This is a genomic window from Rhizobium sp. 10N427 (genome assembly GCF_056394605.1).
Genome location: NZ_JBFTID010000004.1, coordinates 390,738 through 446,002 on the forward strand (window position 1 = coordinate 390,738; position 55,265 = coordinate 446,002).

The following is a 55,265-nucleotide window of genomic DNA, read 5'->3' on the forward strand; positions in this document are numbered from 1 at the left end:
ACGACGACCGCTTTTGTGCGACCGCGACCCATATCCTGGCGCACGGTGCCCTGGCTTATCCCCGACGGTTTCAGGGTCAGCGTCTTCTTGCCCGTTGCACCAAGTGTCTTGTCGTCATTGCTATCGGTCATTCGTTCCCGTTCCTTCGGACAGGGAGCGATGACGTCATCAGTCCCTGTCAATCAAATACAGTCGATCAATGATGGGCCGGCATCTGCCGGTCGCCCGTATCATTGTTTTTGCCGGCCCGCGCTGTCCGGTGCCCGGGACTGACCGCTGTTACGGTACTGCTCAAGCATCTTTGCGCGCTTCACTACACCCTCACCCGCCTGCCCTGCAAGCACTGCGGCATGGATAAAAGCATTCTCGCCCATCGCCCCTTCCATTTCGCTCTCCGAGAAGAGACGGAAGGAAGGTATTTCTTCCTCGGTTTCCATTCCGAGGTGCCAGGCCTTGCGAGCCTGGTCTATTTTTCGCACGCCATCGTCGGCCGCACCGGTCGAATGGAACACCGCAAGGGCTGCTCCGCTTCTGACCGCGGCATCCACTTTCGCGGAGCCGGTGACGAACTGACCGGCCTTGCGGGCCATGTTCATCATCTGCATCAGCTGCTTGGCGAGCAGCCGGTCGACGGTCTCGCCGAGATCAGCCGCAGCCTTCACATCCGTCTTCAAGGCGCGGGCGAAGGTCTTCTTCGCCACCGCCCTGTCGACCAGCGTGCGGTCGATCTTTACCCAGCATCCGCGTCCCGGAAGCTCGCGCTTCAGATCGGCGATGACGGTTCCATCGGGAGCGGCGACAAAGCGGATCAGCTCATCCGGCGATCCGCTTTCGCGCGTCACGATGCACATGCGGCCGTTCACGTCATAACCTGCAAGATCATCATCCTCAGGAGATGTGTCCGGCTGCGCGGTCATTACGCTTCCTGCTCGGCAGCATCGGCCTCAACAGGCTCCGCATCCTTCGCAAGGTCATCCTCGGTGATCCAGCCAACCGCGAGGCGGGCCTGAACAACCATCTGTTCTGCTTCGACGCGGGAGATGTCGAACTTCGAGAACAGACCCTCGAACTTCTTCGTCTCGCCGTTCTTGCGCTCGCTCCAGCCGACGAGATCGTCTGCTGCGCAACCTGCAAAATCTTCGATCGTCTTGATGCCGTCTTCGCCGAGCGCGACCATCATCTGTGCGGTCATGCCTTCGATCTGGCGAAGATCATCGGAGACGCCGAGCGACTTGCGCTTCTCGTCCATCTCGGCTTCGAGCTTTTCGAGGAATTCGCGGGCGCGGGTCTGGATTTCCTGGGCAGTGTCCTCGTCGAAGCCGTCGATCGAGGCGATTTCGTCGAGATCGACGTAAGCCAGTTCCTCAACGGCAGCAAAGCCTTCGGAGGCCAGAACCTGGCCGACCATTTCGTCAACGTCGAGCGAGTCCATGAACAGGTTGGTGCGCTCGTTGAATTCCTTCTGACGGCGCTCCGACTCTTCGGCTTCCGTCATGATGTCGATATCCCAGCCGGTCAGCTGAGATGCGAGGCGAACGTTCTGACCGCGGCGGCCGATGGCGAGCGACAGCTGCTCATCCGGCACCACGACTTCGATACGCTCTGCATCCTCATCGAGAACGACCTTGGCGACTTCAGCCGGCTGCAGGGCGTTGACGACAAAGGTCGCCGGATCCTGCGACCACGGAATGATGTCGATCTTTTCGCCCTGAAGCTCGCCGACGACGGCCTGAACGCGCGAACCGCGCATACCGACGCAGGCGCCGACCGGATCGATCGAGCTATCGTTCGAAATGACGGCGATCTTGGCGCGCGAACCCGGGTCACGGGCAATCGAGCGAACCTGGATGATGCCGTCGTAAATTTCCGGCACTTCCATGGTGAAAAGCTTCACCATGAATTGCGGATGGGTACGCGACAGGAAAATCTGCGGGCCACGCTGTTCGCGGCGGACGTCGTAAACATAGGCGCGGACGCGATCGCCGTAGCGAACGTTTTCGCGCGGGATCATTTCGTCGCGGCGGATGATGCCTTCGCCACGGCCGAGATCGACGATGACGTTGCCGTATTCGACGCGCTTGACGGTGCCGTTGACGATTTCGCCGGTACGATCCTTGAACTCGTCGAACTGGCGGTCACGCTCGGCTTCGCGAACCTTCTGGACGATGACCTGCTTCGCAGACTGCGCAGCGATGCGGCCGAAGTCCATCGGCGGCAGCGGATCGGCAATGAAATCGCCAAGGGCTGCATCGGGGTTGCGGTCGCGGGCCAGTTCCAGCGGGATCTGCGTGGAATAGTCTTCGGCCTTCTCGACAACTTCGAGCAGACGCTGAAGGCGGATTTCGCCGGTCTTCGGATTGATGTCGGCGCGGATGTTCGATTCCGAGCCGTAACGGGAGCGTGCAGCTTTCTGGATCGCATCGGCCATTGCGGCCAGCACGATTTCGCGGTCGATGACTTTTTCGCGCGCCACTGCATCTGCGATCTGCAGAAGTTCGAGGCGGTTCGCACTGACTGCCATTGTTTTATCTCTCCGTCTCGGCTTTCCGGGTTCCCGTCCCTGGAGCCTGTAGTTGATCGGTTATTCCTGGTCTTCCGCTTCGTTCTGGTTCGCGGCTTCCGACTTCGCTGCCTTGTCGGCGCGAAGCGCATCGCGGATCAGATCGTCGGTCAGGATAAGCTTGGCTTCGGCCAGAGCCGCGAAGGGGATTTCCACCTTCTGCTCTTCGCCATAGGCAACCTGGTCACGCTCAAGCGTGAAACCATCTGCATTCGATTCCAGAATCTTGCCACGGAACCGCTTGCGGTTGCCGATCATGATCGACGTATCGCACTTCAAAAGGTGTCCCTGCCAGCGGACGAAATCCGACTTGCGCACCAGCGGACGGTCGATACCGGCCGAAGACACTTCGAGATGATACTCCCGATCGATCGGATCTTCCACATCCAGAACCGGGGAAACAGCCGTCGAGACCGCTTCGCAGTCCTGAACGGACATGGTTCCGTCATTGCGCTCGGCCATGATCTGCAGCGTCGCGCCGTTCTGATTGAGCATCCGGACGCGGATCAGGCGGAAGCCCATACCGACAAGCACTGGTTCGATGATGTCGGCAAGGCGCTGGTCAAGCCCGGTCTCGGTAATCAGCCGTGGCTCAAGTTCGTTTTCTGCGGTTGTCTGATCCGACAAGCGGCGCGCTCCTAGCAAATTTCAAGCATTTTGGATGATCGCGCTAATAAAAAAGAGCGGGTCCTTGCGGCCCACTCTTCATCGTACGATCAAGAATTTGAGTGGCATATAGGCCCGTTTTTCTGAAATTGCAAGCTCCGGCGCCAAATGCGCCAAGGCTGCAATCCTTCGCTGGCCTCAGGCACGCTTCGCCATATATTGGGCGGGAACAGAACAAGACAAGCCGGAGCAAATCCGGGCGGAGGGAACGTGCCGTCGAATTCTTCCACGCTGGCGCCGCTGAAACACGAAACATACCGCCGGATCTGGTTTGCGAGTCTGGCGTCGAACTTCGGCGGGCTGATCCAGGCCGTCGGCGCCGCATGGATGATGACGACGATCACCGCCTCGGAAGACATGGTGGCGCTGGTGCAGACCTCGACGGCGCTGCCGATCATGCTCTTCTCGCTGATCTCGGGCGCGCTCGCCGACAATTTCGACAGGCGCCGGGTGATGCTGACGGCGCAGGTCCTGATGCTCGTTGTCTCGGCGATCCTGACGGTCTTCGCCCTGCTCGGCTGGATCACGCCCTGGCTTCTATTGTTGTTCACCTTTCTCATCGGCTGCGGCACGGCGCTCAACAATCCCTCCTGGCAGGCGTCGGTCGGCGACATGGTGCCGCGCGCCGATCTGCCTGCCGCCGTGACGCTGAACAGCATGGGGTTCAACATGACCCGCAGCGTTGGCCCGGCGATCGGCGGGGTCATCGTGGCGGCAGCCGGTGCGGCGGCCGCCTTTGCGGTGAACGCTGTCAGCTATCTGGCGCTGATTTATGCACTGATGCGCTGGAAACCCGCTCTTCCCACCTCGACGCTGCCGCGTGAAAGCCTTGGCAGCGCGATCTTTGCAGGCCTGCGCTATATCTCGATGTCACCGAACCTCGAAAAGGTTCTGGTGCGCGGCTTCACGTTCGGTGTCGGCGCCAGCTCGGTGCTCGCGCTGCTTCCGATCGTCGCGATCGACCTCGTCTCGGGCGGGCCGCTGACCTACGGCTTCATGCTCGGCTCTTTCGGCATCGGCGCGATCGGCGGCGGGGCGCTCAACGCCCGGCTTCGCGATGCGCTGAGCAGCGAGATCATCATCCGCTATGCCTTTGCCGGCTTTGCGGTGAGCATGGCGATCACCGCGGCCAGCCCCTTTGCGGTGCTGACCTGCGCCGGGCTGCTGGTATCGGGCGCCTGTTGGGTGCTGGCGCTGTCGCTGTTCAATACGATCGTCCAGCTATCGACGCCGCGCTGGGTGGTCGGGCGGGCGCTCTCGCTTTATCAGACGGTAACCTTCGGCGGGATTGCCGGCGGCAGCTGGTTCTGGGGTATCGTGGCAGACCGCTTCGGCGTCTCGAATGCGCTCTATGGGTCTGCAGCGGTAATGGTGATCGGCGTGCTGATCGGCTTCCGCTTCTCGATGCCGGCCTTTGCCTCGCTCAATCTCGACCCGCTCAACCGCTTTGTCGAACCGGCGCTCGGGCTCGATATCACGCCGCGCAGCGGGCCGATCGTCATCCAGGTCGATTATCAGATCAGCGACGAGGACCTGCCGGAATTCCTGAAGCTGATGGGCGAGCGGCGGCGCATCCGTATTCGCGACGGCGCCCGGGCCTGGGCGCTGATGCGCGATCTGGAGAACCCGGGCATCTGGACGGAGACTTATCACACCCCGACCTGGGTCGAATATATTCGCCACAACCAACGGCGCACGCAGGCCGATGCGGAAAATACCGACCGGCTGCGCAACCTGCATCGCGGCGCCGATCTGCCGCATGTGCACCGGATGATCGAACGCCAGGCGATCCCACCCTCCGACGACGTCTTTCACAAGGCGCCGATCGATATCCATCACTAGGAAGTTCAAGATGTTCAGGCGAGCCAGGGAAAGCGATCTCCCCGCGATCATTGCCATGCTCGCCGATGATGCGTTGGGACGCAGCCGCGAGGTGGTCTCCGATCCCGTTGACGAGCGCTACCTTGCTGCCTTTGCGGCCATCATCACCGACGAGAACCAGCTGCTTGCCGTCGCGGTCAATGCCGACGACCAGCCGGTTGGCTGCCTGCAGCTGACATTCATTCCGGGGCTTTCGCGCACCGGCATGTGGCGCGGACAGATCGAGAGCGTGCGGATCACCGAAACGGAGCGCGGCACCGGACTTGGCGCACGCTTCATCAAATGGGCGATCGGCGTTTGCCGGGACCGCGGCTGCAAGCTCGTACAGCTGACATCGGACAAGTCGCGGGCCGATTCCATCCGTTTCTATGAAAAGCTTGGCTTCACGGCGAGCCACGAGGGCATGAAGCTTACTCTCTGAAGCCTATTTCAGTTTGCCCTTCATCGACGCTTCCGGATAGCAGGTCGGCTTTTCGCCGTTCTTGACCTGCCACTGGCCGATCGAACGGCGGGTCTTGTAGCCCGGCAAGCCGTCGGAACCGCCGACATCGTAGCCCTGACGCTCCAGCGCCTTCTGCATGGCAGCGACATCCGAGCGCAGCATCTTGCCGACATCGCCCCAGGCGCCCTGGAAACCGCCCGCTCCATAGGCGATCCGATCAGCCAGGTTGCCGATATAGAGTCCATAGAGATCGGAATTGTTATATTCCTTGATGACGTAGAAATTCGGGGTGACGAGGAATTCCGGGCCGTCGCGGCCAGCGGGAACCAGCATCATCCCATCGGCCTTCATCTCAGATGAGGGAAAGCCCTTGCCCCAGATCCTGCTGATGCCGAGTGATGCCCATTGCGACAGCGGCTTGGCGAGATCCGGCCCCTCCTGGGCGCAGGATACGGCAGCGGGGATCGTGACCTCGAAGCCCCAGTCGCGGTCGCGCTGCCAGCCCTTCTTGACAAGATAGTTGGCGATGGATGCCAGCGTATCCGGCACCGAGGTCCAGATGTTGCGGTGGCCGTCGCCATCGAAATCGACGGCATATTTCAGGTAGCTTGTCGGCATGAACTGCGGCTGGCCGAGCGCGCCTGCCCAGGAGCCCTTGAAATCGGCCGGCGCCACATCGCCGCCATCGATGATGTGGAGTGCCGCAATCAGTTCGGTGCGAAACATCTCCTTGCGCGTCGACATGAACGCCTTCGTGGCCAGCACCTGGATCGCCGAGTTCGGGATCTTCGCGGCGCCAAAACCGGTCTCGCGGCCCCAGATGGCCAGCACGATCGATCCCGGCACGCCGTAGGTCTTTTCGATCCGCTTCAGCGTCGAGGCATATTGCGAGGCAAAGCCGCGGCCTGTCATGGCGAGTTTGCTCAGACGCTCCTCGTTGAAATAGGGCGCAGGCGAGGAAAATTCGGCCTGTGTCTGCTTGCGTTCCTTCGGCGGCGGGAAGCCGGGAGGCGCGAGATCCGGAAGATCCCAGTTGAGTTCGATGCCGGCGAAAGCGGCCTGAAATGTCTTGGCAGAAATACCGTTCTTTTCGGCTTCCGGGCGCAGTTCGGTCTGCACCCATTTCTCGAACTGCGCCTCGACGGCGGCCTTCGAAGGAGCGGCGGAGGCGGGCAGATGAAACGATGCGGCAAGCATCGCCGTCAGGATCGAAAGGCGGATGATCGTCTTCACCTCAGGCATTCCCCCTCAAATGACCGTTCGCGCCCGAAGCGCGGCCGCCAATGTGCCCTCGTCGAGATAATCGAGCTCGCCGCCGACAGGCACGCCATGCGCCAGCCGGGTGATCTTGACGTCCAATCCGGTGAGCTGATCGGTTATATAGTGTGCTGTGGTCTGCCCCTCGACGGTGGCGTTCACCGCGATGATCAGCTCGCGCACGCCGCCTTCGCCGAGCCGCTCGATCAGCCCGCGGATATTCAGATCATCCGGGCCGACGCCATCCAGCGGCGACAGCGTGCCGCCGAGAACGTGGTAGGCGGCATTCATCGCGCCGGCGCGCTCCAGTGCCCAGAGATCCGATACATCCTCGACGACAATGATGACCGACTGGTCGCGGCGATCATCGGTGCAGACGGTGCAGGGATCCGAGGTATCGACATTGCCGCAGCGCGAGCAGATCTTCACCTTGTCATAGGCATCGCCCATGGCATGGGAAAGAGGACCGAGAAGCTGGTCCTTCTTCTTGATCAGATGCAGCGCCGCGCGGCGCGCCGACCGGGGCCCGAGACCCGGCACTTTCGCCAGAAGCTGAATGAGTTTTTCGATTTCGGGGCCGGTGACTCGCTTTGCCATGCGCCGTTCTTAGCCCATATGTCGTCAAAACGGAATCGCGGAAGGATTGCTGCCGCCATGAAAATCAGTGCGGTCTGTACCGGCAGTGCCGAACGCCTGCCGGACAAGAAATACAAGACCGGTATCTTCAAGCAGCCTGTCAACGGCGCCGTGATGATCGATGCGGAAGGGCTGGTCGGCGACGCGATCTGCAATCGCACCTATCACGGCGGCGCGGATCAGGCTGTTTATATCGAGGGATCGCGGACGCTCGACTGGTGGAGCGGCGAACTCGGTAAACCGGTCACACCGGGCACCTTCGGCGAAAACCTCGTCATCGAGGGGCTCGACAATCGCGATGTGGCGGTGGGCGACAGGTTCATCGCAGGCGATCTTGTTCTGGAAGTCACGTCCGCCCGTATTCCCTGCGCGACCTTCGCCGCGAAGATGGAAGACCCGCGCTTCGTCAAGCGCTACACCAAGGCCGGGCGGCCGGGCATCTATTGCCGGGTTCTCGCCGGCGCCATCGTGGAGGCGGGAATGCCGGTCGCGTACCAACCGTTTTCCGGCGCCAGGGTGACCGTGCCTGAGATGATGGAAACGTTCGGGAAAAAGCTCTCGCCGGAAGATCGGGAGCGGTATCTCGCAGCACCCATTCACTACAAGCTGCGGGCCCTGCTTGAGGCGCAGGCCTGAGATCAGCGCGTGGCGATCGCCATCGCGGCACCGGCCATCGTTGCGGCACTCGCACGATTGGCAATCCGCACGGCGCGAGGGCTCTTCAGGAAGCCGCGGGCTTTTGCGGCCAGGAACATCCAGCTGAAATCGACGACCGCCAGCACCACGATCAGCGTTACGACAAGCTCCGCCCAGCCGCCGAAGGAGACGGCGCGGATGTCGATGATCGACGGCAGAAGGGCGATGTAGAACATCATGATCTTTGGATTGCCAAGCGCGATCGCCAGCCCCGTCAGGAACATCCGGCTTCGCGAGCGGGCCTGCGGAAGCTCCTCTTCCTCGACATCAGGTCTTGCGAACCACATTTTCCAGGCGAGATAGAGGAGATAGAGAATGCCGAGCCATTTGATGACGACAAAGGCGTGATAGAAGGTTTCGGCAATGGCCGAGAGGCCGGCGATGGCGCAGGTCAGCCAGATCGCATCACCCGCCCACATGCCGAAGAGGAAGGGCAGCACATCGCGCGCGCCCTTCGAGATGACGCGGGCAACGAGCGCCGCAACGCTCGGGCCGGGCGTGCCGGCGGCGATGAAAAGGGCGCCGGCAAATACCAACAGGGCCGTCAGCGTCATCGTAAAGGCTTCCTCCCGGGCGTGGCCTGATCAGAACGGCATCTTGAAGCCGGGCGGGATCGGCAGGCCGGCGGTCAGCGCCTTGGTCTTTTCAGCCGTGACGGCCTCGGCCTTGTCCTTGGCATCCTTGTGGGCGGCAACGATCAGGTCTTCGAGGATCTCGACATCGTCTTCCTTGAAGAGTGACGGATCGATCTTCAGGCTCTGCATTTCGCCCTTGCCGTTGAGGACAACGGTAACCAGTCCGCCACCGGACTTGCCTTCGGCCTGGAGCTCGGCGATCTCCGCCTGCATCTGCTCCATCTTGGCCTGCATTTCCTTGACTTTGCCCATCATTCCCATGAGGTCGCGCATCGTCTTTTCCTTCTCTGAAAGTCTAGAATTCTATGTCGTCGCCCGGCAGGATGTCGCCATCTTCGGATTCGGCGACGGCGGGCGGCTTGACATCGCCCTCTTCCTCCGGCTCCGGCGCCCGGACGCGGACGTCGATAATCTTGGCGCCCGGAAACTGCGCGAGGATCGCCGCCACATCAGGGTCCTGGCGGGCATCGCTGACCTGCTGTTCCTTGGCCTTGGCCTCGGCTTCGACCATGGTCGGATCACCGGGCTCGCGGCTCAGACTAACGATCCAATGGATCCCCGTCCATTCCTTGAGCTTGACCGCCAGTTCGTTGAGCAGCGTTGCCGGAGCACCGTCCGTCAGATTGACATCCAGGCGGCCGGGATCGACCCGGACAGGACGCACGAAGGTGCGGACCAACGCCTTGATCTTGGCATCGCGCTTTTCACCGGCCAGATTGACTATATCGGCAATCGAATTCACGGCAACCAGCGGCTTCGGCGCTTCGGCGGGCTTGGTCTCGAGACGACCGGCCTGCATCGGCTGCGGATCTGGGTTCGGAACAGCGCGCAGCATCGCGGTCGGGCCATTCGGCTGCGGGCGGGGCGCAGTTTCCGGTGCGCGCGCCATCGCTGCCGACTGATAGGCGACGGTCGCACCACCACCATTGCCCGAGGAACCCGGTGCCGGGCGGCCGGAGCCGCCGCCATTGTCTGAAAATTCAGCGAGCCTACGGGCCGCATCTTCGGGTGCCGGCAGATGCGCGGCATGGGCAAGGCGGATCAGCACCATTTCGGCCGCACCCGCCGTGCGCGACGATGCCTCGGCTTCCGGAATGCCCTTCAGCAGCATCTGCCAGATGCGCGACAGCGTGGTCACCGCCACGCCCTGGGCGAATTCCGCAGCCTTGGTGCGCTCGACCTCGCTCAGAGACGGATCGTTGGCGGCATCAGGCACGTATTTCAAGCGGGTGACGAGATGGGTGAAGTCGGCAAGGTCGGTCAGAACGACAACAGGATTGGCGCCCGCCTCGTACTGTGCCTGAAACTCGTTCAGCGCCGAGGCGACATCGCCCTTCACCACATGCTGGAAAAGATCGACGATGCGGGCTCGGTCGGCAAGACCGAGCATGCTGCGGACGGCTTCCGCCTGCACGGCACCGCCGCCATGGGCAATCGCCTGGTCGAGCAGCGAGAGGCCGTCACGCGCTGAACCTTCGGCAGCGCGGGCGATCATGGCGAGCGCGTCCGGCTCGGCCTCGATGCCTTCCTTCGACGCAATGGTCGTGAACAGGCCGACGAGATCCGAAGCGCTGATCCGGCGCAGGTCGAAGCGCTGGCAGCGCGACAGGACGGTGATCGGAACCTTGCGGATTTCGGTGGTCGCGAAGATGAACTTCACATGCTCCGGCGGCTCCTCGAGCGTCTTCAGCAGCCCGTTGAAGGCTGCCGTAGAGAGCATGTGCACTTCGTCGATGATGTAGACCTTGTAGCGCGCCGAAACCGGGCGATAGCGCACCTGCTCGATGATCTCTCTGATATCGTCGATGCCGGTATGCGAGGCAGCGTCCATCTCGATCACGTCGACATGGCGACCTTCCATGATCGCCTGGCAGTGCTCGCCGGGGATGCGCAGGTCGATCGTCGGCTTGTCGATATCAGCGGTCTTGTAGTTCAGGGCACGCGCCAGAATGCGCGCCGTCGTCGTCTTGCCGACGCCGCGAACGCCGGTCAGCATATAGGCCTGCGCGATGCGGCCGGTCTCGAAGGCGTTGGTCAGTGTGCGGACCATCGGCTCCTGGCCGACCATCAGGTCCGTGAAATCCTTGGGGCGGTATTTGCGTGCCAGCACCCGGTATCCGGTGCCCGTCGAGGCGGCATCTTGTGATTGTCGCTCGGTGTCGCTCATCGCCCTGCTTGGCGCCCGGAATCCCGGGCAAAGGATGGAGAGAAGGGTGGGAGGCTGGCACGATGACCCGTGCCGGGCTCGTTAGGGCTGCTTCCTTCCGGACCTGACCCGGTTGGCGAGTGGCTCGTCCACCACCAACCTCCCGGATGCACATATCGGCAATATCGTCATCAAAAGCAAGCCAAGCTCAAAAAAAACTGCTAATCATTGGAAAACAATGGAGGAATGCCCGTTGACGGATTTCGCGCTCGACCCCCGGCTCGAAAAAGACAGCATCAGCGTCATGCAGACCGGCCTTTGCGATCTCAGATTATCGAAGGACGCACGCTGGCCCTGGCTGATCCTGATTCCACGCCGCGCCGGGATCACTGAGATTTTCGAATTGACGCCGCTCGATCAGGTGATGCTGACATTCGAGACCGAGGTGGTGGCCAGCGCGCTCAAGAAGCTGACCGGGGCGACAAAAATCAATGTCGGGGCTCTTGGCAATATCGTCCGCCAGCTTCATGTTCATGTCATCGCCCGCTTCGAAGGCGATGCCAATTGGCCGGGCCCGATCTGGGGTTTCGGCACGGTCGAGCCTTATGAGGACGGGAAGCGGGAGCAGTTCATAGCGACATTGCGGGAAGCCCTTTCATCATGAGTTCTTCAATTTTCGATACGGACGTTCCGCATCCGGAGCCGAGCAACCTCACCGCTTTTGCCGCCAACGACCTGAACCGCGATTCTGAACATCGCGACGAGAAATCGGTCGAGACGGCGCTGGCGAAGGAAGGCACGCATATCTTTGCCTTCGCCAAGGACAAGCTGGTCCTGAAGCATGACGGGCAGGTGCTGGATCCGCTCTTTGCCCGTTACGAATTGCAGGAACTGCAGCCGCATTGGGACGAGACGATCCTGCTCGGCTATCGCAAATCCGGCGAGCCGCGGCTGGCCGTGCCGGTCGGCGTGCCGGAGGAGCAACTCGAAAGCCACTACAAGCCGGCCGACGGACGCACGCTCTATCGCGATCAGCTTGTCGACGAGGTGCTGCTCGGCGAATTTGCCCAGGCCGCAAGCCTGATCCGCTGGAACGGCGACAACAAGTTCTGCGGCCGTTGCGGTGGCAGCATGGAGCAGAAGATCGGCGGCTACAAACGCGTCTGCACTGCCTGCGAACACATGATTTTCCCGCGCACCGACCCCGTCGTCATCATGCTGACGATCGACGAGAAGCGCGATCTCTGCCTGCTTGGCCGCGGACCGCATTTCGCGCCTGGCATGTATTCCTGTCTTGCTGGCTTCGTGGAGCCAGGTGAAACCATCGAGAACGCCGTGCGCCGCGAGACGCTTGAGGAATCCGGCATCAGAACCGGGCGCGTCCGCTATCACGCCTCCCAGCCCTGGCCGATGCCGCATACGCTGATGATCGGCTGCTATGCCGAGGCGAAATCCAGCGAGATCACCCGCGACGAAGCCGAGCTCGAGGATTGCCGCTGGTTTACTCGCGAGGAAACGATCGAGATGCTCGAACGCCCCGGCGCCAACGGCCAGGCCTCTCCGCCGAAAGGCGCCATTGCCCACCGCCTGATGCGCGACTGGGTGGAGTGGAAGCGATAGGCCATGCCGGTCTCGCGCTCGGAACGGCTGCTTGCTCTTCTCCAGGTGCTTCGCCGGCACCGCCGTCCTGTCAGCGGCATCATCCTTGCCGAGCAGACGGGCGTCAGTCTGCGCACGCTCTACCGTGACATTGCAAGCCTGCAGAGCCAGGGTGCGATGATTGAGGGCGAAGCCGGCGTCGGCTATGTGCTGAAGCCTGGCTTCATGCTGCCGCCGATGATGTTTTCCGAAGAGGAGCTTGAGGCGCTGGTGCTGGGTTCGCGCTGGGTAAACCGCTCGGCGGAGCCGCGGCTCGCGGGTGCAGCTGCCGATGCGCTGGCGAAGATCGCCGCCGTGCTGCCTGCCGAGATGCGCGAGACGATCGAATCGGCGACGCTGCTTGTCGGCCCCAAGCGCGCCAACGAGGACAAGGCGGATGTCGCCCTGATCCGCAAGGCGATCCGTACCGAACGCATTCTCGAACTGCACTATAGCGACGAGCAGGGACGCATCTCGCTCCGGCGCGTCTGGCCTTTCGCCCTCGGCTATTTCGAGCATATCCGGATGGTGATGGCCTGGTGCGAGCTACGCCGCGGCTTCCGCCATTTCCGCACGGACCGGATCATCGACATGACGCAGCACGAGGAGCGCTATCCCCGCCGCCGGACCGCGCTGATGAAAGAGTGGCGCGAGGCGGAACACGTGCCTGTCGAACGCTGAAAGGCTACTGCCAGATTCTGACAGTAGGCCGCGCTATTATCGGTACCAATCCAGAAGGAGGACCGATGATGACGAGCCTGAAGATCAGCACCGCAAATTACGGCGACTGCCTTGTCGAGACGTCTTCTGCACATGCGGGATATCCGCAGTCCCTGATGCTGCGCATGATGCAGAATGCATCGCGCAACATGGCGAGGGGTGATGCCCCCCGCCTCGACCCGCGGTCGATGCCGGCAAACGTGCGGCGCGACCTCGGCCTTTCCGGCTGGACCTCGCGAGAGGGCGAGGCATAGCCGGCAGCATACAGCCCAGCACACCCCGACAGCAGACATTTCATACCGCCGCTGCAACGCACCGCGGCACGCCTTTTCATTGCAGCCATCTCAACCAAGAGGATAAGACCATGACCAGCCCGAATTCCATCATTCTCTACGTCAAGGACCCGGCCGAAAGCGAACGCTTCTACAAGGACATCCTCGGCCGCGACGCGGCGTTCTCTTCGCCCAACTTCGTCGCCTTTCCGCTCGATGGCGGTTTCACGCTCGGCCTCTGGCGCCGCAGCAATGTCGAGCCGCAGCCGTCGGCGATCGGCAATCGCGGCGAAATCGCCTTCATGGTGCCGGGAGACCGTGCGGTGGCCAAGCAATATGAGGACTGGCGCAAGCGCGGCCTGCCGATCGCCCAGGAGCTCGTCGATCTCGATTTCGGACCGACCTTCGTGGTGCTCGACCCGGATGGCCACCGTCTGCGGGTTTGCGAACCGGACAAGTGACAATGACAAGGGCGCCCGAGGCGCCCTTTTTATGACTATTTGTGCAGCAGGCCGCGCATCGGGTGGCCTTTGTAGACCCCGAGGATGCGAACCTTCTCCGAGAAGAACCTGAGCTCCTCGAGCGCCTGGCGGACATTGCTGTCATTGGCGTGGCCTTCGATATCGGCATAGAACTGCGTGGCGATGAACTTGCCGCCGATCTGGTAGCTTTCCAGCTTCGTCATGTTGATGTTGTTGGTCGCGAAACCACCGAGCGCCTTGTAAAGGGCGGCTGGAATATTGCGGACGTTGAAGACGAAGGTCGTGACGATCTTCTCTTCTTCATTCGAACGGTTCGCCCATTTCTCGTCGCGGGAGAGCACCACGAAGCGGGTGACATTGCTTTCGGTGTCTTCGACATTTTCGGCAACGATCTCGAGACCGTAGAGATCGGCGGCCAGGCGCGGCGCAAGCGCAGCCATCGTCCGGTCACCGGTTTCCTGAACCATCTTTGCGGCACCGGCCGTATCGCCGGCGATGACAGGCTTCCAGCCATTGGCGCGAACGATCTTGCGGCATTGGCCAAGCGCGTGGATGTGGCTGTGCACCGTCCGGATCTCATCCTTCGAGACGCCCGGCAGCACCATCAGCTGAAAGCGGATCGGCATGAAATATTCGCCGACGATATGCAGCCTGGAGTCCGGCAGCAGGTGATGGATATCGGCAACGCGCCCAGCGATCGTGTTCTCGATCGGGATCATGGCGAGATCGGCTTCGCCGCTTTCCAGCGCCGTGAAGGCGTCCTCGAAGGTCTGGCAGGGAAGCGGTTCCATGGTCGGGAACATGTCGCGGCAGGCCATATCGGAATTGGCGCCGAACTCGCCCTGGAATGAAATCCGGTTTGTCTTGTTGTTCATGGCTATGTCCTCAAGCCTGTCTTGCCGCGAGAATCCGGCGGGCCTTTTCGAGATCGGCGGGGGTATCGACGCCCAGCGGTACGGTTTCGACGATTTCGGCATCGATGCGCATTCCCGCTTCCAGCGCCCGCAGCTGCTCCAGCGATTCGCGCAGCTCCAGCACCGACGGGCCGAGCGTCACGAAGCGCTCCAGCGCCGGCCGGCGGTAAGCGTAAAGGCCAATGTGATGATAGAGCGGACCCTTGCCATAGGGCGCGGTGGCGCGGGTGAAATAGAGGCCGCGTAGGCGTGTCTCGGAAAGCGGCGAGCCGACGACCTTAACGATATGCGGAGCGGTCTTGTCTTCCTCGTTGTCGATCTCGATCGTCAGCGTGGCGATATCGACCGCTTCGTCGTCGAGCGGGCGCAGAGAAGCGCGGATGGTTTCGGGCTCGATGGTCGGCAGATCGCCCTGGACGTTGACGATGATCTTGGCCCTGCCTTCAGGATCGATCTTGGTCATCGCCTCGTGAATGCGGTCCGAACCCGACTGGTGGTGACCGCCGGTCATGATCACCTCGAAGCCGGCCTCGGCGACGGCGTCGAAGACGCGCTGATCATCGACCGCGACGACGACGCGGCCGATGGCGGCTTCCTTGGCGCGCATGGCGACCTGAACGATCATCGGCAGCCCGCAGATATCGGCCAACGGCTTGCCCGGAAGCCGGGTCGAAGCCATGCGTGCCGGGATCAGAACGAGGACGTCATCTAAATTTGAACCAGTCATCTGTCGGGCCTTCTATTCCGGGCGGAAAAGTGTCAAAAAGTCTCACGTACAGGACCATTTAGACAGTTGCAACGAACAGCCAAAAGACATAGGTTCCGCGCGATTTCAAGATGGTACCTTTTTAGGGTCTGCCGACTGCACGGGGAGCATTGCAGATGAATTCTTACGTCAATACGGCCGTTGGTGCACTGCTCGGAACGATTTTCGTGCTGATGTCGGTGTCCATCGCGTCCGAAGGAATCTTCCATTCCGAAGCGCCGGAAAAGGAAGGCTTCACGATCGTCGCCGAGGAAACACCGGCTGCCGGTGGGGGCGAGGCCGCTGCTGCCGCTATGGTTCCGATCGGAAAGCTGCTGCCGACGGCCGACGCCAAGGCTGGCGAAACCATCTTCAAGAAGTGTCAGGCCTGTCATGACGCGACCAAGGGGGGGCCGAACAAAGTCGGTCCGAACCTCTATGGTCTCGTCGATCGCCCTATCGCTTCGCATGAAGGCTTCGCCTATTCGTCCGCTATGAAGGACTTCTCCAAGGGCGGCGCTGAAAAGTGGACTTTCGACCACCTGAACCACTTCCTGATGGCACCGAAGAAGCAGATCCCGGGTACGGCGATGGGCTTTGCCGGTCTGCCGAAGGAACAGGATCGCGCCAACGTGCTGCTTTATCTGCACACCCTGGCCGATACGCCCGCTCCGCTGCCGGATCCGAACGCTCCTGATACGATCACGCAGTAAGCTGATCGCGACATCGGAAATGAGATTGAAGCCCGGCCGCAAGCCGGGCTTTTTCCTTGTCGCGATTTCGCGGATTAGGGCCCGAGCAGGTAGGCCCAGAGCGACACGGAAATGGCACCAAGCGCCGTCGTCATGGTGATCGTCGATGCCGCCAGGCTGTGGCCGACGCCGAAGCGATTGGCGATCAGCCAGGCATTGACGCCTGTCGGCACCGCGGCAATGAGCACGAGCGCGGCCGTCCAGTCCTCGGCGAGGCCGACGATGTGGCTTGCAATCCAGACGCAGAACGGCAGCAGAAGCAGCTTGCAGGCTGAGGTGACGCTGGCGATGCCGAGGTTTCCGGAGACCCCGTATTTCTGCAAGGCCATGCCGAGCGAGATCAGTGCAACCGGTCCCGCAACGCCGGCGATCTGATCGACGATATTCTCGACCGGGGCCGGCATGGTCAGCCCGAGCAAGTGCATCGTGGCGCCGGCCGCAAGACCGATCACCAGCGGGTTGCGAATGAGATTGAGACCGATCTGCTTCAGCAGCCTCAGAATGCTGCGATCGGCGGCACCAGAAATCTTGTGTTCGGCGCGCTCCATGAGGATCGTCCCGACGACCATCATGACAGGCAGATGCACGGCTATCAGGATCGAGAGCGGAACGAGGCCCTTGTCCCCCACCGTTCGCTGCACCAGCGGCAGGCCGACGAAGATGGTGTTGGCGAAAGCCGAGGAGACGCCTGCAAGTACGCCGATGCGCGCATCGCGTCCGAAGAGCCGCGTTGCGGCGATGTGGCCCACTGTCCAAGTGACGGCGACGCCGGAGAAATAGGCGATCCAGAGCCGGAACGGCGATGCACCGTGGAAATCGGCCTCGGCAATGGTGCGGAACAGCAGCATCGGCACGGCGATCTTGAAGACGAAATCGCTCAGCGCATCACCGGTATCGGCGGTCATCAACCCCGCTTTCACGATGAGCCAGCCGATCAGGATCATGATGAAGATGGGAAGAACGTCGAAAACGATTGCTGTCATGCGGGGAGAACTGCCTTGGCGCGGGAGCCAAAGGTCTAACAGCAAACGGCGCGCATTGACAAACCTGTTGGCGCAAACAAACGAAGCGGCAGAAACAAAAAAAGCGGGCAAGGCCCGCTTTTCCGCATCCGGTCTTGCCGGACATCCGGTGTGCGATGCTGCCAGTTCATCCGTGGTCAGCGCCGCTCCGGAACAGTTGAAGGGCATCATCCCTTCTCACCCGGCAACATCCTTGGATGCTCATGCCGGTCTGCTTGAGAGCTTTTCTAGAAATTCACAGTGACAGCCGCATGACGAATTGGCGGCATTTTTGCGAATATTATCAAATGGTCCTGGCACCGGTCATTGCGGGAAGTGCTCGACATGCGTTTCGGCCGTCCGGCCGAAATAGAGAACGCGGCGCCCCAGGAATGAGACGATATAGCCGGCACATCCCATTGCCTTCACGTTCTTGCAGAAGGCACCATAGGAATAGTCCGCGGGATTCGCCTGTGCCCATCGGACCTGCGCGGCAATTCCGGCCTGATCAAATGCGGCCGCCACGCCGCCATCCGACACGCGATTTTCAAGAGTGACGCTTGTTCCATCGGCTAGGAAATACGACGTCGTATTCTGACGGTAATCGACGGTGTAACCCTCGAAGCCAGCCGCCAGAAGCGTTCTGATAATGTCAGGAAAATCCATCGCCTTGTCATAGGCGGCGTTCAGGCACGTTTGGGCAATAGCAGTCCGTTGCGCGTCCATAGCGCCCTCCTCGATAGTATTGGTTGATACACGCGTCTACTCCGTCGCGACGTTCCGCAGACTGCGTTCCGCGACGATATTTCTCAAAAGCCGTTCCATCTCCGCGCGTTCTTCCGGGCTCAGGATCCCGAAGAACTGGATGTCATTTGCATCCGCAAGCTTTGACAGCCGTTCGACGAGCGGTCGCGCCGCGGCCGCGAGAGACAATTTGTGCCCGCGCCGGTCTTCTGGATCGGCACCGCGCTCGACGAGTGCTTTTGCCGTCAGGCGATCGGCAAGCTTGGAAATCGCTCCCTTCGTCATCCCCATCCGCGCGGCAAGCTTCGAGGGCGCAACGGGGCTTGCTCCGTAAAGCACGCGAAGAAACACCCATTCGGCAACCGTAACACCCTCACGCTCGAGCTTTCGCGCGAACTCCTGGGATACGGCATTCGAGACGATCCGCAGCCAATAGCCGAGATGCGAATCGAGATCGGAGATATGATTTTTGCCAGCCATCGAACCATCTTTGTTGACTAGGAAACTAATTTGAATTGGTTTCCTAGTCAACATTATTTCGCAGAAGCGCCGCCGGTTTTTGCCTGGAGGAGCTATTTTTCCTTCCCATCAGCGGAAATTCCGCTAAGACCAAATCCCGGCTATCACTTAATCCGGGACCTCCCATTTCATGACCAAATTCGATGTTCTGACTGTCGGCAACGCCATCGTCGATATCATCGCGCGTTGCGACGACCAGTTCCTCATTGACAACGCGATCACCAAGGCAGCGATGAACCTGATTGATGCCGAGCGCGCCGAGCTGCTTTATTCCCGCATGGGACCGGCTCTGGAAGCATCGGGCGGCAGCGCCGGCAATACGGCGGCGGGTGTCGCCAGCCTTGGCGCCAAGGCCGCCTATTTCGGCAAGGTCGCCGACGACCAGCTTGGCGAGATCTTTGCGCATGATATCCGCGCCCAGGGCGTTCACTATCAGACACAGCCGAAGGGCACCTTTCCGCCGACCGCCCGCTCGATGATCTTCGTTACCGATGACGGCGAGCGCTCGATGAACACCTATCTCGGCGCCTGCGTCGAGCTCGGCCCTGAAGACGTCGAAGCCGACGTCGTCGCCGATGCAAAGGTTACCTATTTCGAAGGCTATCTCTGGGATCCGCCGCGCGCCAAGGAGGCGATCCGCGAATGCGCCCGCATCGCGCACGAGAATGGCCGCGAAGTGTCGATGACGCTCTCCGACAGCTTCTGCGTCGGCCGCTATCGCGCCGAGTTCCTCGACCTGATGCGTTCCGGCACCGTCGACATCGTCTTCGCCAATAAGCAGGAAGCGCTGTCGCTTTATGAGACCGAGGATTTCGAGGAAGCGCTGAACAAGATTGCCAAGGACTGCAAGATCGCCGCGGTGACGATGAGCGAAGACGGCGCAGTGATCCTGAAGGGCAGCGAGCGCTGGTATGTCGATGCGATCAGCATCAACGAGGTGGTCGATACGACGGGCGCCGGCGATCTCTTCGCCTCAGGCTTCCTCTACGGCTACACCCAGGGCCGCACGCTCGAGGATTGCGGCAAGCTCGGCTGCCTGGCCGCCGGCATCGTCATCCAGCAGATCGGACCACGGCCGATGAAGTCGCTTGCCGAGGCCGCCCGCGAGGCGAAGCTTATTTAAAGGCTTCGCCGGGATAGGCACCCCAGATTTCCGGCTGCGCCACCCATCCTTCGGCGCCGTCGGCATCGGCATGGCACCAGTCGCCATTGCATTCGCCGATATGGATCATCACGCCAGGCTCGAGCTTGGCGACGATGGTCGCGGACGACTGCGGCTCGCGGCGCATGTTGACGAAGACCGATTTTCCCTTGCCCTTCATCCACGGCGCGGCCAGCGCCGAGCGCTGGCCCGACAGCAGCGACTGGTTGACCCAGCCCTCGGTGCCGTCGGCATCGCGGATGCGGCGCCAGTTGTCATATTCCTGGATAATCTCCACCGGCAGGCCGGCCTTGAGATACATCCAGGACGCGGCATAATCGGTGCCGGGGCCGATGCGCAGATTGACGCGCTTCGACTTCAGCGTCACGAAGCGCGGCAGCGGCAGGCCGCTCGGGCCCTTGGCCGCTTGCCCATACGCAGATTCGACGGCGCTTGCCGACAGCATCAGACCAACCGCAATAGCAAGGCAGGACTTCAGAGTGATTCCACGCATGGAGGTTTCCGTTCGCTCGAATTCGTAAGCGGGGCTCTACCCGCTCGCTGTCCGGGGCTTCGACATTCGCCGACCACTGCCCGCGAGTTTTGTTTGTCTTCGCGTGCGGGTCTGGTAGAAATTGCCCGAACGTTAAAATTATCCCCCGTCTTGGTTAAAGACATCTGAACAAGGCATGGCCGGCCGCGATGACATCGAAGAAAAAACCGAAGGTCTACATCACCCGGAAGCTGCCTGACGCGGTAGAGACCCGCATGCGCGAGCTCTTCGACGCCGAACTCAACATCGACGATTCGCCGCGTTCCGCGGCCGAGCTCGCCGAGGCGGTGAATAGCGCCGACGTTCTAGTTCCTACGGTGACCGACCGTATCGACGCCGCGCTGATCGAGCAGGCCGGACCGCAGCTAAAGCTGATTTCCAGTTTTTCGAACGGCACCGATCACATCGATGTCGAGGCTGCGGCCCGCAAGGGCATTACCGTGACGAACACGCCAAACGTGCTGACCGAAGACACCGCCGACATGACGATGGCGCTGATCCTCGCGGTGCCGCGGCGCCTCGGCGAAGGTGCGCGCATCCTAACCGACAAGCCAGGGGAATGGGCAGGGTGGTCGCCGACCTGGATGCTCGGACGCCGCATTCACGGCAAGCGGATCGGCATTGTCGGCATGGGCCGGATCGGCACTGCCGTTGCCCGCCGCGCCAAGGCGTTCGGCTTGTCGATCCACTATCACAACCGCAAGCGCGTCAACCCGGCGACCGAGGACGAGCTGGAGGCGACCTATTGGGAGAGCCTCGACCAGATGCTGGCGCGGGTCGATATCGTCTCGGTCAACTGCCCGTCGACACCGGCGACGTTCCATTTGCTGTCGGCCCGGCGGCTCGCCCTGCTGCAGCCAACGGCCTATCTGGTGAACACCGCGCGCGGCGACGTCGTTGATGAAGCGGCGCTGATCAAGTGCCTGCGCGAAGGCCGGATTGCCGGCGCCGGTCTCGACGTGTTCGAGAACGAGCCCGCGGTCAATCCGAAGCTGATCAAGCTCGCCAACGAGGGCAAGGTCGTGCTGCTGCCGCATATGAGCTCAGCGACGATCGAGGGCCGTATCGACATGGGCGACAAGGTGATCATCAACATCCGCGCCTTCATCGACGGCCACCGGCCGCCGAACCGCGTTCTACCCGGCCGTTAAGCCAGGGTCTTGCGCATCTCGACATAGGTGACCCGGTCGTATCCCGGATGGGATTTTTCGGCCGTCCTCGCAAAGCCCCAAGCGCCGAAGATCGCATGGTTGCCGGTGAGTTCGATCCGCGTGTCGAGCCGGATCACCTTCAATCCCCGCTCCTTCGCGACCGCCTCGGCAATCGCGAACAGCTGCCGACCGATGCCTTTTCCCTGATAATCGGGCGCGATCGCCAGCTTGCCGAGATAGAGGCTGTCTTCTTCGGGGCGCAGGAACATGCATCCGGTGAGCCTGTCGCCATCCAGCGCGACGTAGCCGATTTCGGCTGCGGCCTTCGCCTGCAACGCTTCGGGCGTCAGCGAAAGGCCGGAGGACGGCGGATCGATGCGGCCGTTCATATAGGCAAAGGATGAGAGGATGAGGTCGAGCAGTTCGGGCCAGCGGCCGAAGTCTTGATCCAGCCTGATGATATCAGTCATGTCTTCCGCCGCTTGTATCGTATGGTATCGAAACGCGTCGTCAGCGCGTCGTAGAGCAGCAGCCGCCCGATCAGCGGCTCGCCACTGCGGGTGATCAGCTTGATCGCTTCCATAGCCATCAGCGTGCCGATGACGCCGGTCAGCGCACCGACGATGCCGGTTTCGGCACAGGCGGGGATCAACCCGTCCGGCGGGATTTCAGGAAAGAGATCCCGGTAGGCCGGATTGAGCGTACCATCCGCAGCAAGCTCATACGGTTTCAGAACCGTCAGCGATCCATCGAACCGGCCGACGGCACCGGTCACCAGGGGCACCTTCGCCTGTTCGGCGGCATCGGCTGCGGCGTAGCGCGTCTCGAAATTGTCGGACCCGTCGATCAGCAGATCGAAGCCCGAGAGATGACGGCGGGCCGATTCGGAGGAGAAGCGCTCCTCGAAGCGGATGATGTTCACATGCGGATTGAGCCGGGCGATCGCGAAGGCGGCGCTCTCCGTCTTCAACTCGCCGATGGTGCCGGAATCGTGGATGACCTGCCGCTGCAGATTGGAAAGCGAAACACGGTCGTCATCAGCAATGCCAAGCGTGCCCACACCTGCAGCCGCCAGATATTGCAGAACCGGGGCGCCGAGGCCACCGGCGCCAATCACCAGTATCCGGGCGGCCTTGAGCTTCTGCTGACCTGCTCCGCCGATTTCCGGCAGTAGGATATGACGCTGATATCGCGCGACTTCTTCGGGACTGAGCGGTTCCATGGCGGGAATGCTACCATGGCCCGAACCGAAGAGGAAAGCACCGTCCGTCATTCCCCGACATGTCCGTCGGAGACCGTCAGGAATTGCGCCCGCTCGCCGAGGGCGGAGAACATCGAGCGGTCTGTGCCAGTCATGAAGGCCTGCCCGCCGAGCGAATCGATAAGATCGAAGAGAGCCGCACGGCGCCCTTCATCGAGATGCGCGGCGATCTCGTCGAGCAGCAGCACCGGGGCATGCCCCGTCAGATTGGCGACGAGTTTCGCATGGGCGAGGATCAGGCCGACCAGCAGCGCCTTCTGCTCGCCTGTGGAGCAGCGTTCCGCCTCCATCTGCTTCTCGCGGTGGCGGACAAGCAGATCGGCGCGGTGCGGCCCATCCAGCGTGCGCCCGGCGGCGGCATCGCGATAGCGGCTGTCCGCCAGCATCGCCGCATAATCGTCCTCGAGATCGACGGCAGGTCGCGCGAATTGTCCATCCATGAAGCCCGAGAGCGCAAGCGCGGCTGAAGGGAAAGGCGAGGTCTCCCGCGTCTCTTCGATCAGCCGGGTCAACAGACCGAGCATCTCCTGGCGGGCAAGCGCCATGGCGATGCCAAGGCTTGCCATCTGCTGTTCGATGCCGGAGAGCCAGGACGGATCGAACCTGCCTTCGTCGAGCAGCTTGTTGCGGCTGCGCATGGCGCGCTCGAAATCGCTGGCGCGGCGCCCATGGGCGGGATCGAGCGAGAGCACGAGGCGGTCGAGAAAGCGGCGGCGATCGGAGGAGCCACCGGTAAACAGGCCATCCATAGATGGCGTCAGCCACAGTACGCGCAGATGATCGGTGAGCTCATCGGCCGTCTTCGCCGTCGTGCCGTTGATCCGCAACTTGCGCGCCGTATTCTCGTCCGTCGTGTCGGCGCCGGTGCCGATCTCGACGCCACCTTCCATCCCCTCGAGTTCGGCAAAGATCGAGAAGCCGGCAGAGGCGCCGACGCGCGTGACATCGGAATAGGCCGCACGGCGAAGGCCCCGCCCCGGCGACAGGAACGAAACCGCCTCCATCAGATTGGTTTTTCCCGCGCCATTGTCACCCGTCAGCACAACATGGCGGCCGTCCATATCAAGCGACACCGCCGCATAATTGCGGAAGTCCGTCAGCTTGAGGCGGGAGAGAAAGACCTTGTGAGGCATCGTTTGTCCGGATTCGTGTTCCGGGCAGAGCTAAGCCGAACCGGCAGGCATGGCAAGGCTAAGGCACAAACGAATGGTGCAGGCCGCGATCTGCCTCATATACTCTGCTTGTAGCACAATCCCGGGAATGACGAAGCCCGGCCTTCCAGCCGGGCTCGTTGTTACCAATCGTATTCTCTAGCGCTCAGTGGCCTCCGGACTTGCCGCCGCCAGATCTGTGGCTGTCATCGCGGCCTTCCTGGTGGCCGCCATCTCCGTGGCTTCCGGAATGATCATTGCCGGATTTGTCATCGCCACGGTGGTTATCGCCGGGTCTGCTGCCACCGGAACGGTTGTCTCCAGGCTTGTCACCGGAGTGGCCGTTCCCGGGCTTGCCACCACCATGGTTGCCGCCGCCGGAATGGCCACCACCGTGCCTGTCGCCACCAGACTTATTGCCGCCAGGCTGTCCACCACTGGAGTGGTCGCCGCCAGGTCTGCCGCCGCCGGAATTGTGGTCGCCGGGTTTACCACCGTCAGATTTGTGGCCGCCAGACTTGCCGCCGTCCTTTCTGTCACCATGGCCGCCCCAGGACTTACCCGGATCACGGCCATGCTTTCCATCACCGGAATGGCCGCTGTCCTTGCTCCCGTTACCAGCATGCCCACCATGATGGTGATCGCCTTTGCCGGATCCCTGACCACCGCTGCCAGAACCATGACCGCCGTTACCTGGACCATGACCACCGTTGCCGGGGTCGTGACCACCGTCACCAGGACCATGGCCACCGTCGCCGGGTCCAGTTCCGCCGTTGCCGGATCCGGTTCCGCCACTACCCGGGTCACCACCACTCCCCGGACTGCCACCGGAACCGGCGCTCGATGCCGATACCTGCGGAGCGCCGCCGGTTCCTCCGGCATCATCGTTAGAGCCTTGGTAGTTATCCGCTGGAATCGCGGCCGTCGGGCGGCAGAGGCGGGCTTCGAGGGTTCCCGGCTTAACGAGACGACAGTCGATGCGCAGAGGAAGAGGTGCAGAGAATGCGAGACTGCTGGAGGCCATGAGATAGGCGATGGCCACGCCGTATTTCGCTGCTGTTCTTAACATGGGGCAACTCCCTAGTTAACAAAACGCTAACGAAATAGATTTTATATTAGCTATGCATTACTCCCAGCTATGAACGTTGCCATCCCCATTACATCTTAATCCATAGCCAACTTCCTATTCATAAGGTCTAGCTTAAAGGGACTAGCACTTTTGAAGGATTGGATAAGAGGCACTACGCCCCTTCATCGGCGGCCCGCTGGATTGATTTTTCTATCGTAAATCAGTGCCTTGCCGGAACACTCCACGTAGACGAGCATGGTCTGCCGCCGTGGTTCGCGGGGTCGCGGTAGTCACGTCAGAGCCGACGATGACGCAGCGCGATAGCCTGAAGTGGATCGATCACATCAAAGCACGCATTTGCCTGATGTAACCGGGTGAATTTCGGAGGTTTGCGCTTTGGCTTTAAGCTCACGAGACGTCAAAGACCGCGGGAGAGCCTGATAGACAACCTAGATCTTGGGAAAATTTGGTGGAGCTAAGCGGGATCGAACCGCTGACCTCTTGCATGCCATGCAAGCGCTCTCCCAGCTGAGCTATAGCCCCATCAGGGTGGTCCGGTATTTCTTCCGGTCCTGGGATCCTCCGATGCGGGCTAACCCGGCGGAGTGGCGGCTTATTACTTGCGGTTTTCGCAGATGGCAAGCCTAAAAAAACGGCCCGGAGATTTTTTGTCGTCCGGGCCGTGATTTCTGTCGTATCAGACTTCGTCTTCGTCGCCGGTAACGCCGATGATGTCGCTCATGTCGTCATCTTCATCGTCTTCGTCGGCTTCGAGGAAGGTATCGTCGTCGTCATCGCCTTCGATCTCGACGTCGTCATCGCCCATGTCAGGAATGTCGTCGCCGCTCGCGCCTTCATCGGCGTCCTCGAGCGAGACGAGTTCGACTTCCGTGCTCTCGGTATCGACTTCCTGCACGTCGTCGTCTTCGCTTGCCGCCTCAGCGGCTGCTGCAGCCGAGGTTTCCTGGAAGAAGGATAGGGGATAGGATTTGCCGGTGTACGGAGAAACGATCGGATCCCGGTTCAGATCGTAGAACTTCTTGCCGGTTTCCGGATCGGTACGCTTGGTTCCAAGTTCCGTTTTCGCCACTATAAGCCTCGTGAGAATGGCCGAATACATTCGGCTGTGCCGTGTAAACCGGCGTTCTTTTCGGAATTTATAAGCCGGTCCCCATAATCGTTGCGGCCAATGATGTCAAAGCGAAACTTCGTATCGCAAGATGACCGGCAAATAACATTGTGTTAGGAAGCGCCGAAGACACAGAAACCGGCGAGAAACCAATGTATCAGCCGCCTCACTTCCGGGAAGACGATCTGGCGACCCAGCACCAGCTGATCCGCGCCCATCCACTCGGACTGCTGATCACCGCCGGAGCGAGCGGATTGGTCGCCAATCCTGTCCCTTTCCATCTCGATGCCGCGGCGTCAGAAAAAGGGACGTTGCGGCTGCATCTGGCGAAAGCCAACGGCCAATGGCGCGACATCCAGGACGGAGCACCCATTCTTGCCGTCTTCCAGGGCGCCAACTCCTATGTGACGCCGTCCTGGTACAAGACCAAGCAGGAAACCGGCAAGGTCGTGCCGACCTGGAACTATGCGATCGTTCAGGCGCGCGGCAGCGCCCGGGTGATCGACGATGCGGACTGGCTGCGGTCGCAGATCAACGCGCTCACTGGCCAGCATGAGGGCAACCGCGAGAAGCCATGGGCGGTGGACGATGCGCCCGACGATTTCATCCGGGCGCAGATGAAGGGCATCATCGGCATCGAAATCGAGATATCGGCGCTTGAAGGCAAATGGAAGGTCAGTCAGAACCGCCCCGTTGCCGACCGCGAAGGCGTTGCTGCAGGATTGGGCGCGGCAAGCGGCCAGGAAGACATGATCGAGCTCGTCAAACGCTATGGCGGGCTGGAAGGAAACCATTGAAAACGACATTCACGATTGCCATCGACGGCCCGGCAGCGGCCGGCAAGGGTACGCTTTCGCGCCGGATCGCCGATGAATACGGCTTCCACCACCTGGATACGGGATTGACCTACCGGGCAACCGCCAAGGCGCTCATCGATGCCGCCCTGCCGCTCGATGACGAGGCGGTGGCCGAAAAGATCGCCCGCGAGGTTGAACTCGCCGGGCTCGATCGCGATATACTTTCGAAGCATGAGATCGGCGAAGCCGCCTCGAAGATTGCCGTGATGCCTGCGGTTCGCCGCGCACTTGTAGAAGCGCAGCAGCGCTTTGCCGGAATGGCGCCGGGAACGGTGCTCGACGGCCGCGACATCGGTACCGTGGTCTGTCCGGATGCCCCGGTGAAACTCTATGTGACGGCTTCGCCCGAGGTGCGCGCGAGGCGGCGCTACGACGAAATCACGGCGAAAGGAACGGCTGCCGATTTCGAGGCAATTTTCGAGGATGTGAAGCGGCGCGACGAACGCGACATGGGACGGGCCGACAGCCCTTTGAAACCAGCCGATGACGCGCACTTGCTTGATACGTCGGAAATGAGTATAGAGGCCGCGTTTCAAGCCGCAAAGTCGATCATCGATGCGGCCTTGAGCCGAAATAACTGAAATTCGAGCGGTCCGTTGGCGCCTTGCGCGGCGGGACGCTTTTTAAAAGCCTGAAATTCCGTCCAAGCGCCGGATTGCTTCCCTTAAGGAGGCGGACTGGGTTCAGGCCTGTTCAACACGAACCAACCGGCGCATACGTGGGCCTTGCAGCTATCGAAGGCCACGCAGGAGATTTTATGTCAGTAGCTACTCCCTCTCGCGAAGATTTCGCGGCCCTTCTCGAAGAGTCTTTTGCCAAGAACGATCTGGCCGAAGGCTATGTCACCAAGGGCATCGTCACCGGCATCGAAAAGGATGTCGCCGTTGTTGACGTCGGCCTGAAGGTCGAAGGCCGCATCGCGCTCAAGGAATTCGGCGCACGCGCCAAGGACGGTTCGCTGAAGGTCGGCGACGAAGTCGAAGTTTACGTCGAGCGCATCGAAAACGCCCTTGGCGAAGCTGTTCTGTCGCGCGAGAAGGCTCGCCGCGAAGAAAGCTGGATCAAGCTCGAAGCCAAGTTCGAAGCTGGCGAGCGCGTCGAAGGCGTGATCTTCAACCAGGTCAAGGGCGGCTTCACGGTCGATCTCGACGGTGCGATCGCCTTCCTGCCGCGTTCTCAGGTCGACATCCGCCCGATCCGCGACGTTTCCCCGCTGATGCACAACCCGCAGCCCTTCGAAATCCTCAAGATGGACAAGCGCCGCGGCAACATCGTGGTTTCGCGCCGTACGGTTCTGGAAGAATCCCGTGCCGAGCAGCGTTCTGAAATCGTTCAGAACCTCGAAGAAGGCCAGGTTGTTGACGGCGTCGTCAAGAACATCACCGATTACGGTGCGTTCGTTGACCTCGGCGGCATCGACGGCCTGCTGCACGTTACCGACATGGCATGGCGCCGCGTCAACCATCCGTCGGAAATCCTGAACATCGGCCAGCAGGTCAAGGTTCAGATCATCCGCATCAACCAGGAAACCCACCGCATCTCGCTCGGCATGAAGCAGCTCGAGTCCGATCCGTGGGATGGCATCCAGGCGAAGTATCCGGAAGGCAAGAAGATCTCCGGTACCGTCACGAACATCACCGACTACGGTGCGTTCGTCGAACTGGAGCCGGGCATCGAAGGCCTGATCCACATCTCGGAAATGTCCTGGACCAAGAAGAACGTACACCCCGGCAAGATTCTATCCACGAGCCAGGAAGTCGAAGTCGTCGTTCTCGAAGTCGATCCGTCCAAGCGCCGTATCTCGCTCGGCCTCAAGCAGACGCTGGAAAATCCGTGGGCAGCATTCGCCCGCAACAACCCGGCTGGCACTGAAGTCGAAGGCGAAGTCAAGAACAAGACCGAATTCGGCCTGTTCATCGGCCTCGACGGCGACGTTGACGGCATGGTGCACCTTTCTGACCTCGACTGGAACCGTCCGGGCGAGCAGGTCATCGAAGAGTTCAACAAGGGCGATGTCGTCAAGGCTGTCGTTCTCGATGTTGACGTCGAAAAGGAACGCATCTCGCTCGGCATCAAGCAGCTCGGCAAGGATGCAGTCGGCGACGCCGCTGCCTCTGGCGACCTGCGCAAGAATGCAGTCGTTTCCTGCGAAATCACCGCAGTCAACGATGGCGGCATCGAAGTGAAGCTCGTCGAACACGAAGACATCACCTCGTTCATCCGCCGTGCAGATCTCGCACGCGACCGCGACGACCAGCGTCCGGAACGCTTCTCGGTTGGCCAGGTTGTTGACGCCCGCGTCACCAACTTCTCCAAGAAGGACCGCAAGATCATGCTGTCCATCAAGGCTCTGGAAATCGCAGAAGAGAAGGAAGCCGTCGCTCAGTTCGGTTCGTCCGACTCCGGCGCTTCGCTCGGCGACATCCTGGGCGCGGCTCTGAAGAACCGCGGCGAGTAATCGCTTCAAGCATTGAAACAAAGAACCCGCCGGAGCGATCCGGCGGGTTTTTCTTTGACCTGAATTTTGGAAGTGCCGTTATTCCCAGCCGACCATGCGCTGATAGAGCGCGAAAACCGGATCGGCGACCGGAGGCTCTTCGTGGCGCGCTTCGATCTCGGGAAGATCGGCGGGCACCCTGCCCTGCGGACGCTGCTCCTGCTGAGAGGCCGATTGCTGCTCCTCGCCAGACTGCGCATCCTGCTCTTCTTCGCCCGCACTGCCTTCATAGTCGCTGCGATGCATCTGGCCATCGCGGCGTTCGGCGCCATCCTTGGCGAATTGATAGGGCTGAGCGATATAGCCGACGCCGTCGGGTGAGCGCAGCAGACCGGCTTTCTGAACCATCTCGGCAAGATCGGCCGGTAGGATCTGCGGCTGGGCGACGATCTCCTTCTGCTGGCGAGCGAGCTGGGCCGGATCGGCTGCAGGCGCTGCGCGTGCCGCTTCCGCCGGCGCGGCTTTGGCGCTCGCCATCTGGTCCGGACCATCCATCGCTTCGCTGATGTCATCACTCGCCGGCTGATCGAGCGCTGCTTCGATATCCTCAGGTGCGTCCGCCAGGACCTCGAGAAGCGTTGCGGTCTCCTGTTCGTTGATGATGGCGACCAGCAGTTCGGATGCTTCCTCGGTGATCGACGCGAGAACAGCAGGCCAGATCTTCGGAATATCGGGTTCGGCGCGCTCCCTGGCGAGCGGCGCGTGTGGCGCTTCGGCTTCCTCAAGCACCTGCGGCGCATCAGGCGCCATCGCTTCCGTTTCCGGTTGCTCCGGGTCTTCCGATGCGGCAGCCTGCGCCAATTCGTTGGCGGCCAGCGGCTCTTCGGCAATCTCTTCGATCTCGTCAACCGGTAGATCGGACAAACCGGCAAGCGGAGAAGGCTGGGCCGCAACTGCTGCCGGTCTGGCTTGCGCCTGCGGTCGCGCTTCATGCGCTGCATCGGTCCCTGATTTCGGAGCCGGCAGAACGCTGTCTTCGTGCAGTGCGATGTCAGGTCGTGGTTCTGCCCGAAGCGGTGAAGCATCGTTCTGGCGATACGAACGAACGACCGCGCGAGCCACCAGATCGCGATCCTTGTAGCGGACGGTCTCCAGATAGGCGACGACCCGGGCGGCTTCCGGCCCTGCAGGATTCTTCAGTGCTTCGGCGATCAGGCGCAGCGGCAGCGTGTGGCCATCGGCGGCGAGCTGCGTTTCGATCTCGTTGATGCGGGTTGCAGGCAGCTTCTGGATGACATCGGCAAGGCGGGACGCGAAGGTAAGATTGGTTTCGCCATCCTGACGCGGCAGCGGCAGGGCCACGGATGCTGCATTGATGGCATCGAGCAGCGCGTCGAACATGCGTTCGCGGGCTGCCGCCAAGAGGAGGTTAAGCTTTCCGGCAATTGCCGAATTCAGATCGGAGCCTTCGACCGCCTGAACGGGCGCCGGGGCAACGATCGACCGGGCAAGTCCGCTAGCGACAATCGCCGCAGCCTGTCCGTTGGAAGAAAGACTCGTATTTGACGCTGCACGAACCGGAGTCAACATGGCATGCTCCTACTTTCGCAAGTGACAATCGAAGCAGATCACACGAGGGTCGCGCTCATCGGACCCCTCGCATTCTTCCGCAGATCCTCCCGTCCGCATGGCGCGTCATCGCACCGACGAATGCTTAAAAATTGATGATGATTCTACCGAATGGCCGTTAATGAAAAACTAACGGCCGGACAGGATGCCAATCCCGCCCGGCCGTCTCATGGCTCTCAAAGATCGCGTTGCTCAGCTGTGGGCGAAAATATCGGTCTCTTCCCAGCCGAGAAGATCAAGCTTGGCGCGGGTGGGCAGGAACGCGAAGCAGGCGGTGGCGTGGTCGAATCGGCCATCGCGCAGCAGGCGCTCGGTCAGCTTGTCGCGCAGCGCATGGAGATGGAGCACGTCGGACGCTGCATATTCGAGCTGGGCCTGCGAGAGCGTTGCCGCCGCCCAATCCGAGGATTGCTGCGTTTTGGAGATATCGACCTCCAGCATCTCTTTCAGATTGTCCTTCAGGCCGTGGCGATCCGTATAGGTGCGCGACAGGCGCGAGGCGATCTTGGTGCAGAAGACAGGTGTCGTGGTCACGCCGAAGGTGTGGAACAACACGGCGATATCGAAGCGGCCGTAGTGGAAAATCTTCTGGCGCGCCGGATCGGCCAGCATCATCGTCAGGTTCGGCGCTTCCTTCTGGCCGGAGGCGATACGGATGACGTCGGCCGTGCCGTCGCCCGGCGACAACTGGACGACACAAAGACGGTCGCGGCGCGGAACGAGACCCAGCGTCTCGGTATCGATCGCGATTGCGCCCTTGTAGCGCGCGGCATCCGCCGCGGAGATATCGCCTTCATGATAACGGATGGTGGCGGCCATGGCTCTTCTTTTACCTCGCGTGTTTCTTCCGGCGCTATAGCGCAAAGGCGCTGGCGGCGATACGGCTTTCGACCTCAGAAGGTTGGCGGCGTATTGATCCAAAGCAGCACCGTCTCGCCGTCGTGGCGGTTGCGCCAGGAATGATAGCGGCGGCTTTCGAAATAAAGCGAGTCTCCAGGGCCGAGATCGAAGAACTGGTCGGAATCGAGCACCAGCTCCAGACGACCCGACAGGACATGCATGAATTCCTCGCCCTCATGCCGGTAGGCGCCTTCGCTGGTGGCGCCGGGCGCCAGCACGAAACGGTGGCAATCCATCATCCGCCGCCCTTCGGCCAGCAGCTGCACGGTCACGCCCGGTGTGGTTTCCGGCCAGGTGCGCCATTCGCCGGAGCGGACGACCGCCGTGGCATCATCGGCTTCTTCGCCCGAGAGGCGCGAAACGGTGGTGCCGTAATATTCGGCGAGATCATGTAGGGTCTTGAAGCTGACGCCCTGCGACGTGCGCTCCAGCGTCGATAGCGTCGATGACGTGATGCCCATCTCGCCAGCGACCTGATCCAGCGTCTTGCCGGCGGCATGGCGAAGGCTGCGGAGCCGGCGGCCGATATCGGACGCGCCGGCTGTCTCGCCATTGTCGCCGGAGGGCTCTTCGCTTTCCAGCGCCTCGCGGATCGCGGCCGGGTTTAGGCCACGCTCGACACGATACCAGGAAATCTTCTTCAACCGCGCGACGTCATCGGCGCTGTATTGCCGGTGGCCGGTTTCCGAACGATCAGGCACAAGCAGGCCCTGGCTTTCCCAAAGCCGTACGGTGGAGGCGGAAATTCCCGCCAGCCGCGCTGCCTCGGCGACCTTGTAGCGCACCGGCCCGTTACTGTTCATTCGCCAATAAATCCCTGATTCCGTGGTGCTTTATGCATCCTGCCGCGACAGAATCTCTGGTCGTGAGCATCCATCAAAAGGCGTGATGTTTGAAGCAAAAAATGCCGCTTGATTTCTTGCAGGAAAAATGTAGGACTTTTCTATATATCTTGCAGAACTTATGCAAGATAATTCCCAATCCCTTTGAGCGCAGGAGCGCATAGATGAACGCGACCACCCTTACGGACCGGAAGAATGCCGCAATTTCCCGCGGCGTCGGCATGACGACACAAATCTACGCCGACCGCGCAGAGAATGCCGAAATCTGGGACAAGGAGGGCCGCCGCTACATCGATTTCGCCGCTGGCATCGCGGTTCTGAACACCGGCCACCGCCATCCGCGCGTCATCGCTGCCGTCAAGGACCAGCTCGACCATTTCACCCACACCTGCCACCAGGTCGTGCCCTACGAAACCTATGTGCATCTTGCCGAACGCCTGAACGAGCTGGCGCCCGGCAACTTCGCCAAGAAGACGATCTTCGTCACCACGGGTGCGGAAGCCGTAGAGAATGCCGTGAAGATCGCCCGCTCCGCGACCGGCCGTTCCGCCGTCATCGCCTTCGGCGGCGGCTTCCATGGCCGTACCTTCATGGGCATGGCCCTGACCGGCAAGGTCGTGCCTTACAAGGTCGGCTTCGGCGCGATGCCTGGCGATGTCTTCCACGTGCCCTTCCCGGTCGAGCTGCATGGCGTCAGCGCCGAGCAGTCGCTCGCAGCCTTGAAGAAGCTGTTTGCTGCCGATGTCGATCCGCAGCGTGTTGCCGCCATCATCATCGAGCCCGTGCAGGGCGAAGGCGGTTTCTATGCGGCACCTGTCGCCTTCCTGAAGGCGCTGCGCGAACTTTGCGACCAGCACGGCATCCTGCTGATTGCCGACGAAGTGCAGACCGGATTTGCCCGTACCGGCAAGATGTTTGCGATGGATCACCATGAGGTCGCCCCTGACCTAATGACCATGGCGAAGAGCCTCGCGGGCGGCTTCCCGCTCGCCGCCGTCACCGGCCGCGCCGAGATCATGGATGCGCCCGGCCCCGGCGGCCTCGGCGGCACATATGGCGGCAATCCGCTCGGTATCGCCGCCGCTCATGCCGTTCTGGATGTCATCAAGGACGAAGACCTCTGCAACCGCGCCAACCAGCTGGGCGGCCGCCTGAAGCAGCGTCTGGAATCGCTGCGCGACAAGGTGCCGGAGATTGTCGATATCCGCGGCCCGGGCTTCATGAACGCCGTCGAATTCAACGACAAGACCACCAAGCTGCCGAGCGCCGAATTCGCCAACAAGGTGCGCCTGATCGCGCTGGAGAAGGGTCTCATTCTTTTGACCTGCGGCGTGCACGGAAACGTCATCCGCTTCCTTGCCCCGATCACCATTCAGGACAATATCTTCGGCGAAGCGCTCGATATCCTCGAAGCCTCCATTCTTGAAGCAAGCGCGGGCAAGTAACCGCCTTCGGAGTAAATGACATGGCATTCACGACCGCACTGACCAAACACGTTCCCTTCTCCTCGCCATTCCTGCGCGACGCAGGTTTCATCAACGGCGAATGGACGAAGGGCGGCGCAACGAAAACCTTCGACGTTCTGAACCCGTCCACCGGCGAAGTTCTGGCCTCGCTGCCTGATATGGGCGCTGCAGACACCCGCAAGGCGATTGACGCAGCCTATGCAGCCCAGCCAGCCTGGGCGGCAAAACCCGCCAAGGACCGCAGCGCCATCCTGCGCAAGTGGTTCGACCTGATGGTCGCCAATGCCGACGAGCTGGCGGCGATCCTGACAGCCGAAATGGGCAAGCCATTTGCGGAAGCGCGCGGCGAAATCCTCTACGCTGCCGCTTACATCGAATGGTATGCGGAAGAAGCCAAGCGCATCTACGGCGAAACCATTCCGGCACCGTCGAACGACAAGCGGATGATCGTCATCAAGCAGCCGGTCGGCGTCGTCGGCACGATCACGCCCTGGAACTTCCCGGCAGCGATGATCACCCGCAAGATCGCGCCGGCGCTTGCCGTTGGCTGCACCGTCGTTTCGAAGCCGGCCGAGCAGACGCCGCTGTCGGCCATCGCGCTTGCGGTTCTCGCCGAACAGGCCGGTGTTCCCGCCGGTGTCTTCAACGTCATCGTCGGCGAAGACGGCCCCGCGATCGGCAAGGAGCTCTGCGGCAACGACAAGGTGCGCAAGATCAGCTTCACCGGCTCGACCGAAGTCGGCCGCATCCTGATGCGCCAGTGCTCCGATCAGATCAAGAAGGTCAGCCTCGAGCTCGGCGGCAACGCACCCTTCATCGTCTTTGATGATGCGGATCTCGATGCAGCCGTCGAAGGTGCGATCGCCTCGAAGTATCGCAATGCCGGCCAGACCTGCGTCTGCGCCAACCGCCTCTACGTGCAGTCTGGCGTCTACGATGCCTTCGCGGCCAAGCTGGCCGCCAAGGTTGAAGCCATGTCTGTTGGCGACGGCTTCACGTCGGGCGTCACCATTGGGCCGCTGATCGACGAACAGGGCCTCGCCAAGGTCGAGGACCATGTCAGCGACGCGGTCTCCAAGGGTGCCAAGGTGCTGACCGGCGGCAAGCGTATTGAAGGTGCCGGCACCTTCTTCACGCCGACCGTACTCACGGGCGTTGCCAAGGGCATGAAGGTCGCCAGGGAAGAGACCTTCGGCCCCGTCGCGCCGCTCTTCCGCTTTGACACCGTTGAAGAAGTCATCCAGCAGGCCAATGACACCGAGTTCGGCCTCGCCGCCTATTTCTTCGCGGGCGACCTGAAGAAGGTCTGGAAGGTTGCGGAAGCGCTGGAATACGGCATGGTTGGCATCAATACCGGCCTGATGTCGACGGAAACCGCGCCCTTCGGCGGTATCAAGCAATCCGGCAACGGCCGCGAAGGCTCGCGCCATGGCGCCGATGATTACCTCGAGATGAAATATCTCTGCATCGGCAATCTCTAAAATCGAAAGGGCGCCTCCGGGCGCCCTTTTCATTTCGGCATTCAATAATGCGGCGGCCTTGTCACCGCCGGCGCTTCCAGCGATTGCTCTTCGAGCGACAGGAAGCGTTCCGTCAAACGGTCCAGTTTCGCCCGGGTCTGTTCGACCACTTTCCATTGCTCGGCAAGCTGATCCGAAAGCTCTTCGATGATCTTTGCCTGATGGGCCAAGGCTTCTTCAAGCTGGGTAATGCGGCTGATGTCTTCGGCCATGGTTGTTCTCCACCGGTTTGCTGCTCTTCCAAAACCTATAGCGGCGGCGGCGTCAATGGGGCGCCCGGCATCGATTCCTAAAGTGAACTCATTGGTTACTAATGGGCCTTGCCGTGTCTTTGATCGTGGAGTAGGCCCTAACCCATCAGGGAGGAAATCTTATGGATTCACGAAACGGCTTTCTTCACCAGGACCGGCTTTTTCCGGCCGATCCGGCAACCCGCAGCATCGCGCGCGACCTCTACGAGACCGTCGCCGGTTTGCCGATCGTCAGCCCGCACGGGCATACCGAGCCCTCGTGGTTTGCTGACGACAAGCCCTTTGAAGATGCCGCCTCGCTGCTCGTCATCCCTGACCATTACCTGTTCCGCATGCTGCACAGCACCGGCACCAAGCTCGATGAACTGGGCGTCCCCCGACTTGATGGCAAGCCTGTCGCCAAGGGCCGTGACATCTGGCGCGCTTTCGCTGCCAAATATCATCTCTTCCGCGGCACGCCGTCCAGCCTGTGGGTCGATCATGCGATGTCTGCCGTGCTCGGCTGTACCGAACCGCTGACGCCTGAGAATGCCGACACGCTCTACGATCATATCAACGATCAGCTTGCCAAGCCCGAGTTCCACCCGCGTGCCCTGCACCAGCGCTTCGGCATCGAGACGATCGCCACGACGGAAGGCGCGCTGGATCCGCTGGTCCATCACCAGAAGATGCAGAAGGATGGCTGGATCGGTAAGGTTCGTACGACATACCGCCCTGACAGCGTTACCGATCCTGACGCTGTCGGCTTCCGCGACAATCTCATCAAGTTCGGTGAGATCACCGGCTCTGACGTCACCAAATGGGACGGCATGATCGACGCGCATCGCAAGCGCCGCGCCTATTTCCGCCAGTTCGGCGCCACAGCGACCGACCACGGCGTGCCGACCGCATTCACCGCGGATCTCTCGGCCACCGAGCGGCAAGCGCTTCTCGACAAGGCACTGAAGGGTCCACTTTCGGCTGCCGATGCCGAGCTGTTCCGTGGTCAGATGATGACCGAGATGGCCGGGCTTTCGGCCGAAGACGGCATGGTCATGCAGATCCACGCGGGCTCGCGCCGCAACACCGACAGCGGTCTCTTTGCGACCCGCGGTCCGAACATGGGCGCCGATATCCCGACCCGGACTGACTGGATCGGCGGGCTCAATGCGCTGCTGTCCAAGTACGGCCATTCGCAGGGCCTTCGCATCCTGCTCTTCACGCTCGACGAGACGACCTATTCGCGCGAGCTGGCGCCGATGGCCGGACATTGGGAATGCCTGATGATTGGGCCACCCTGGTGGTTCCACGACAGCCCGAATGGCATTCGCCGCTATCTCGACCAGGTCGTCGAGACTGCGGGTTTTGCCAATCTGGCCGGCTTCAACGACGATACCCGCGCCTTGCTCTCGATCCCCGCCCGCCACGACGTCTGGCGCCGCGAGGTTTGCGGCTTCCTGGCGCAGCTTGCCGCCGAGCACCGCATCTCCCGGAAGGATGCGGCGATCGTCGCGCGCGAACTCTCCTATGACAACGCGAAGAAGGCCTACAAGCTGTGAGCAATCGACTGAAGGACCTGAACGGCCTGGCGCCGACCGCAAAGCTTCCCGCCTATGACCGCAGCACGCTGAAGGCGGGCATCCTGCATCTCGGCCCCGGCGCCTTTTTCCGTGCCCATTTCGCGCCGTTTACGGATGCGGCGCTGGCCGCTGAAGGCGGCGACTGGGGCATCGAGGTGGCGAGCCTGCGAACACCTGATGTTGCCGATAATCTGAATGCCCAGAACGGCCTCTACACCGTGCTGATCCGCGACACGTCAGGCACGACGGCTGAGGTGATCGGCCCGATCCTGAAGGCGCATGTGGCGCCGCGCGATCCGTCGCTGCTCTTGTCGCGTCTCGAAGACCCGGCGATCCGCATCGTCAGCCTGACGGTGACGGAAAAAGCCTATGGCCTCGACGTGCGTACCGGCGGACTTGATCTTACGCATCCGGATGTTGCCGCCGATCTTGCCGACCGGCACGCGCCGCGCGGCGTCGTCGGCTATCTGGTCGAAGGCTTTGCCCGCCGCCGCAACAAGGGTATCGCCCCTTTCACACCGCTCAGCTGCGACAATCTGCCGAGCAACGGTGCGGTGCTGAAGCGCCTCGTGCTCGATTTCGCCGGCCGCGTCGATCCGGAGCTTCGCGCCTGGATCGAAACCAACGTCCCCTTCCCCTCGACCATGGTCGACCGCATCACGCCCGCCAGCACCGACGCCACCTATGCGGACGCCGAGCGGCTGACCGGGCGCCAGGATCTGGCCGCCATCGAGACGGAGCCCTTCACCCAATGGGTGATCGAAGACCATTTCGCCAACGGCCGCCCGGCATGGGACAAGGCCGGCGTGCTGATGGTCGATGAAGTCTCGGCCTACGAGAAGATGAAGCTGCGCATGCTCAACGGCGCGCATTCGCTGCTCGCCTATCTCGGCTATATAGGCGGCTATGAATATATCCGCGATGTCATGGACGACGAGGGATTGGCAGCTCTTGCCCGACGCCAGATGAATGCTGCGGCCGAGACGCTCGATCCGGTCCCCGGCATCGATCTCGACCATTATGCCGACGAACTGATAGCGCGCTTTGCAAACAAGGCGATCGCCCACCGTACCTACCAGATCGCCATGGACGGAACGCAGAAGCTGCCGCAGCGCCTGCTGGAGCCGGCAACCGAAGCACTGGCCCACGGCAGCAAGGCCGAGACCTACGCCATCGCCGTCGCTGCATGGATGCGCTATGCCATCGGCGTCGACCGCAACGGCAAGGCCTACGAGTTGCGTGATCCCCGTGCGGAGGAGATTGCGGCGCTGCTCGCTGATATCCCACGCAACGGTGGGGCCGTTTCGGCGGCGTTGTTCAAGCTGCCGGGGCTGTTCCCGAAGGCATTGACGGACAATGTTGGCTGGACCGAGGATGTGGCGAACAAGCTGGATATTCTGATCCAGGATAACAGGCTGCCGTTGTATTGAGGCGGTCTGGCAAGGCCGATACCGTCCGCCACCCTCATCCCTGTGCTCGTCACAGGGATCCAGCGGCCCAAGTCCTTGGGCCGAGAAGACTCTTAATTCCTCGTTGATTCGTTCACGGCGCAGAAGCGCCGTGGCTGGATTCCTGTGACAAGCACAGGAATGAGGGAAGCAGAGGTGCGCCTACCCCTTCACCCTCTTCATCTCCGGGTCATACAACGGCTTCAGCAACACCGAGCACGGCACCCGCTCGCGGGCGACATCGAGCTCGTACTTGCCCGACAGCACAAAATCCTCCGTCACACCGTCGACGTTGCGGACGTAGCCGTAGCCAATCGCCTTGCCGAGCGTGTAGCCGTAGCCGCCGCTCGACAACCATCCGACGCGCTTTCCATCGCGATAGATGGTTTCGCGGCCGAGCAGGACGACATCAGGATCATCGGGCACGAAGCAGGCGAGCATCTTCTTGACGCCGCCTGTCAATTGACGCTCCACGGCCTCGCGGCCGCGGAAGGGGATGTTCTTCTTGGTCTTCACGGCCCAGGCAAGCCCGGCTTCGACCGGCGTATGGTCGGGGCCGATATCCGATCCCCAGGCGCGATAGCCCTTTTCCAGGCGGCAGCTTTCGATGGCGCGGTAGCCGGCGTTGATGAGACCGAGGCCGTTTCCGGCGGCCATCAACGCATCATAGACGGTCGTTGCATACTCGACCGGCACATGCAGCTCGTAACCGAGCTCACCGACATAGGTGATGCGCAGTGCCCTGACCGGGCAGCCTGCGATGCCGACGGTCTTGACGCGGCCGAAGGGGAAGGCGGCGTTCGAGACATCCGATGAGGTGACCTTCTCCAGCACGGCGCGGGCTTTCGGGCCCATCAGCGACAGAACCGAATAGGCGGAGGTGACATCGACCAGCTCGGCCTGCATGCCGTCAGGAATATTGCGGGCTATCCAGTCGAAGTCGTGGGTCGCAAATCCCGTGCCGGTGACGATGTAATATTCGTTCTCGGCGATGCGGGCGACGGTGAGATCGCATTCGATACCGCCCTTGTCGTTCAGCATCTGGGTATAGACAAGCGAGCCTACAGGCTTTGCCACGTCGTTCGAAGCGATCCAGCCGAGCGCTGCTTCGGCATCGCGGCCCTTCAGCACGAACTTGGCGAAGGAGGTCTGGTCGAAGATGACGGCCGCCTCACGCACGGCCTTGTGCTCGCGGCCAACGGCATCGAACCAGTTCTGCCTGTTGTAGCTGTAGATATCCTTCGGCTCCTCGTTGGCGAAGAGATCGGCGAACCAGTTCGGCCGCTCCCAGCCGAGTTTCTCGCCGAAGCAGGCGCCCTGCGCCTTCAGGCGATCGTAGAGCGGCGACTTGCGACAGGGGCGACCGCTCGAATGCTCTTCGAAGGGGAAGGCCAGCGTATAATGCTTGCCGTAGGCCTCCAGGGTGCGGGTGCGGACCCAGTCGGTGTCGAAATGCGGGCGGCCGAAGCGGCGGATATCGACCGGCCAGAGATCGTAGGGCGGCTCTCCCTTCGCCACCCATTCGGCCAGCGCCATGCCGGCACCGCCGCCGGACGCGATGCCGAAGGCGTTGAAGCCGGCACCGACGAAGAAGTTCTTCAGCTCCGGCGCTTCGCCGAGGATAAAGTTGCCATCGGGCGTGAAGCTTTCCGGTCCGTTGAGCAACTGTTTCACACCGGCGGTTTCGAGAGCCGGAACGCGAGCCAGCGCCTGTTCCATGATCTGCTCGAAATGATCGTAGTTGCTGTCAAGCAGCGTGTAGTGGAAACCGTCGGGAATGCCGCCAGTCGCCCAGGGAATCGGATTCGGCTCGTAGCCGCCCATGACAAGACCGCCAACCTCTTCCTTGTAGTAGGTCAGGCGATCGGGATCGCGGAGTGTCGGCAGGTTCGAGGGAACGCCGAAGGATTCGGTGATCAGATATTGATGCTCGACAGAGACGAGCGGCACATTCACGCCGAAGCGCGCCGCAAAGGCCCGCGTCCATTGACCGGCGCAGACGACGACGCGCTCGCATTCGATGCGGCTATCGGCGGTGATGACGGCGCGGATACGGCCCTTGTCGATTTCGAGATCGATGACTTCGGTGTCTTCGAAGATCGAGACACCGGCCATGCGGGCGCCACGAGCAAGCGCCTGAGTGATATCAGAGGGGTTGGCCTGACCATCGGTCGGGAGGTAGGCCGCACCGACGAGGTCATCAATCGTCATCAGCGGCCAAAGATCGAAAGCCTCCTGCGGCGTCAGCAGATGCATTTCTAGGCCGAAGGACTGCGCCGTGGTCGCCTGGCGCTTCACCTCGGTCCAGCGCTCCTCGTTGCAGGCAAGCCTCAGGCCGCCATTCATCTTCCAGCCGGTGCCAAGTCCGGTCTCGGCTTCGAGCTTCTTGTAGAGATCGACGGAATAGCCGAGCAGCTGGGTGATATTGGCGCTGGTGCGCAGCTGGCCGACGAGGCCGGCAGCGTGGAAGGTCGTGCCCGATGTCAGCTTCTTCCGCTCGAGCAGCACGGTATCGGTCCAGCCGAGCTTGCCGAGGTGATAGGCCGTCGAGCAGCCGATGATACCGCCGCCGATGACCACGGCCTTCGCCGTCTTCGGTAATTCCTTCGTCATTCTACTGATCCTGTTCAAATGCCTTGTAGGCGCGCTCGAAGCGCGCGAGATTTTCGGCGGTATAGGCGGCGTAATCGAAATCGATGGTCGAATGGATCTCGGAGACCATGCTCCAGAGCGTCTCGCGCAGCAGAGAGGCGCATTTCATCGCGCTGTAGCGGCGCCAGAGATCGGGGGTCAGCGGCTTTTCGAAATAGCTTTCAAGCATCGTCCGCTCGGCGGCTTCCGGGAGTTCGCTGTTGGAGGCAAGGCCGCCGAGATCGAAGAGCGGCGTGTTGAAGCCGGCATAGTCCCAGTCGATCAACCAGAGCCGTTTGCCGTCATCGAGGAAATTGGCGGCCAGCAGATCGTTGTGCCCGAAGCCGATTTCGAAGGGGCCGGCCGTAGCTTCGAGACGCTTGGCCTTTTCAAGCAAGCCGGGTAGAAGCGGTGCGTAGGCGCTACCTGCTGCGGCAAGATTAGCCGCATAATCCCGGATCACGTGGAAGACCCAGAAGATCATCGCCTGGCCGCGGAAGTGGCGAGCGATGTCGCCGTGGCAGGACCGGACCAGCGGCAGCGTCCGCAGCAAGGTTGCTTCATCCTGCAGATCAGCCGCAGACAGCGCCCGCGATTCGATGAAATCCAGGACGAGGATGCCGGGCGCGTGATGGATGACGGCGGGCGAAAGGCCCGCGGCATGAGCAGCGATGCTGGCGGCGAGCTCATTCTGGCGGTTGATGTGATGAACCGGGATATCATCGCCCAACCGGACGACGCGCCGCGTGCTGCGATCCCGGACGAGGTAGTTGCGGTTGGTGATGCCGCCGGTGATAGGTTCGATCTCGAGCGGTCCGTGCCAGATGCCGAGTGCATGAATCCTATCTTCAGGCGTCACGCTTGTCCCCCTCGCGGCCCATTTTCAAAATGATGGGCCAGAGGAGGATCGGCTGTCAAGCAGAGGCCCGGTCAGATCGTGGCGCCGGACGCATCGAAGACGTGACAGCGGGCCGGATCGAAGGAGGTCTTCACATTGGTGCCGCGCTCGACCTTTTGCTGGCCATCGAGAGCGATGGTCAGCTGCTGGCCATCCGGCGTCGTCGTGTAAAGCATCGTCGCGCCGCCGAGATTTTCGACGAGATCGACATTGACGGTCGCAAGCGCCGTTCCGGCATCGGCAACGCCGAGATGCTCAGGGCGAATTCCGAATGTCACATCCTGGCCTGCGGAGCCCTTCAGGCGCCGTGGCAGGCGGATCGCACTGCCGCAGACGCTGACGGTCGTGTCCCCGTCATTCACCTGGTCGATCTTCGCCTTGAGAAAGTTCATCTTCGGGCTGCCGATGAAACCGGCGACGAAGCGGTTGGCCGGGTTGTTGTAGAGGTCGAGCGGGGCGCCGACCTGCTCGATGCGGCCGGAATTCAGCACGACGATCTTGTCCGCCATGGTCATGGCCTCGACCTGATCGTGCGTCACATAGATCATCGTATTGCCGAGGCTGCTGTGCAGGCGGGAAATCTCGACGCGCATCTGCACGCGCAGTTCCGCATCGAGGTTCGACAGCGGCTCGTCGAAGAGGAAGATGCGTGGCTCCCGGACAATGGCGCGGCCGATGGCAACACGCTGGCGCTGGCCGCCGGAAAGTGCCTTGGGCTTGCGTTCCAGCAGCTTTTCGATCTGCAGAATCTCGGCGGCGCGGCGCACCTTCGGCTCGATTTCAGCCTTTTTGTAGCCGGCTGTCTCCAGCCCGAAAGCCAGATTCTTGTAGACAGACATATGCGGATAAAGCGCATAGGACTGGAACACCATGGCGATCCCGCGCTTTGCCGGCGCGACCTCGTTCATGCGCTCGTTGTCCAGAAGCAGCGCGCCGCCCGAGATTTCCTCGAGCCCGGCTATCATCCGCAGCAGCGTGGACTTGCCACAGCCGGACGGGCCGACGAAGACGGTGAACTCACCGGGATCGATCGTCAGGTCGATGCCATGAATGACATCCAGGGAACCGTAGCGCTTCTCGACCTTTTGAAGAACGACACTTGTTGCCATCTTCCCAAATCCTCTCCTGATCCCGTTATCGCGTTTTTGCACGCCAGTCGGCGTATTTGGGGCTCTCCGGCCCGATCGGCAGCGCAACGTCAGCTCCGCTGTCCGAGGATTGATAGATTGCCGTCACCAGCTCCAGAGCGCGGCGCGCATCTGCCGACGTCACCGGCAGCGGCCCATTGCCGCTGAGATAGTCGTGGAAGCGGACCATTTGCGTGTTGAAGCGCGGCGCCACCGGCTGCCACTTCGCAAGCGCTTTATCGATCTGCGCCTGCACGTCATCATTTGCGGCGATGATCTGCCAGGGCCCTTTGCCTGGCGAGTATGGCTCGTGATTGCTCTCGAACGTGACGTTTTCGAAATGCAGCCGGAGGCGGCTGATTTCCTGCTGGGAGCCCAGGGTGCACGAAAGCGACACGAAGGCGCCGTTCTGCATCTCAAGGCTCACCGAGGCACAGTCTTCCACCTCGATATCGTTGACGCGGGTGGCAACACGGCCGAAGACCCGCGCGGCCGGGCCGGCCAGATGGAAGAGCATATCATGCAGGTGCAGCGCATGCGTGACCAGCACACCGCCAAGCTCGGTCGCCCATTTGCCGCGCCAGGGCACGGCGTAATATTCGGGTTTGCGCAGCCAGAAGGTCTCAACCGAACCCATATAGAACTTGCCTGCAATGCCTGTATCGATGATGCGCTTCGCCTGCTCGATGCCATCGCCGTAGCGATACTGGAAGATCGGCATCAGCGTGCCCGTGGCCGTCTTCTCGGCACGCATGATCTCGTCGACGCCAGCCAGCGATCCCGTCAGCGGCTTTTCGCAGACGACATGCTTTCCGGCTGCAAGCGCTGCGATCACCTGCTCCTTGTGGATGCCCGGCGGCGTGCAGATATCGATGATGTCGATGCCGTCGTCCGCCAACAACTCGTCGAAGGACGTGGTGCGGCGCTCGATGCCGAATTCGTCGCCGACGGTCTTCAGCCGTTCCTCGTTCAGATCGCAGATCGCCGCGACCTTGAAGCGATCGGGATGTGGCAGGTAGCCCTCGACGATATGCGAACGGCCGATACCGCAGCCGACGATGGCGACAGTCTTTATGCTCATGTCACTCTTTCCCATCGGCATCAGCGCTTCATGCCTGTTGTGGCGATGCCTTCGATCAGCAGGCGCTGGAAGAACAGGAAGAAGAAGAACACCGGCACCAGCGTCAGCGTCGACATGGCGAACAGGCCACCCCAGTCCGATGCGCTGGTCGAGTCGACAAAGGTGCGCAGGCCGAGCTGGATCGTGTATGTGTTCATATCGTTCAAATAGATCAGCGGCCCGAAGAAATCGTCCCAAGTCCAGATGAAGGAGAAGATGGCAGCCGTTGCCAGCACCGGCAGCGACAGCGGCAGCATGATCTTCCAATAAATGCGCCAGGCGCTGCAGCCATCCATCATCGCCGCTTCATCAAGCTCACGCGGAATGCCACGGAAGAACTGCACCATCAGGAAGATGAAGAAGGCGTCGCTCGCCAGGAACTTCGGTACGACCAGCGGCAGGATGGTGTTGACCCAGCCGAGGTTGAGGAACAGCACATATTGGGGGATCAGCGTCACGTGATACGGGATCATCAGGGTGCCGAGCATGATCGCGAACCAGAAATTCCGGCCGGCAAAGCGCAGACGCGCGAAGGCGAAAGCCGTCAGCGAGCAGGCGATGACATTACCAGTGACCGTCAGCAGCGAAATAACCAGCGAATTCCAGAAGAAGCGCCCGAAGCTGATATCGAGGCCGGTCCAGCCGCGCACATAGGACGCGAAATCGATTGATGACGGGATGATCGAGGTCGACGAGAAGATCTCGTTTTCCGGGCGCACGGAGGCCGAGAGCATCCAGAGCAGCGGATAGAGCATCAGCAGCGACGCACCGATCAGCAGGGCATGGACGACGATCGAACCCGGCAGGCTGCGCTTGTTAATGTCGGATGGCGGCCTGGCCGCGGTAACTGCAGCGGTCATCTCAGTCATCGTAGTGAACCCAATAGCGCGAGGACAGGAACGAGAAGGCGGTGAAGATCGCGATGATGACCACCAAGATCCACGCGAGTGCCGAAGCGTAGCCCATGCGGAAATTGCCGAAGGCTTCCTGATAGAGATAGAGCGTATAGAACAGCGTCGAATTGATCGGACCGCCGGTGCCGCCTGAGATGATGAAAGCAGGCGTGAAGGCCTTGAAGGCTTCGATCGTCTGCACCACGGCATTGAAGAAAATGACGGGCGTCAGAAGCGGCAGCGTGATCTTGTAGAACTGGCGGAATGTCGAGGCGCCGTCGAGGCTGGCCGCCTCATACATATCCTGCGGGATCTGGCGCAAACCGGCAAGGAAGATGATCATCGGCGAGCCGAACTGCCAGACGGACAGCGCCACCAGCGTGTAGATCGAATAGCTCGGATGCGAGATCCAGCTCGGTCCTTGAATGCCGAACTGTGCCAGCGCCGCATTGACCAGGCCGTCACCGGCGAAAAGCTGCCGCCAGAGAACGGCGATGGCGACACTGCCGCCAAGCAGCGAGGGCAGATAGAAAATGGCGCGGTAGACAGGAAGACCGCGAATGCCCCGGTTCAGCGCCATTGCCACCATCAGCGCAAAAGTGAGCTTGAAGGGGACGGAGAGCACGACATAGGTCAGCGTCACCTTCATCGCCGCGGCGAATTTGGGATCGGCGGTGGCGATGCGCACATAATTGTCCGTGCCGACCCAGCCCGGCGCTCTCAACATGTCGAAGTCCGTAAACGACAGGTACAGAGAAATCAGGGCGGGGCCGAGCGTCAGCCCGAAAAAACCCAGGAGCCAGGGCAGCAGGAAGAGATAGCCTGGAGCATTGGCATTCCACATCCGCCTGAGGCGGCTGTCTGCCACTGCTCCCTGGTAACGTTCCACCGTCACGGCTCCGTCGGCCGTTGTGCGCATCGCATTGTTCATGTGGTTCAACCCCGCGCGAGGACGCGCGTAATTTCATCCACGAGCTGCTTGCCGGCATCGGCAGGGGTTACCTGACCGAAGGCAACCTGCTCGGCGAGCTGGCGCAGAACCGTCTGGCCTTCACCGGCGCCTGTCGGCGGCGGTGGCGGCAACGGACCGGCGAGATCGCCAAGATTGGCCACGTAGTTCAGCGGGATCTTGCCGACATCATCGAGCGTACCGGCGACGACATCACGCATCGACTTCGATTCCGGAATGCCGCGCTCGACGTCGAGCACCTTGGCGGCATCGGGATTCATGACGAAGAAGTTGACGTAATCGACGGCCTGATCCAGCACCTTGGACTGCGCCGACACCGAGAAGAACATCGATGGCTTACGGTAGTGGCCGCCCTTCGAGTCCGCGGTGACGCGCGGGTAGTTGCTGAGCGTCAGCTTGTCCTTGACGACGGCCTGGAAGCCGACGAACTGGTTGCTGTGCGCGTAATCGATCGCAGCCTTGCCCATCGTCAGCGGGGCGGTGTCGATCGTATCCTTGTAGAGCGCCTGAACATCAGGCGGCACACAGGCACCGGCCTCACGGAACTTCGCCCACATGTCGAACCATTCGGACGCATCTTCGACGCCAAAGGCGATCTTCGAATCCGCCGTGTACAGCGCCTTGCCGCGCTGGCGAACGTAGTTTTCGAAGAGCGGCTCGGCGCCGCTGCCATCGGCAAAGCCGAAGAAGCCCTTGCGCTTGCCTGCCTTGGTGATTTCGGCGCCGATCTTGCCGAGTTCTTCCCAGGTCGTCTTGTTGTTCGGGGCTTCGACGCCTGCTTCCTGCAGCGCAACAGTGTTGATTACAGTCGCTGCCGAGTTCGCGCCGAGGCTGATGCCATAGAGATGGCCATCGACCTTGCCGCCTTCGATCTGAGCCGGATCGAAATCGCCGAGCTGCAGCTTCGAGGGCATATAGGATTCCAGCGGAGCAAGAGCGCCGCGCCGGGCATATTCGACGATATAACGGTAATCCATCTGGATCACGTCAGGGGCGTTCTTGCCGGCGACCTGGGTCGCGAGCTTCTGCCAGTAATCGCCCCAGCCCAGGAATTCGCCGGTGATCGAAACACCGGAATTCTTGGCCTTGTAGAGATCCGACACCTTGTTGGTGCGGTCTGCGCGGGGCTGAGAGCCCCACCAGATCAGGCGGAGACGGGCGTCCTGCGCAAATGCAGGGGCACCCATACCCGAAAGCGCGAGCAGCGAAGCCCCTCCCGCCATGAAGCCACGTCTATTAATGCTGAATGTCATCTGTTTTTCCTCCTCCCTTGGGGAGCGCCTCCACACGCTCCTTGCTGGTTTCTCTTGCAACAAATAACTAATTGGTTACAAGCTATGGACAAGCACGAAGCCTGTCAAGCGGTCTTGGTTTCGCGAGGTCTCCTCTTCGAATTTCGCTTGTACAACCTCGCACCGAAGCCTTATGAGCGCAACATTAGCGTCTGGGGAGATAAGCCGATGAACGATACCGGCCAGACTGGGGACAAGAAAAAGCAGAAGCGTGCCAGCGGCGAGCGGGTGCTTCAGCGCGACCCTGAACGAACCAAGGCGGCGATCCTTGAGGCGGCAACGCAGGAATTTGCCGAAAACGGCATGGGCGGCGCCCGCGTCGATGCGATCGCCGAACGTGCCGGCACCAACAAGCGCATGCTCTACCACTATTTCGGCGACAAGGAGCAGCTGTACCTGCGCGTGCTCGAAGAAGCCTATGTCGGCATCCGCACCGCCGAACGCGCGCTGCATATCGGCGACCGCAATCCGGAAGAAGGCATCACGGAACTCGCTCTCTTCACCTGGCGCTATTTCCTCCAGCATCCGGAATTCCTCAGTCTGCTCGGAACTGAAAATCTGCATCGCGCCCGCTGGCTGCGCCAATCGGTGCGGCTGAAGGAGCTTCACTCGCATCTGATTGGCGAACTGGCCCAGGTGCTTGAACGCGGCAAAAAGGAAGGCGTCTTCATCGAGACGGCAGATCCGCTGCATGTCTATCTGACGATCGCATCGCTCGGATATTTCTATCTTTCCAACCAGTACACGCTCTCGACCATCTTCGGCCGCCCCCTGATCGAGACCACGAATCTGGACACCTGGGAGCGCCATATCGTCCACGTGACGCTCGCCTCCATTAAGCGCTGAGAAGCCGAAACGGATTTGCCTATTGACAGGTCCGGTTTCCTTCTGCCATCAAGTAACTGTTTAGTTACTGGCTTGGGAGGGCTGGGCCAAGCCCGCTCCCTGCCGGAAAACGATTGGCAGGGAGGAACAAATGGCACGTCTCGGGATCATTTTGCACGGCGTTACAGGCCGCATGGGATACAATCAGCACCTGGTGCGATCGATCCTGGCCATCCGCGATCAGGGCGGCCTTCTGCTGAAATCGGGGGAACGGCTGGAGATCGATCCGATCATTGTCGGCCGCAACCGCGACAAGATGGAAGAGCTGGCGAAGAAGCATAACATTAAGCGCTGGTCGACCGACCTTGACGCCGCACTTGCCAACCCCGACGACCATATTTTCTTCGACGCCGGCACGACGCTGATGCGTGCCGAGCTGCTGTCCCGGGCGCTTGACGCCGGCAAACATGTCTATTGCGAAAAGCCGATTTCCGACGACCTGCAGGTTGCGGTCGATCTTGCCCGGAAGGCCCGCTCTTCCGGGCTCAAGCACGGCGTCGTTCAGGACAAGCTGTTCCTGCCGGGGCTGCGCAAGCTGGCGCTGCTGCGCGATTCCGGCTTCTTCGGCAAAATTCTCTCGGTGCGCGGCGAGTTTGGCTACTGGGTGTTCGAGGGCGACTGGGGCGTGCCGGCACAGCGTCCGTCCTGGAACTACCGCAAGGGCGACGGCGGCGGCATCATCCTGGATATGCTGTGCCACTGGCGCTACGTGCTCGACAATCTCTTTGGCGAGGTGAAATCCGTCTCCTGCCTCGGTGCCACCCATATCGGCAGCCGCGTCGACGAACAGGGCAAGACCTATCCTTGCGATACCGACGACGCCGCCTACGCGACCTTCGAACTTGAAGGCGGGGTGATCGCGCAGATCAACTCGTCGTGGGCGGTTCGCGTCCGCCGCGACGACCTCGTAACGTTCCAGGTCGACGGCACGCATGGTTCCGCGGTCGCGGGGCTAACGAAATGCTGGACCCAGCACCGCGTCAATACGCCGAAGCCGGTCTGGAATCCCGATCAGCCGCAGACGATCGACTTCTACAAGACCTGGGACGAGGTACCGGATACGCAGGTCTTCGACAACGGCTTCAAGGCGCAGTGGGAAATGTTCCTGCGCCATGTCGCCGAGGACGCGCCGTGGCCCTATGGCATGGAGGCTGGCGCCAAGGGCGTGCAGCTCGCCGAACTCGGCCTGAAGTCCTGGGCCGAACGCCGCTGGCTCGACGTTCCCCGGCTGGAATTCTGATCATGGCAAGAACGATCAATCTCCCGCTGGACGGCAAGATCGCGCCCTATCAGCTGACCGGCGTGCCGATCGAGCTGAAGACGCGCGATGCCAAGGATTTTCCGCGCGTCGTCTATGCGGCCGCCCATGTGGTGGCCGATCCGCTTCAAGACAACGACCCGTGGCTGACACCGGCGATCGACTGGGAGCGGACGCTTGCGTTTCGCCACCGGCTCTGGGATCTCGGCCTCGGCGTTGCCGAGGCGATGGATACGGCTCAGCGCGGCATGGGCCTCGGCTGGCCTGAGGCCCGTGAGCTGATCCGCCGGGCGCTGCGCGAAGCACGCACCCGCAAGGACGCGCTGATTGCCTGCGGCGCCGGCACTGATCATCTGACACCTGGTCCTGATGTGACGGTCGATACGATCATCCGGGCTTACGAAGAACAGATCGAAGCCATCGAGTCCGAGGGCGGACGCATCATCCTGATGGCAAGCCGGGCGCTGGCCGCCGCCGCCAAGGGCCCGGACGACTATATCCGCGTCTATGACCGCATCCTTCGCCAGGTCAAGGAACCCGTGATCATCCATTGGTTGGGTGAAATGTTCGACCCGGCGCTCGCAGGCTACTGGGGCAACGCCGATCACATCAGGGCAATGTCGACGAGCCTTCAAGTGATCGAAGCCAATGCCGCCAAGGTCGATGGCATCAAGATTTCGCTGCTTTCGAAGGAAAAGGAAGTGGCGATGCGCCGCCAGTTGCCCAAGGCGGTGCGCATGTACACCGGCGACGACTTCAACTATGCCGAACTGATCGCCGGCGACGAAGAGGGGCATTCGGACGCCCTGCTCGGCATTTTCGATGCGATCGCACCGGCGGCTTCGGCGGCAATGGACGCGCTCGGGCGCCACAGCAACAACGAGTTCTTCGACCTGCTCGACCCGACCGTTCCGCTGTCGCGCCACATCTTCAAGGCGCCGACCCGCTTCTACAAGACCGGTGTGGTGTTCCTTGCCTATCTGAACGGGCTGCAGGACCATTTCGTGATGGTCGGCGGACAGCAGAGCACAAGGTCTCTGACGCATCTCGCCGAACTGTTCCGGCTGGCTGACAAGGCGCGTGTCCTCGCCGATCCCGATCTCGCGGTCAGCCGCATGAAGCAGGTGCTTGCCGTTCACGGCGTGCAGTGAACCATCAGGCAGGGAGGATATAACATGCAGGTCGAAGGACTTTCGATCAATCTCGCAACGATCCGCGAGCAATGCGGCTTTGCCGAAGCCGTCGATCTCTGCCTGAAGCACGGCATCACCAAGATCGCGCCCTGGCGCGATCAGATCGCCAAGGCCGGTCTCGACGAGGCTGTCCGTATCGTGAAGTCGAACGGCCTGAAGCTGACCGGCCTTTGCCGAGGGGGCTTCTTTCCGGCGGCTAATGACCGCGATTGGCAGAAAAACCTCGACGACAACCGACGAGCGATCGACGAGGCCGCTGCGCTTGGCGCCGATTGCCTGGTGCTCGTTGTCGGTGGATTGGCGGGTGGATCGCGGGATATCAGTGTTGCCCGGCAGATGGTTTCGGACGGGATCGCCGCCGTCCTGCCGCATGCGAAAGCCTCGGGCGTTCCGCTGGCGATCGAGCCACTGCACCCGATGTATGCCGCCGACCGCTCCTGCGTGAATACCCTGCGCCAGGCGCTCGACATGTGCGAACTGCTCGGCACCGATGTCGGCGTCGCCATTGACGTCTATCACGTCTGGTGGGATCCGGAACTCGCCGAGCAGATCGCCCGTGCCGGGCGGATGAAGCGCATCTTCGCGCACCATATCTGCGACTGGCTGGTGCCGACCAAGGACATGCTGACCGACCGCGGCATGATGGGCGACGGCGTGATCGATCTCAAAGGCATCAGGCAGATGATCGAGAAAGCGGGCTTCTTCGGCGCCCAGGAGGTCGAAATCTTTTCGGCAGACAATTGGTGGAAGCGCCCGGCGGAGGAGGTCATCGCCACCTGCGTCGACCGGTATCATGGCTGCTGCCTAGTTTAATTGGATATATTCGTTTCAGCACGTATGAAGGAGGATCATTCGATGGAGAAGCGCCGTTTTGCACTGATAGGGACCGGCAATCGCGGGACCACGATGTGGGGGAAAGATCTGCTCGCCGGCTGGCGGGAGCATGTCGATCTCGTCGCCATCGTCGAGAAGAATTCGCTGCGCGGCGAGCGGGCACGCACGATGATCGGCAGCAATGCCCCCATCTATGACGACATCGAGGCGATGCTGAAGGAGGTCAAGCCCGACCTCGTGATCGTCTGTACGCCTGACCATACCCATGACGCGATCGTCGTACGGGCGCTCGAGGCCGGGATCGACGTGATCACCGAGAAACCAATGACGACGGCGGTCGACAAGATCCGGCGGATCATGGACGCCGAGAAGCGGACAGGCCAGCGCGTCGATGTTTCGTTCAACTACCGCTATTCGCCGACGGCAGCGCGCATCAAGGAGCTACTGAACTCCGGCGAGATCGGCCGCGTCACCTCCGTCGATTTTCATTGGTACCTGAACACCAAGCACGGCGCCGACTATTTCCGTCGCTGGCATGCCTATACCGAGAATTCGGGCAGCCTCTTCGTCCACAAGGCGACACACCATTTCGATCTGCTGAACTGGTATCTCGACAGCGATCCCGAAGCCGTCACATCCTTTGCCGACCTGCAGAATTACGGCCGCAAGGGGCCGTTCCGCGGCCCGCGCTGCAAGATCTGTCCTCACACCGCCGACTGTGACTACTATCTTGACCTCGAGGCAGATCCGTTCCTGGACACGCTTTACGAGGACCCCTCGAAGATCGACGGCTATTTCCGCGACGGCTGCGTCTTCCGCGAGGATATCGACATACCCGATACGATGGTGGTCAGTATCCGCTACCGCAATAACGTGCATGTCTCCTACTCGCTGAACACCTTCCAGCCGATCGAGGGGCATCACCTCGCCTTCAACGGCACCAAGGGCCGGATCGAGGTTCGCCAACACGAAACGCAGCCATGGGAGGTGAAGAAGGAAGACGAAATCCTGCTGATCCGCAATTTCCCTAACGGCAAGGAAGCGCTCGAACGTATCGTCGTTCCACATTCGTCCGGCGGGCATTACGGCGGCGACGACCGGATGCGCAATATGATCTTCAAGCCCGGCATCGAAGATGGACTGCATCAGCGCGCCGGTACGCGCGCCGGGGCAATGTCTGTTCTCTGCGGGATTGCAGCATTGGAGAGCTCGCGCACCGGCAAGGTGGTTACGCTCGCCGAGCTGATGCCAGAGCTCGCGAATGACGGCTCGCCAAATAGCGTAAAAGCCGGCTAATAAAATCGAAGCGTCAGTTCGAGTGGAGCTGGCGCTTTCAATTTCGAATGTTGGCGCAGGCCCTAAGCGAGCCGGTCGAGATCGGCCAGTGTCAGCGCGTAGAGCAGCGGCTCGCCCTTCAGAAAGCGCTCGATCTCATCGACGGCCATTGCGCCAAGCCTAGAACGCTCCAATCCGACCGCGCCGGCGATATGCGGCGTCAGGAACACGTTGGGGAGATCGTAAAATGCCGAGCTCGTCTCGGGAATCTCCGGATCTGTGACGTCGATGATGGCATCAATCCGGCCAGTGGCCAGCGTCGCCAGCAATGCCGCCTCGTCGATGATTGCCCCGCGCGCCGTGTTGATCAGCGTTGCGCTATCCTTCATCATCGCCAGCTTCGGCGCATCGATCATATGACGGGTCGAGGGAAGCGAAGGCGCATGAAGAGAGACGATATCCGACATGCGCATGAGCGTATCGAGGTCGCATTTCGCAGCACCTAGCTCCGCGCATTGCGCAGCGCTCAATGTCGGATCGAAAAGCAGGATCTTGAATTCGAAGGGTTTCAGCAGATCGATTACCCTTCGCCCGATACGCGAAGCGCCGATGATGCCGACCGTCCGGCCGTAGTTGCCGATCGCCAGCCGCTGCATCGGATAGGTCCGCTCACGGTTCCGGTCATCCGTGTAATAGTCGCGGAAACGAAAGACGTGCTTGCCGGCAAACAGGATCGCCGCAAGGGTGAATTCCGCGACGGGAACGGCATTGGCCTCCGCCGCATGGGTGACCTGCACACCTGATCTGAAGACCTCCTCGCCGATGATGCCTTTGACCGTGCCGGCGGCATGGGCCACAAGTTTCATCCCTTTCGCGGCCGAAAGCACATCGGCACCAACATGAGGCGCGCCCCAGCCGGTGATCAGGATTTCGGTTTCGGCCAGGATCCGTCTGGCCCGCGCATCGCCAAAATTCTCGAGCGGCTGCCGGTCGAGCAGCAAACCGAGCTGTTCCAGCCGGTCGAGCAGGGCATCAGGGAGCACATGCTCCGTCCGCTGCCCGGGCTGCATAGCAAGCGCAATACCTCTTTGTCTCATGGCATTTGCCCCGGCGCCTCGATGGCGCTGACGGTGATGCCTTCCTTGGCGACGATCGCTTCCAGCGAAGACAAATCCGGCCGTTCAGGCGGCGTTCGCCACGCACCCGACACAACCTGCCGGTCACCCGTGGCTATCACGGCCGTGAACAACACGGTCTCGCCCGCCGGAATTTCACCGCGCAGCTGCGGCACCAGGGTCTTGGCAACGATCATGTTGGTATTCGGCAATGCCTTTTGCACGAGGCCGTCGCGCTCGATGCTGGAGCCGAGATCAGCGATGCCGGAGAAGTCAGCTTCGCCAAGGGCGCAGGCCTGGCCGGCCGCGGCTTCGAGCGTATCGAGGTCGAAATCCTGCTTGGCAATCGCAAAGCCGCCCTCGGCAATCTGCAACGCACGCGGCGACTGGATGCGATGGACGCGAAGATGCCAGGGCGCGGCCGGAACGAGCCAGGTCTCGACGCTGACATCCTTGAAAGGCGACCAATTTGCATAGAGCACGTCGCCGGCAATCTTCGCCACCGTATTGGTTTCACGGACCCGATAGTGAAAGCCGTCATCGCTGAAAGCCAATGCAGAATCGAACGCGCCGCCGGCAAAACTCCGCTCGTCGGCTTCGATGCTGAAGCCATAGTGGGCCGAATATGCGAATTTGGCGTATTTTTCGGTACCAAACCGCATCTGGAGGTTTTCCTGCCCCGATGACAGGGCCACGGCATCCTC

Annotated in this window: 57 protein-coding genes, 1 tRNA gene and 1 other RNA gene (2 of these 59 cut by a window edge); 24 read left to right on the plus strand and 35 right to left on the minus strand. The window is 61.4% G+C overall.

All coding sequences use genetic code 11. The features are described 5' to 3' along the window. The 4 genes from infB to rimP form a co-directional block, all read right to left on the minus strand. Positions 1-131, minus strand: partial view of a translation initiation factor IF-2 gene (gene infB, locus AC1DIJ_RS11705; RefSeq protein WP_112385016.1) — the start only. It extends 2,575 nt beyond the left edge of the window; the window shows 131 of its 2,706 coding nt (coding positions 1-131); the start codon lies at positions 129-131; the stop codon falls past the left edge of the window. A 99-nt stretch (positions 132-230) separates the two neighbouring features. After that, positions 231-917 carry an RNA-binding protein gene (locus tag AC1DIJ_RS11710; protein ID WP_112385015.1) on the minus strand — a complete coding sequence of 229 codons (687 nt, stop codon included), beginning with the start codon at positions 915-917 and terminating at the stop codon, positions 231-233. Further along, complete coding sequence (gene nusA, locus AC1DIJ_RS11715; protein ID WP_112385014.1) at positions 917-2,521, minus strand: transcription termination factor NusA; 1,605 nt, start codon at positions 2,519-2,521, stop codon at positions 917-919. Before nusA ends, AC1DIJ_RS11710 begins: the two co-directional genes overlap by 1 nt. Before the next feature lie 60 nt (positions 2,522-2,581). Beyond that, positions 2,582-3,187: a ribosome maturation factor RimP gene (gene rimP, locus AC1DIJ_RS11720; protein WP_112385013.1), complete on the minus strand. Its 606-nt coding sequence runs from the start codon at positions 3,185-3,187 to the stop codon at positions 2,582-2,584. A 249-nt stretch (positions 3,188-3,436) separates the two neighbouring features. Between rimP and AC1DIJ_RS11725 the strand changes: the two genes are divergently transcribed. Further along, a complete protein-coding gene (locus AC1DIJ_RS11725) occupies positions 3,437-5,068 on the plus strand; it encodes an MFS transporter (protein WP_112385012.1) in 1,632 nt (543 codons plus the stop codon). Between the two features lie 10 nt (positions 5,069-5,078). Next, the gene (locus tag AC1DIJ_RS11730) at positions 5,079-5,528 is read left to right on the plus strand and encodes a GNAT family N-acetyltransferase (RefSeq protein ID WP_112385011.1); all 450 of its coding nucleotides are present in this window, start codon (positions 5,079-5,081) and stop codon (positions 5,526-5,528) included. Positions 5,529-5,531: 3 nt separating this feature from the next. Here the strand turns inward: AC1DIJ_RS11730 and AC1DIJ_RS11735 are convergent, their stop codons facing one another. Then, entirely contained in the window at positions 5,532-6,746 is a 1,215-nt protein-coding gene (locus AC1DIJ_RS11735) for a lytic murein transglycosylase (protein ID WP_477831409.1), read from the minus strand. Between the two features lie 51 nt (positions 6,747-6,797). Then, positions 6,798-7,403: a recombination mediator RecR gene (gene recR, locus AC1DIJ_RS11740; protein ID WP_112385009.1), complete on the minus strand. Its 606-nt coding sequence runs from the start codon at positions 7,401-7,403 to the stop codon at positions 6,798-6,800. 57 nt (positions 7,404-7,460) lie between these two features. On the opposite strand from recR, the gene AC1DIJ_RS11745 reads away from it, so the two are divergent. Then, positions 7,461-8,078, plus strand: a complete 618-nt coding sequence (locus AC1DIJ_RS11745) for an MOSC domain-containing protein (RefSeq protein ID WP_477831398.1) — start codon at positions 7,461-7,463, stop codon at positions 8,076-8,078. Positions 8,079-8,080: 2 nt separating this feature from the next. On the opposite strand, the gene AC1DIJ_RS11750 is transcribed toward AC1DIJ_RS11745, so the two are convergent. The 4 genes from AC1DIJ_RS11750 to ffs all read right to left on the minus strand — a co-directional run bounded on the left by AC1DIJ_RS11750 (position 8,081) and on the right by ffs (position 11,083). Continuing rightward, on the minus strand, positions 8,081-8,692 hold the full coding sequence (locus AC1DIJ_RS11750) for a LysE family translocator (RefSeq protein ID WP_112385007.1): 612 nt from the start codon (positions 8,690-8,692) through the stop codon (positions 8,081-8,083). 30 nt (positions 8,693-8,722) lie between these two features. Next, positions 8,723-9,046: a YbaB/EbfC family nucleoid-associated protein gene (locus AC1DIJ_RS11755; RefSeq protein ID WP_112385006.1), complete on the minus strand. Its 324-nt coding sequence runs from the start codon at positions 9,044-9,046 to the stop codon at positions 8,723-8,725. Positions 9,047-9,068: 22 nt separating this feature from the next. Next, positions 9,069-10,940 (minus strand): DNA polymerase III subunit gamma/tau, encoded by a 1,872-nt coding sequence (locus tag AC1DIJ_RS11760; protein ID WP_112385005.1) that lies wholly within the window; start codon positions 10,938-10,940, stop codon positions 9,069-9,071. A gap of 46 nt (positions 10,941-10,986) precedes the next feature. Then, positions 10,987-11,083, minus strand: an RNA gene (gene ffs, locus AC1DIJ_RS11765) — signal recognition particle sRNA small type. Between the two features lie 89 nt (positions 11,084-11,172). On the opposite strand from ffs, the gene AC1DIJ_RS11770 reads away from it, so the two are divergent. The 5 genes from AC1DIJ_RS11770 to AC1DIJ_RS11790 all read left to right on the plus strand — a co-directional run bounded on the left by AC1DIJ_RS11770 (position 11,173) and on the right by AC1DIJ_RS11790 (position 14,010). Continuing rightward, complete coding sequence (locus tag AC1DIJ_RS11770; protein ID WP_442207908.1) at positions 11,173-11,583, plus strand: HIT domain-containing protein; 411 nt, start codon at positions 11,173-11,175, stop codon at positions 11,581-11,583. After that, the gene (nudC, locus tag AC1DIJ_RS11775; RefSeq protein ID WP_112385003.1) at positions 11,580-12,539 is read left to right on the plus strand and encodes an NAD(+) diphosphatase; all 960 of its coding nucleotides are present in this window, start codon (positions 11,580-11,582) and stop codon (positions 12,537-12,539) included. Before AC1DIJ_RS11770 ends, nudC begins: the two co-directional genes overlap by 4 nt. A gap of 3 nt (positions 12,540-12,542) precedes the next feature. After that, on the plus strand, positions 12,543-13,238 hold the full coding sequence (locus AC1DIJ_RS11780; protein WP_112385002.1) for a helix-turn-helix transcriptional regulator: 696 nt from the start codon (positions 12,543-12,545) through the stop codon (positions 13,236-13,238). Between the two features lie 68 nt (positions 13,239-13,306). After that, complete coding sequence (locus tag AC1DIJ_RS11785) at positions 13,307-13,531, plus strand: hypothetical protein (RefSeq protein WP_477831399.1); 225 nt, start codon at positions 13,307-13,309, stop codon at positions 13,529-13,531. Between the two features lie 110 nt (positions 13,532-13,641). After that, positions 13,642-14,010 (plus strand): VOC family protein, encoded by a 369-nt coding sequence (locus AC1DIJ_RS11790; RefSeq protein WP_112385000.1) that lies wholly within the window; start codon positions 13,642-13,644, stop codon positions 14,008-14,010. Between the two features lie 35 nt (positions 14,011-14,045). Here AC1DIJ_RS11790 and AC1DIJ_RS11795 read toward each other — a convergent pair whose 3' ends face one another. Next, positions 14,046-14,906, minus strand: a complete 861-nt coding sequence (locus tag AC1DIJ_RS11795) for a prephenate dehydratase (protein ID WP_112384999.1) — start codon at positions 14,904-14,906, stop codon at positions 14,046-14,048. Positions 14,907-14,916: 10 nt separating this feature from the next. After that, positions 14,917-15,672 (minus strand): 3-deoxy-manno-octulosonate cytidylyltransferase, encoded by a 756-nt coding sequence (locus AC1DIJ_RS11800; protein WP_112384998.1) that lies wholly within the window; start codon positions 15,670-15,672, stop codon positions 14,917-14,919. 155 nt (positions 15,673-15,827) lie between these two features. On the opposite strand from AC1DIJ_RS11800, the gene AC1DIJ_RS11805 reads away from it, so the two are divergent. Further along, positions 15,828-16,403 (plus strand): c-type cytochrome, encoded by a 576-nt coding sequence (locus AC1DIJ_RS11805; RefSeq protein ID WP_112384997.1) that lies wholly within the window; start codon positions 15,828-15,830, stop codon positions 16,401-16,403. 74 nt (positions 16,404-16,477) lie between these two features. Here AC1DIJ_RS11805 and AC1DIJ_RS11810 read toward each other — a convergent pair whose 3' ends face one another. Continuing rightward, on the minus strand, positions 16,478-17,425 hold the full coding sequence (locus tag AC1DIJ_RS11810; RefSeq protein ID WP_112385375.1) for an AEC family transporter: 948 nt from the start codon (positions 17,423-17,425) through the stop codon (positions 16,478-16,480). Positions 17,426-17,480: 55 nt separating this feature from the next. Between AC1DIJ_RS11810 and AC1DIJ_RS11815 the strand changes: the two genes are divergently transcribed. Continuing rightward, positions 17,481-17,708: a hypothetical protein gene (locus AC1DIJ_RS11815; protein WP_148194262.1), complete on the plus strand. Its 228-nt coding sequence runs from the start codon at positions 17,481-17,483 to the stop codon at positions 17,706-17,708. Between the two features lie 59 nt (positions 17,709-17,767). On the opposite strand, the gene AC1DIJ_RS11820 is transcribed toward AC1DIJ_RS11815, so the two are convergent. Further along, positions 17,768-18,169 carry a DUF1398 family protein gene (locus tag AC1DIJ_RS11820; RefSeq protein WP_112384996.1) on the minus strand — a complete coding sequence of 134 codons (402 nt, stop codon included), beginning with the start codon at positions 18,167-18,169 and terminating at the stop codon, positions 17,768-17,770. Positions 18,170-18,205: 36 nt separating this feature from the next. Beyond that, positions 18,206-18,667, minus strand: a complete 462-nt coding sequence (locus tag AC1DIJ_RS11825; protein ID WP_477831400.1) for a MarR family winged helix-turn-helix transcriptional regulator — start codon at positions 18,665-18,667, stop codon at positions 18,206-18,208. A 169-nt stretch (positions 18,668-18,836) separates the two neighbouring features. Between AC1DIJ_RS11825 and AC1DIJ_RS11830 the strand changes: the two genes are divergently transcribed. Then, on the plus strand, positions 18,837-19,829 hold the full coding sequence (locus tag AC1DIJ_RS11830; protein ID WP_112384994.1) for an adenosine kinase: 993 nt from the start codon (positions 18,837-18,839) through the stop codon (positions 19,827-19,829). Here the strand turns inward: AC1DIJ_RS11830 and AC1DIJ_RS11835 are convergent. Next, the gene (locus tag AC1DIJ_RS11835; protein ID WP_112384993.1) at positions 19,822-20,361 is read right to left on the minus strand and encodes an SH3 domain-containing protein; all 540 of its coding nucleotides are present in this window, start codon (positions 20,359-20,361) and stop codon (positions 19,822-19,824) included. The two genes, AC1DIJ_RS11830 and AC1DIJ_RS11835, sit on opposite strands and share 8 nt — an antisense overlap. Before the next feature lie 188 nt (positions 20,362-20,549). Between AC1DIJ_RS11835 and AC1DIJ_RS11840 the strand changes: the two genes are divergently transcribed. After that, positions 20,550-21,551, plus strand: a complete 1,002-nt coding sequence (locus tag AC1DIJ_RS11840) for a 2-hydroxyacid dehydrogenase (protein WP_112384992.1) — start codon at positions 20,550-20,552, stop codon at positions 21,549-21,551. Here the strand turns inward: AC1DIJ_RS11840 and AC1DIJ_RS11845 are convergent. From AC1DIJ_RS11845 to AC1DIJ_RS11870, 6 genes are all read right to left on the minus strand, one after another. Beyond that, positions 21,548-22,021 (minus strand): GNAT family N-acetyltransferase, encoded by a 474-nt coding sequence (locus AC1DIJ_RS11845; protein WP_112384991.1) that lies wholly within the window; start codon positions 22,019-22,021, stop codon positions 21,548-21,550. The two genes, AC1DIJ_RS11840 and AC1DIJ_RS11845, sit on opposite strands and share 4 nt — an antisense overlap. Further along, positions 22,018-22,824, minus strand: a complete 807-nt coding sequence (locus AC1DIJ_RS11850) for a molybdopterin-synthase adenylyltransferase MoeB (RefSeq protein WP_112384990.1) — start codon at positions 22,822-22,824, stop codon at positions 22,018-22,020. The genes AC1DIJ_RS11845 and AC1DIJ_RS11850 overlap by 4 nt, the downstream gene beginning before the upstream one ends. Next, a complete protein-coding gene (gene recF, locus AC1DIJ_RS11855) occupies positions 22,821-23,945 on the minus strand; it encodes a DNA replication/repair protein RecF (RefSeq protein ID WP_112384989.1) in 1,125 nt (374 codons plus the stop codon). The genes AC1DIJ_RS11850 and recF overlap by 4 nt, the downstream gene beginning before the upstream one ends. 177 nt (positions 23,946-24,122) lie before the next feature. Beyond that, complete coding sequence (locus AC1DIJ_RS11860) at positions 24,123-24,770, minus strand: ribonuclease E domain-containing protein (protein ID WP_162705917.1); 648 nt, start codon at positions 24,768-24,770, stop codon at positions 24,123-24,125. A 729-nt stretch (positions 24,771-25,499) separates the two neighbouring features. Next, positions 25,500-25,575: transfer RNA gene (locus AC1DIJ_RS11865), tRNA-Ala, on the minus strand. A gap of 154 nt (positions 25,576-25,729) precedes the next feature. Beyond that, positions 25,730-26,122 (minus strand): TIGR02300 family protein, encoded by a 393-nt coding sequence (locus tag AC1DIJ_RS11870; protein WP_112385374.1) that lies wholly within the window; start codon positions 26,120-26,122, stop codon positions 25,730-25,732. Between the two features lie 191 nt (positions 26,123-26,313). Between AC1DIJ_RS11870 and AC1DIJ_RS11875 the strand changes: the two genes are divergently transcribed. The 3 genes from AC1DIJ_RS11875 (at position 26,314) to rpsA (ending at position 29,476) form a co-directional block, all read left to right on the plus strand. After that, entirely contained in the window at positions 26,314-26,958 is a 645-nt protein-coding gene (locus tag AC1DIJ_RS11875; RefSeq protein ID WP_112384988.1) for an FMN-binding negative transcriptional regulator, read from the plus strand. After that, positions 26,955-27,599, plus strand: coding sequence for a (d)CMP kinase (cmk, locus tag AC1DIJ_RS11880; protein WP_112384987.1), 645 nt, complete (start codon positions 26,955-26,957; stop codon positions 27,597-27,599). Before AC1DIJ_RS11875 ends, cmk begins: the two co-directional genes overlap by 4 nt. 176 nt (positions 27,600-27,775) lie before the next feature. Further along, a complete protein-coding gene (gene rpsA / locus AC1DIJ_RS11885) occupies positions 27,776-29,476 on the plus strand; it encodes a 30S ribosomal protein S1 (protein ID WP_112384986.1) in 1,701 nt (566 codons plus the stop codon). 78 nt (positions 29,477-29,554) lie between these two features. Here rpsA and AC1DIJ_RS11890 read toward each other — a convergent pair whose 3' ends face one another. The 3 genes from AC1DIJ_RS11890 to AC1DIJ_RS11900 form a co-directional block, all read right to left on the minus strand. Further along, positions 29,555-31,045, minus strand: a complete 1,491-nt coding sequence (locus tag AC1DIJ_RS11890) for a ribonuclease E domain-containing protein (protein WP_112384985.1) — start codon at positions 31,043-31,045, stop codon at positions 29,555-29,557. Positions 31,046-31,276: 231 nt separating this feature from the next. Beyond that, on the minus strand, positions 31,277-31,903 hold the full coding sequence (locus AC1DIJ_RS11895; RefSeq protein WP_112384984.1) for a ribonuclease D: 627 nt from the start codon (positions 31,901-31,903) through the stop codon (positions 31,277-31,279). A 74-nt stretch (positions 31,904-31,977) separates the two neighbouring features. After that, on the minus strand, positions 31,978-32,787 hold the full coding sequence (locus AC1DIJ_RS11900) for a MerR family transcriptional regulator (RefSeq protein WP_112384983.1): 810 nt from the start codon (positions 32,785-32,787) through the stop codon (positions 31,978-31,980). A gap of 203 nt (positions 32,788-32,990) precedes the next feature. Here AC1DIJ_RS11900 and AC1DIJ_RS11905 point away from each other — a divergent pair, with 203 nt between their 5' ends. Both AC1DIJ_RS11905 and AC1DIJ_RS11910 read left to right on the plus strand, forming a co-directional pair. Then, positions 32,991-34,271 carry a 4-aminobutyrate--2-oxoglutarate transaminase gene (locus AC1DIJ_RS11905; RefSeq protein WP_112384982.1) on the plus strand — a complete coding sequence of 427 codons (1,281 nt, stop codon included), beginning with the start codon at positions 32,991-32,993 and terminating at the stop codon, positions 34,269-34,271. A gap of 20 nt (positions 34,272-34,291) precedes the next feature. Continuing rightward, complete coding sequence (locus AC1DIJ_RS11910; protein WP_112384981.1) at positions 34,292-35,773, plus strand: NAD-dependent succinate-semialdehyde dehydrogenase; 1,482 nt, start codon at positions 34,292-34,294, stop codon at positions 35,771-35,773. Positions 35,774-35,814: 41 nt separating this feature from the next. Here the strand turns inward: AC1DIJ_RS11910 and AC1DIJ_RS11915 are convergent, their stop codons facing one another. Continuing rightward, the gene (locus AC1DIJ_RS11915) at positions 35,815-36,024 is read right to left on the minus strand and encodes a SlyX family protein (protein ID WP_112384980.1); all 210 of its coding nucleotides are present in this window, start codon (positions 36,022-36,024) and stop codon (positions 35,815-35,817) included. Between the two features lie 161 nt (positions 36,025-36,185). On the opposite strand from AC1DIJ_RS11915, the gene uxaC reads away from it, so the two are divergent. After that, positions 36,186-37,601: a glucuronate isomerase gene (uxaC, locus tag AC1DIJ_RS11920; RefSeq protein WP_112384979.1), complete on the plus strand. Its 1,416-nt coding sequence runs from the start codon at positions 36,186-36,188 to the stop codon at positions 37,599-37,601. After that, positions 37,598-39,052 carry a mannitol dehydrogenase family protein gene (locus AC1DIJ_RS11925; protein ID WP_112384978.1) on the plus strand — a complete coding sequence of 485 codons (1,455 nt, stop codon included), beginning with the start codon at positions 37,598-37,600 and terminating at the stop codon, positions 39,050-39,052. The genes uxaC and AC1DIJ_RS11925 overlap by 4 nt, the downstream gene beginning before the upstream one ends. A gap of 180 nt (positions 39,053-39,232) precedes the next feature. Here AC1DIJ_RS11925 and AC1DIJ_RS11930 read toward each other — a convergent pair whose 3' ends face one another. The 7 genes from AC1DIJ_RS11930 to AC1DIJ_RS11960 all read right to left on the minus strand — a co-directional run bounded on the left by AC1DIJ_RS11930 (position 39,233) and on the right by AC1DIJ_RS11960 (position 47,962). Continuing rightward, complete coding sequence (locus tag AC1DIJ_RS11930; RefSeq protein ID WP_112384977.1) at positions 39,233-41,683, minus strand: FAD-dependent oxidoreductase; 2,451 nt, start codon at positions 41,681-41,683, stop codon at positions 39,233-39,235. A gap of 1 nt (position 41,684) precedes the next feature. Then, positions 41,685-42,560 (minus strand): choline kinase family protein, encoded by an 876-nt coding sequence (locus AC1DIJ_RS11935; protein ID WP_112384976.1) that lies wholly within the window; start codon positions 42,558-42,560, stop codon positions 41,685-41,687. A 71-nt stretch (positions 42,561-42,631) separates the two neighbouring features. Next, complete coding sequence (locus AC1DIJ_RS11940) at positions 42,632-43,708, minus strand: sn-glycerol-3-phosphate ABC transporter ATP-binding protein UgpC (protein WP_112384975.1); 1,077 nt, start codon at positions 43,706-43,708, stop codon at positions 42,632-42,634. A 25-nt stretch (positions 43,709-43,733) separates the two neighbouring features. Next, positions 43,734-44,807 carry a Gfo/Idh/MocA family protein gene (locus AC1DIJ_RS11945; protein ID WP_112384974.1) on the minus strand — a complete coding sequence of 358 codons (1,074 nt, stop codon included), beginning with the start codon at positions 44,805-44,807 and terminating at the stop codon, positions 43,734-43,736. A gap of 20 nt (positions 44,808-44,827) precedes the next feature. Continuing rightward, complete coding sequence (locus AC1DIJ_RS11950; RefSeq protein ID WP_112384973.1) at positions 44,828-45,715, minus strand: carbohydrate ABC transporter permease; 888 nt, start codon at positions 45,713-45,715, stop codon at positions 44,828-44,830. After that, entirely contained in the window at positions 45,708-46,670 is a 963-nt protein-coding gene (locus AC1DIJ_RS11955; protein ID WP_112384972.1) for a carbohydrate ABC transporter permease, read from the minus strand. Before AC1DIJ_RS11955 ends, AC1DIJ_RS11950 begins: the two co-directional genes overlap by 8 nt. Before the next feature lie 5 nt (positions 46,671-46,675). After that, entirely contained in the window at positions 46,676-47,962 is a 1,287-nt protein-coding gene (locus tag AC1DIJ_RS11960; protein ID WP_112384971.1) for an ABC transporter substrate-binding protein, read from the minus strand. 207 nt (positions 47,963-48,169) lie between these two features. On the opposite strand from AC1DIJ_RS11960, the gene AC1DIJ_RS11965 reads away from it, so the two are divergent. The 5 genes from AC1DIJ_RS11965 (at position 48,170) to AC1DIJ_RS11985 (ending at position 53,467) form a co-directional block, all read left to right on the plus strand. Beyond that, a complete protein-coding gene (locus tag AC1DIJ_RS11965) occupies positions 48,170-48,847 on the plus strand; it encodes a TetR/AcrR family transcriptional regulator (protein WP_112384970.1) in 678 nt (225 codons plus the stop codon). Between the two features lie 130 nt (positions 48,848-48,977). Then, positions 48,978-50,126 carry a Gfo/Idh/MocA family protein gene (locus tag AC1DIJ_RS11970; protein WP_112384969.1) on the plus strand — a complete coding sequence of 383 codons (1,149 nt, stop codon included), beginning with the start codon at positions 48,978-48,980 and terminating at the stop codon, positions 50,124-50,126. Between the two features lie 2 nt (positions 50,127-50,128). Next, positions 50,129-51,295, plus strand: a complete 1,167-nt coding sequence (locus tag AC1DIJ_RS11975; RefSeq protein WP_112384968.1) for a dihydrodipicolinate synthase family protein — start codon at positions 50,129-50,131, stop codon at positions 51,293-51,295. A 24-nt stretch (positions 51,296-51,319) separates the two neighbouring features. Then, on the plus strand, positions 51,320-52,150 hold the full coding sequence (locus tag AC1DIJ_RS11980; protein WP_112384967.1) for a sugar phosphate isomerase/epimerase family protein: 831 nt from the start codon (positions 51,320-51,322) through the stop codon (positions 52,148-52,150). Positions 52,151-52,192: 42 nt separating this feature from the next. Next, entirely contained in the window at positions 52,193-53,467 is a 1,275-nt protein-coding gene (locus tag AC1DIJ_RS11985; RefSeq protein WP_112384966.1) for a Gfo/Idh/MocA family protein, read from the plus strand. Between the two features lie 62 nt (positions 53,468-53,529). On the opposite strand, the gene AC1DIJ_RS11990 is transcribed toward AC1DIJ_RS11985, so the two are convergent. After that, a complete protein-coding gene (locus tag AC1DIJ_RS11990) occupies positions 53,530-54,543 on the minus strand; it encodes a hydroxyacid dehydrogenase (RefSeq protein WP_112384965.1) in 1,014 nt (337 codons plus the stop codon). Further along, positions 54,540-55,265 carry the 3' end of a DUF2264 domain-containing protein gene (locus AC1DIJ_RS11995; RefSeq protein ID WP_112385373.1) on the minus strand. 1,128 nt of this gene lie beyond the right edge of the window, so the window shows 726 of its 1,854 coding nt (coding positions 1,129-1,854); its start codon lies off the right edge, out of view; it ends in the stop codon at positions 54,540-54,542. Before AC1DIJ_RS11995 ends, AC1DIJ_RS11990 begins: the two co-directional genes overlap by 4 nt.

Excerpts from the sequence above, each read along its gene's own strand:
- AC1DIJ_RS11845 (WP_112384991.1), bottom strand. The coding sequence starts at position 22,021 with ATGACTGATATCATCAGGCTGGATCAAGACTTCGGCCGCTGGCCCGAA.
- AC1DIJ_RS11875 (WP_112384988.1), top strand. The coding sequence starts at position 26,314 with ATGTATCAGCCGCCTCACTTCCGGGAAGACGATCTGGCGACCCAGCAC.
- AC1DIJ_RS11915 (WP_112384980.1), bottom strand. The coding sequence starts at position 36,024 with ATGGCCGAAGACATCAGCCGCATTACCCAGCTTGAAGAAGCCTTGGCC.
- AC1DIJ_RS11810 (WP_112385375.1), bottom strand. The coding sequence starts at position 17,425 with ATGACAGCAATCGTTTTCGACGTTCTTCCCATCTTCATCATGATCCTG.
- AC1DIJ_RS11980 (WP_112384967.1), top strand. The coding sequence starts at position 51,320 with ATGCAGGTCGAAGGACTTTCGATCAATCTCGCAACGATCCGCGAGCAA.
- AC1DIJ_RS11780 (WP_112385002.1), top strand. The coding sequence starts at position 12,543 with ATGCCGGTCTCGCGCTCGGAACGGCTGCTTGCTCTTCTCCAGGTGCTT.
- AC1DIJ_RS11930 (WP_112384977.1), bottom strand. The coding sequence starts at position 41,683 with ATGACGAAGGAATTACCGAAGACGGCGAAGGCCGTGGTCATCGGCGGC.
- AC1DIJ_RS11910 (WP_112384981.1), top strand. The coding sequence starts at position 34,292 with ATGGCATTCACGACCGCACTGACCAAACACGTTCCCTTCTCCTCGCCA.
- AC1DIJ_RS11905 (WP_112384982.1), top strand. The coding sequence starts at position 32,991 with ATGAACGCGACCACCCTTACGGACCGGAAGAATGCCGCAATTTCCCGC.
- AC1DIJ_RS11985 (WP_112384966.1), top strand. The coding sequence starts at position 52,193 with ATGGAGAAGCGCCGTTTTGCACTGATAGGGACCGGCAATCGCGGGACC.
- AC1DIJ_RS11895 (WP_112384984.1), bottom strand. The coding sequence starts at position 31,903 with ATGGCCGCCACCATCCGTTATCATGAAGGCGATATCTCCGCGGCGGAT.
- AC1DIJ_RS11795 (WP_112384999.1), bottom strand. The coding sequence starts at position 14,906 with ATGAACAACAAGACAAACCGGATTTCATTCCAGGGCGAGTTCGGCGCC.
- AC1DIJ_RS11735 (WP_477831409.1), bottom strand. The coding sequence starts at position 6,746 with ATGCTTGCCGCATCGTTTCATCTGCCCGCCTCCGCCGCTCCTTCGAAG.
- AC1DIJ_RS11890 (WP_112384985.1), bottom strand. The coding sequence starts at position 31,045 with ATGTTGACTCCGGTTCGTGCAGCGTCAAATACGAGTCTTTCTTCCAAC.
- AC1DIJ_RS11955 (WP_112384972.1), bottom strand. The coding sequence starts at position 46,670 with ATGAACAATGCGATGCGCACAACGGCCGACGGAGCCGTGACGGTGGAA.
- AC1DIJ_RS11960 (WP_112384971.1), bottom strand. The coding sequence starts at position 47,962 with ATGACATTCAGCATTAATAGACGTGGCTTCATGGCGGGAGGGGCTTCG.
- AC1DIJ_RS11965 (WP_112384970.1), top strand. The coding sequence starts at position 48,170 with ATGAACGATACCGGCCAGACTGGGGACAAGAAAAAGCAGAAGCGTGCC.
- AC1DIJ_RS11755 (WP_112385006.1), bottom strand. The coding sequence starts at position 9,046 with ATGCGCGACCTCATGGGAATGATGGGCAAAGTCAAGGAAATGCAGGCC.
- nudC (WP_112385003.1), top strand. The coding sequence starts at position 11,580 with ATGAGTTCTTCAATTTTCGATACGGACGTTCCGCATCCGGAGCCGAGC.
- uxaC (WP_112384979.1), top strand. The coding sequence starts at position 36,186 with ATGGATTCACGAAACGGCTTTCTTCACCAGGACCGGCTTTTTCCGGCC.
- AC1DIJ_RS11990 (WP_112384965.1), bottom strand. The coding sequence starts at position 54,543 with ATGAGACAAAGAGGTATTGCGCTTGCTATGCAGCCCGGGCAGCGGACG.
- AC1DIJ_RS11825 (WP_477831400.1), bottom strand. The coding sequence starts at position 18,667 with ATGGCTGGCAAAAATCATATCTCCGATCTCGATTCGCATCTCGGCTAT.
- AC1DIJ_RS11900 (WP_112384983.1), bottom strand. The coding sequence starts at position 32,787 with ATGAACAGTAACGGGCCGGTGCGCTACAAGGTCGCCGAGGCAGCGCGG.
- AC1DIJ_RS11850 (WP_112384990.1), bottom strand. The coding sequence starts at position 22,824 with ATGACGGACGGTGCTTTCCTCTTCGGTTCGGGCCATGGTAGCATTCCC.
- AC1DIJ_RS11835 (WP_112384993.1), bottom strand. The coding sequence starts at position 20,361 with ATGCGTGGAATCACTCTGAAGTCCTGCCTTGCTATTGCGGTTGGTCTG.
- AC1DIJ_RS11945 (WP_112384974.1), bottom strand. The coding sequence starts at position 44,807 with ATGAGCATAAAGACTGTCGCCATCGTCGGCTGCGGTATCGGCCGTTCG.
- AC1DIJ_RS11975 (WP_112384968.1), top strand. The coding sequence starts at position 50,129 with ATGGCAAGAACGATCAATCTCCCGCTGGACGGCAAGATCGCGCCCTAT.
- AC1DIJ_RS11940 (WP_112384975.1), bottom strand. The coding sequence starts at position 43,708 with ATGGCAACAAGTGTCGTTCTTCAAAAGGTCGAGAAGCGCTACGGTTCC.
- AC1DIJ_RS11710 (WP_112385015.1), bottom strand. The coding sequence starts at position 917 with ATGACCGCGCAGCCGGACACATCTCCTGAGGATGATGATCTTGCAGGT.
- recF (WP_112384989.1), bottom strand. The coding sequence starts at position 23,945 with ATGCCTCACAAGGTCTTTCTCTCCCGCCTCAAGCTGACGGACTTCCGC.
- AC1DIJ_RS11830 (WP_112384994.1), top strand. The coding sequence starts at position 18,837 with ATGACCAAATTCGATGTTCTGACTGTCGGCAACGCCATCGTCGATATC.
- rpsA (WP_112384986.1), top strand. The coding sequence starts at position 27,776 with ATGTCAGTAGCTACTCCCTCTCGCGAAGATTTCGCGGCCCTTCTCGAA.
- AC1DIJ_RS11805 (WP_112384997.1), top strand. The coding sequence starts at position 15,828 with ATGAATTCTTACGTCAATACGGCCGTTGGTGCACTGCTCGGAACGATT.
- AC1DIJ_RS11950 (WP_112384973.1), bottom strand. The coding sequence starts at position 45,715 with ATGACTGAGATGACCGCTGCAGTTACCGCGGCCAGGCCGCCATCCGAC.
- AC1DIJ_RS11820 (WP_112384996.1), bottom strand. The coding sequence starts at position 18,169 with ATGGACGCGCAACGGACTGCTATTGCCCAAACGTGCCTGAACGCCGCC.
- AC1DIJ_RS11840 (WP_112384992.1), top strand. The coding sequence starts at position 20,550 with ATGACATCGAAGAAAAAACCGAAGGTCTACATCACCCGGAAGCTGCCT.
- AC1DIJ_RS11800 (WP_112384998.1), bottom strand. The coding sequence starts at position 15,672 with ATGACTGGTTCAAATTTAGATGACGTCCTCGTTCTGATCCCGGCACGC.
- AC1DIJ_RS11760 (WP_112385005.1), bottom strand. The coding sequence starts at position 10,940 with ATGAGCGACACCGAGCGACAATCACAAGATGCCGCCTCGACGGGCACC.
- AC1DIJ_RS11785 (WP_477831399.1), top strand. The coding sequence starts at position 13,307 with ATGACGAGCCTGAAGATCAGCACCGCAAATTACGGCGACTGCCTTGTC.
- nusA (WP_112385014.1), bottom strand. The coding sequence starts at position 2,521 with ATGGCAGTCAGTGCGAACCGCCTCGAACTTCTGCAGATCGCAGATGCA.
- AC1DIJ_RS11750 (WP_112385007.1), bottom strand. The coding sequence starts at position 8,692 with ATGACGCTGACGGCCCTGTTGGTATTTGCCGGCGCCCTTTTCATCGCC.
- AC1DIJ_RS11790 (WP_112385000.1), top strand. The coding sequence starts at position 13,642 with ATGACCAGCCCGAATTCCATCATTCTCTACGTCAAGGACCCGGCCGAA.
- AC1DIJ_RS11745 (WP_477831398.1), top strand. The coding sequence starts at position 7,461 with ATGAAAATCAGTGCGGTCTGTACCGGCAGTGCCGAACGCCTGCCGGAC.
- recR (WP_112385009.1), bottom strand. The coding sequence starts at position 7,403 with ATGGCAAAGCGAGTCACCGGCCCCGAAATCGAAAAACTCATTCAGCTT.
- AC1DIJ_RS11730 (WP_112385011.1), top strand. The coding sequence starts at position 5,079 with ATGTTCAGGCGAGCCAGGGAAAGCGATCTCCCCGCGATCATTGCCATG.
- AC1DIJ_RS11970 (WP_112384969.1), top strand. The coding sequence starts at position 48,978 with ATGGCACGTCTCGGGATCATTTTGCACGGCGTTACAGGCCGCATGGGA.